At 52.3% G+C, this 57,021-nt stretch carries 55 protein-coding genes, 2 tRNA genes and 4 rRNA genes (2 of these 61 only partly in view); 33 read left to right on the top strand and 28 right to left on the bottom strand.

The genetic code is table 11. From position 1 onward, the window contains the following. From secY to ACLHV8_RS20275, 10 genes are all read left to right on the top strand, one after another. A protein-coding gene (gene secY, locus ACLHV8_RS20320) for a preprotein translocase subunit SecY (protein WP_003863305.1) crosses the window boundary here: on the top strand, nt 1-214 show its end. The gene continues 1,118 nt to the left of window position 1, outside the view; 214 of the gene's 1,332 nt are visible here — the last part of the coding sequence; the start codon falls outside the window, past its left edge; it ends in the stop codon at nt 212-214. A 31-nt stretch (nt 215-245) separates the two neighbouring features. Beyond that, nucleotides 246-362: a 50S ribosomal protein L36 gene (rpmJ, locus tag ACLHV8_RS20315; protein ID WP_000868187.1), complete on the top strand. Its 117-nt coding sequence runs from the start codon at nt 246-248 to the stop codon at nt 360-362. A 146-nt stretch (nt 363-508) separates the two neighbouring features. Next, on the top strand, nt 509-865 hold the full coding sequence (gene rpsM, locus ACLHV8_RS20310; protein WP_003863308.1) for a 30S ribosomal protein S13: 357 nt from the start codon (nt 509-511) through the stop codon (nt 863-865). Between the two features lie 16 nt (nt 866-881). Next, entirely contained in the window at nt 882-1,271 is a 390-nt protein-coding gene (gene rpsK / locus ACLHV8_RS20305; RefSeq protein WP_003863312.1) for a 30S ribosomal protein S11, read from the top strand. A gap of 32 nt (nt 1,272-1,303) precedes the next feature. Then, nucleotides 1,304-1,924 carry a 30S ribosomal protein S4 gene (gene rpsD, locus ACLHV8_RS20300; RefSeq protein WP_004868345.1) on the top strand — a complete coding sequence of 207 codons (621 nt, stop codon included), beginning with the start codon at nt 1,304-1,306 and terminating at the stop codon, nt 1,922-1,924. A 25-nt stretch (nt 1,925-1,949) separates the two neighbouring features. After that, entirely contained in the window at nt 1,950-2,939 is a 990-nt protein-coding gene (locus ACLHV8_RS20295) for a DNA-directed RNA polymerase subunit alpha (protein ID WP_002919219.1), read from the top strand. A 40-nt stretch (nt 2,940-2,979) separates the two neighbouring features. Next, the gene (rplQ, locus tag ACLHV8_RS20290; protein ID WP_001216368.1) at nt 2,980-3,363 is read left to right on the top strand and encodes a 50S ribosomal protein L17; all 384 of its coding nucleotides are present in this window, start codon (nt 2,980-2,982) and stop codon (nt 3,361-3,363) included. Nucleotides 3,364-3,471: 108 nt separating this feature from the next. Then, entirely contained in the window at nt 3,472-3,840 is a 369-nt protein-coding gene (locus tag ACLHV8_RS20285) for a DUF1992 domain-containing protein (RefSeq protein ID WP_049006555.1), read from the top strand. 2 nt (nt 3,841-3,842) lie between these two features. Beyond that, nucleotides 3,843-4,268: a Zn(2+)-responsive transcriptional regulator gene (zntR, locus tag ACLHV8_RS20280; protein ID WP_028018489.1), complete on the top strand. Its 426-nt coding sequence runs from the start codon at nt 3,843-3,845 to the stop codon at nt 4,266-4,268. A gap of 57 nt (nt 4,269-4,325) precedes the next feature. After that, complete coding sequence (locus tag ACLHV8_RS20275) at nt 4,326-4,541, top strand: alternative ribosome-rescue factor A (RefSeq protein WP_028018488.1); 216 nt, start codon at nt 4,326-4,328, stop codon at nt 4,539-4,541. On the opposite strand, the gene mscL is transcribed toward ACLHV8_RS20275, so the two are convergent. The 5 genes from mscL to def form a co-directional block, all read right to left on the bottom strand. Continuing rightward, nucleotides 4,542-4,952, bottom strand: coding sequence for a large-conductance mechanosensitive channel protein MscL (mscL, locus tag ACLHV8_RS20270; RefSeq protein ID WP_028018487.1), 411 nt, complete (start codon nt 4,950-4,952; stop codon nt 4,542-4,544). Nucleotides 4,953-5,098: 146 nt separating this feature from the next. Further along, nucleotides 5,099-6,475: a Trk system potassium transporter TrkA gene (gene trkA, locus ACLHV8_RS20265; protein WP_013099016.1), complete on the bottom strand. Its 1,377-nt coding sequence runs from the start codon at nt 6,473-6,475 to the stop codon at nt 5,099-5,101. Between the two features lie 22 nt (nt 6,476-6,497). After that, nucleotides 6,498-7,784 carry a 16S rRNA (cytosine(967)-C(5))-methyltransferase RsmB gene (gene rsmB, locus ACLHV8_RS20260; RefSeq protein ID WP_410377019.1) on the bottom strand — a complete coding sequence of 429 codons (1,287 nt, stop codon included), beginning with the start codon at nt 7,782-7,784 and terminating at the stop codon, nt 6,498-6,500. Between the two features lie 52 nt (nt 7,785-7,836). Then, nucleotides 7,837-8,784 (bottom strand): methionyl-tRNA formyltransferase, encoded by a 948-nt coding sequence (gene fmt, locus ACLHV8_RS20255; RefSeq protein ID WP_208595248.1) that lies wholly within the window; start codon nt 8,782-8,784, stop codon nt 7,837-7,839. Between the two features lie 23 nt (nt 8,785-8,807). Further along, nucleotides 8,808-9,317 carry a peptide deformylase gene (gene def, locus ACLHV8_RS20250; RefSeq protein WP_028018484.1) on the bottom strand — a complete coding sequence of 170 codons (510 nt, stop codon included), beginning with the start codon at nt 9,315-9,317 and terminating at the stop codon, nt 8,808-8,810. A gap of 127 nt (nt 9,318-9,444) precedes the next feature. Between def and dprA the strand changes: the two genes are divergently transcribed. From dprA to ACLHV8_RS20220, 6 genes are read left to right on the top strand one after another with little or no spacing between them, the layout of a single operon-like run. Continuing rightward, a complete protein-coding gene (dprA, locus tag ACLHV8_RS20245) occupies nt 9,445-10,569 on the top strand; it encodes a DNA-protecting protein DprA (RefSeq protein ID WP_134708765.1) in 1,125 nt (374 codons plus the stop codon). Beyond that, a complete protein-coding gene (gene smg, locus ACLHV8_RS20240; protein ID WP_008503477.1) occupies nt 10,541-11,014 on the top strand; it encodes a DUF494 family protein Smg in 474 nt (157 codons plus the stop codon). Before dprA ends, smg begins: the two co-directional genes overlap by 29 nt. Nucleotides 11,015-11,040: 26 nt before the next feature. Further along, entirely contained in the window at nt 11,041-11,595 is a 555-nt protein-coding gene (locus ACLHV8_RS20235) for a type I DNA topoisomerase (RefSeq protein ID WP_108091105.1), read from the top strand. Next, nucleotides 11,588-12,160 (top strand): L-threonylcarbamoyladenylate synthase type 1 TsaC, encoded by a 573-nt coding sequence (gene tsaC / locus ACLHV8_RS20230; RefSeq protein ID WP_028018481.1) that lies wholly within the window; start codon nt 11,588-11,590, stop codon nt 12,158-12,160. The genes ACLHV8_RS20235 and tsaC overlap by 8 nt, the downstream gene beginning before the upstream one ends. Before the next feature lie 4 nt (nt 12,161-12,164). Further along, the gene (gene aroE / locus ACLHV8_RS20225) at nt 12,165-12,983 is read left to right on the top strand and encodes a shikimate dehydrogenase (protein WP_028018480.1); all 819 of its coding nucleotides are present in this window, start codon (nt 12,165-12,167) and stop codon (nt 12,981-12,983) included. Continuing rightward, entirely contained in the window at nt 12,980-13,228 is a 249-nt protein-coding gene (locus tag ACLHV8_RS20220) for a DUF1488 domain-containing protein (RefSeq protein WP_028018479.1), read from the top strand. Before aroE ends, ACLHV8_RS20220 begins: the two co-directional genes overlap by 4 nt. Here the strand turns inward: ACLHV8_RS20220 and ACLHV8_RS20215 are convergent. Then, complete coding sequence (locus ACLHV8_RS20215; protein WP_028018478.1) at nt 13,204-13,758, bottom strand: gamma carbonic anhydrase family protein; 555 nt, start codon at nt 13,756-13,758, stop codon at nt 13,204-13,206. The genes ACLHV8_RS20220 and ACLHV8_RS20215 overlap by 25 nt on opposite strands. 476 nt (nt 13,759-14,234) lie before the next feature. Between ACLHV8_RS20215 and ACLHV8_RS20210 the strand changes: the two genes are divergently transcribed. From ACLHV8_RS20210 to rrf (ACLHV8_RS20185), 6 genes are all read left to right on the top strand, one after another. Then, nucleotides 14,235-15,774: ribosomal RNA gene (locus ACLHV8_RS20210) — 16S ribosomal RNA — on the top strand. An 85-nt stretch (nt 15,775-15,859) separates the two neighbouring features. Beyond that, nucleotides 15,860-15,935 (top strand) — tRNA-Glu (locus ACLHV8_RS20205). Nucleotides 15,936-16,127: 192 nt separating this feature from the next. Beyond that, a 23S ribosomal RNA gene (locus tag ACLHV8_RS20200) occupies nt 16,128-19,030 on the top strand. Nucleotides 19,031-19,102: 72 nt separating this feature from the next. Then, a 5S ribosomal RNA gene (gene rrf, locus ACLHV8_RS20195) occupies nt 19,103-19,218 on the top strand. A 14-nt stretch (nt 19,219-19,232) separates the two neighbouring features. Then, nucleotides 19,233-19,308: transfer RNA gene (locus ACLHV8_RS20190), tRNA-Thr, on the top strand. 43 nt (nt 19,309-19,351) lie between these two features. Continuing rightward, nucleotides 19,352-19,467 (top strand): 5S ribosomal RNA (rrf, locus tag ACLHV8_RS20185). The 16S, 23S and 5S rRNA genes sit together here with 2 tRNA genes alongside, the layout of an rRNA operon. Before the next feature lie 106 nt (nt 19,468-19,573). Here rrf (ACLHV8_RS20185) and ACLHV8_RS20180 read toward each other — a convergent pair. The 7 genes from ACLHV8_RS20180 to ACLHV8_RS20150 all read right to left on the bottom strand — a co-directional run bounded on the left by ACLHV8_RS20180 (nt 19,574) and on the right by ACLHV8_RS20150 (nt 28,990). Next, nucleotides 19,574-20,332, bottom strand: a complete 759-nt coding sequence (locus tag ACLHV8_RS20180; protein WP_028018574.1) for an amino acid ABC transporter ATP-binding protein — start codon at nt 20,330-20,332, stop codon at nt 19,574-19,576. 7 nt (nt 20,333-20,339) lie between these two features. Further along, nucleotides 20,340-21,443, bottom strand: coding sequence for an amino acid ABC transporter permease (locus ACLHV8_RS20175; RefSeq protein ID WP_410377018.1), 1,104 nt, complete (start codon nt 21,441-21,443; stop codon nt 20,340-20,342). A gap of 9 nt (nt 21,444-21,452) precedes the next feature. After that, nucleotides 21,453-22,634, bottom strand: coding sequence for an amino acid ABC transporter permease (locus ACLHV8_RS20170; RefSeq protein WP_028018576.1), 1,182 nt, complete (start codon nt 22,632-22,634; stop codon nt 21,453-21,455). Nucleotides 22,635-22,701: 67 nt separating this feature from the next. After that, nucleotides 22,702-23,727, bottom strand: a complete 1,026-nt coding sequence (locus tag ACLHV8_RS20165) for an amino acid ABC transporter substrate-binding protein (protein WP_049007526.1) — start codon at nt 23,725-23,727, stop codon at nt 22,702-22,704. Nucleotides 23,728-24,201: 474 nt separating this feature from the next. Next, the gene (locus ACLHV8_RS20160; RefSeq protein ID WP_008502867.1) at nt 24,202-24,423 is read right to left on the bottom strand and encodes a lipoprotein; all 222 of its coding nucleotides are present in this window, start codon (nt 24,421-24,423) and stop codon (nt 24,202-24,204) included. 302 nt (nt 24,424-24,725) lie between these two features. Continuing rightward, nucleotides 24,726-27,839, bottom strand: coding sequence for an efflux RND transporter permease subunit (locus ACLHV8_RS20155; RefSeq protein WP_208594188.1), 3,114 nt, complete (start codon nt 27,837-27,839; stop codon nt 24,726-24,728). Nucleotides 27,840-27,850: 11 nt separating this feature from the next. Further along, nucleotides 27,851-28,990 carry an efflux RND transporter periplasmic adaptor subunit gene (locus ACLHV8_RS20150; protein WP_208594187.1) on the bottom strand — a complete coding sequence of 380 codons (1,140 nt, stop codon included), beginning with the start codon at nt 28,988-28,990 and terminating at the stop codon, nt 27,851-27,853. Between the two features lie 386 nt (nt 28,991-29,376). Between ACLHV8_RS20150 and envR the strand changes: the two genes are divergently transcribed. Next, complete coding sequence (envR, locus tag ACLHV8_RS20145; RefSeq protein ID WP_410377017.1) at nt 29,377-30,093, top strand: acrEF/envCD operon transcriptional regulator; 717 nt, start codon at nt 29,377-29,379, stop codon at nt 30,091-30,093. Here envR and ACLHV8_RS20140 read toward each other — a convergent pair. The 13 genes from ACLHV8_RS20140 to ACLHV8_RS20080 form a co-directional block, all read right to left on the bottom strand. Next, nucleotides 30,009-32,090 carry a putative bifunctional diguanylate cyclase/phosphodiesterase gene (locus ACLHV8_RS20140; protein ID WP_208594185.1) on the bottom strand — a complete coding sequence of 694 codons (2,082 nt, stop codon included), beginning with the start codon at nt 32,088-32,090 and terminating at the stop codon, nt 30,009-30,011. The two genes, envR and ACLHV8_RS20140, sit on opposite strands and share 85 nt — an antisense overlap. A 139-nt stretch (nt 32,091-32,229) precedes the next feature. Then, nucleotides 32,230-32,394 carry a DUF2556 family protein gene (locus ACLHV8_RS20135; protein ID WP_028016985.1) on the bottom strand — a complete coding sequence of 55 codons (165 nt, stop codon included), beginning with the start codon at nt 32,392-32,394 and terminating at the stop codon, nt 32,230-32,232. 179 nt (nt 32,395-32,573) lie between these two features. After that, on the bottom strand, nt 32,574-32,870 hold the full coding sequence (fis, locus tag ACLHV8_RS20130; protein ID WP_000462905.1) for a DNA-binding transcriptional regulator Fis: 297 nt from the start codon (nt 32,868-32,870) through the stop codon (nt 32,574-32,576). A 23-nt stretch (nt 32,871-32,893) separates the two neighbouring features. Continuing rightward, on the bottom strand, nt 32,894-33,859 hold the full coding sequence (gene dusB, locus ACLHV8_RS20125) for a tRNA dihydrouridine synthase DusB (RefSeq protein WP_014885445.1): 966 nt from the start codon (nt 33,857-33,859) through the stop codon (nt 32,894-32,896). Between the two features lie 382 nt (nt 33,860-34,241). Continuing rightward, the gene (gene prmA / locus ACLHV8_RS20120; protein ID WP_028016986.1) at nt 34,242-35,123 is read right to left on the bottom strand and encodes a 50S ribosomal protein L11 methyltransferase; all 882 of its coding nucleotides are present in this window, start codon (nt 35,121-35,123) and stop codon (nt 34,242-34,244) included. Nucleotides 35,124-35,134: 11 nt separating this feature from the next. Then, nucleotides 35,135-36,586 (bottom strand): sodium/pantothenate symporter, encoded by a 1,452-nt coding sequence (gene panF / locus ACLHV8_RS20115; protein ID WP_028016987.1) that lies wholly within the window; start codon nt 36,584-36,586, stop codon nt 35,135-35,137. Then, on the bottom strand, nt 36,576-36,818 hold the full coding sequence (locus ACLHV8_RS20110; protein WP_028016988.1) for a YhdT family protein: 243 nt from the start codon (nt 36,816-36,818) through the stop codon (nt 36,576-36,578). The genes panF and ACLHV8_RS20110 overlap by 11 nt, the downstream gene beginning before the upstream one ends. Before the next feature lie 108 nt (nt 36,819-36,926). Then, the gene (accC, locus tag ACLHV8_RS20105) at nt 36,927-38,276 is read right to left on the bottom strand and encodes an acetyl-CoA carboxylase biotin carboxylase subunit (RefSeq protein ID WP_023333644.1); all 1,350 of its coding nucleotides are present in this window, start codon (nt 38,274-38,276) and stop codon (nt 36,927-36,929) included. 10 nt (nt 38,277-38,286) lie between these two features. After that, nucleotides 38,287-38,748 carry an acetyl-CoA carboxylase biotin carboxyl carrier protein gene (accB, locus tag ACLHV8_RS20100; RefSeq protein ID WP_010436174.1) on the bottom strand — a complete coding sequence of 154 codons (462 nt, stop codon included), beginning with the start codon at nt 38,746-38,748 and terminating at the stop codon, nt 38,287-38,289. A 21-nt stretch (nt 38,749-38,769) separates the two neighbouring features. After that, complete coding sequence (gene aroQ, locus ACLHV8_RS20095) at nt 38,770-39,222, bottom strand: type II 3-dehydroquinate dehydratase (RefSeq protein WP_028016989.1); 453 nt, start codon at nt 39,220-39,222, stop codon at nt 38,770-38,772. A gap of 234 nt (nt 39,223-39,456) precedes the next feature. Next, nucleotides 39,457-40,056, bottom strand: a complete 600-nt coding sequence (gene msrQ / locus ACLHV8_RS20090; protein ID WP_028016990.1) for a protein-methionine-sulfoxide reductase heme-binding subunit MsrQ — start codon at nt 40,054-40,056, stop codon at nt 39,457-39,459. After that, nucleotides 40,057-41,058 carry a protein-methionine-sulfoxide reductase catalytic subunit MsrP gene (gene msrP / locus ACLHV8_RS20085; protein WP_028016991.1) on the bottom strand — a complete coding sequence of 334 codons (1,002 nt, stop codon included), beginning with the start codon at nt 41,056-41,058 and terminating at the stop codon, nt 40,057-40,059. Between the two features lie 77 nt (nt 41,059-41,135). Then, nucleotides 41,136-42,110: an MDR family oxidoreductase gene (locus ACLHV8_RS20080; RefSeq protein WP_410377016.1), complete on the bottom strand. Its 975-nt coding sequence runs from the start codon at nt 42,108-42,110 to the stop codon at nt 41,136-41,138. Nucleotides 42,111-42,292: 182 nt separating this feature from the next. Between ACLHV8_RS20080 and csrD the strand changes: the two genes are divergently transcribed. The 8 genes from csrD (at nt 42,293) to tldD (ending at nt 54,562) form a co-directional block, all read left to right on the top strand. Next, nucleotides 42,293-44,233 carry an RNase E specificity factor CsrD gene (csrD, locus tag ACLHV8_RS20075; protein ID WP_049007545.1) on the top strand — a complete coding sequence of 647 codons (1,941 nt, stop codon included), beginning with the start codon at nt 42,293-42,295 and terminating at the stop codon, nt 44,231-44,233. Between the two features lie 282 nt (nt 44,234-44,515). Further along, nucleotides 44,516-45,559, top strand: a complete 1,044-nt coding sequence (gene mreB / locus ACLHV8_RS20070) for a rod shape-determining protein MreB (protein WP_000913396.1) — start codon at nt 44,516-44,518, stop codon at nt 45,557-45,559. Nucleotides 45,560-45,620: 61 nt separating this feature from the next. Further along, nucleotides 45,621-46,637, top strand: coding sequence for a rod shape-determining protein MreC (gene mreC, locus ACLHV8_RS20065; RefSeq protein ID WP_023309400.1), 1,017 nt, complete (start codon nt 45,621-45,623; stop codon nt 46,635-46,637). Further along, nucleotides 46,637-47,125: a rod shape-determining protein MreD gene (gene mreD / locus ACLHV8_RS20060; protein WP_028016994.1), complete on the top strand. Its 489-nt coding sequence runs from the start codon at nt 46,637-46,639 to the stop codon at nt 47,123-47,125. Before mreC ends, mreD begins: the two co-directional genes overlap by 1 nt. Before the next feature lie 9 nt (nt 47,126-47,134). Beyond that, nucleotides 47,135-47,728 (top strand): Maf family protein, encoded by a 594-nt coding sequence (locus ACLHV8_RS20055; protein WP_028016995.1) that lies wholly within the window; start codon nt 47,135-47,137, stop codon nt 47,726-47,728. Continuing rightward, complete coding sequence (rng, locus tag ACLHV8_RS20050) at nt 47,718-49,187, top strand: ribonuclease G (RefSeq protein WP_049007546.1); 1,470 nt, start codon at nt 47,718-47,720, stop codon at nt 49,185-49,187. The genes ACLHV8_RS20055 and rng overlap by 11 nt, the downstream gene beginning before the upstream one ends. A gap of 41 nt (nt 49,188-49,228) precedes the next feature. Next, on the top strand, nt 49,229-53,032 hold the full coding sequence (gene yhdP, locus ACLHV8_RS20045; protein WP_208594184.1) for an AsmA2 domain-containing protein YhdP: 3,804 nt from the start codon (nt 49,229-49,231) through the stop codon (nt 53,030-53,032). A gap of 84 nt (nt 53,033-53,116) precedes the next feature. Beyond that, on the top strand, nt 53,117-54,562 hold the full coding sequence (tldD, locus tag ACLHV8_RS20040; protein WP_028016998.1) for a metalloprotease TldD: 1,446 nt from the start codon (nt 53,117-53,119) through the stop codon (nt 54,560-54,562). 47 nt (nt 54,563-54,609) lie between these two features. On the opposite strand, the gene ACLHV8_RS20035 is transcribed toward tldD, so the two are convergent. Further along, nucleotides 54,610-55,224 (bottom strand): YagU family protein, encoded by a 615-nt coding sequence (locus ACLHV8_RS20035; protein ID WP_049007549.1) that lies wholly within the window; start codon nt 55,222-55,224, stop codon nt 54,610-54,612. Nucleotides 55,225-55,443: 219 nt separating this feature from the next. After that, nucleotides 55,444-56,370, bottom strand: coding sequence for an HTH-type transcriptional activator AaeR (gene aaeR, locus ACLHV8_RS20030; protein ID WP_028017000.1), 927 nt, complete (start codon nt 56,368-56,370; stop codon nt 55,444-55,446). Between the two features lie 179 nt (nt 56,371-56,549). Between aaeR and aaeX the strand changes: the two genes are divergently transcribed. Next, nucleotides 56,550-56,753 (top strand): p-hydroxybenzoic acid efflux pump operon protein AaeX, encoded by a 204-nt coding sequence (aaeX, locus tag ACLHV8_RS20025; RefSeq protein WP_003860416.1) that lies wholly within the window; start codon nt 56,550-56,552, stop codon nt 56,751-56,753. A gap of 7 nt (nt 56,754-56,760) precedes the next feature. Next, nucleotides 56,761-57,021: the 5' portion of a p-hydroxybenzoic acid efflux pump subunit AaeA gene (gene aaeA, locus ACLHV8_RS20020; protein ID WP_208594183.1), read on the top strand. It continues 672 nt past the right edge of the window; 261 of the gene's 933 nt are visible here — the first part of the coding sequence; its start codon is at nt 56,761-56,763; its stop codon lies beyond the right edge, outside the window.

Below are 57,021 nucleotides of genomic sequence, written 5' to 3'. Positions count from 1 at the left end.
GACTTTGGTTGGTGCGCTTTATATTACTTTTATCTGCCTGATCCCGGAGTTCATGCGTGATGCAATGAAAGTACCGTTCTACTTCGGTGGGACCTCACTGCTTATCGTTGTTGTCGTGATTATGGACTTTATGGCTCAAGTGCAAACTCTGATGATGTCGAGTCAGTATGAGTCTGCATTGAAGAAGGCGAACCTGAAAGGCTACGGCCGCTAATTGGTCGCCTGAGAAGTTACGGAGAGTAAAAATGAAAGTTCGTGCTTCCGTCAAGAAATTATGCCGTAACTGCAAAATCGTTAAGCGTGATGGTGTCATCCGCGTGATTTGCAGTGCCGAGCCGAAGCATAAACAGCGCCAAGGCTGATTATTTCGCATATTTTTCTTGCAAAGTTGGGTTGAGCTGGCTAGATTAGCCAGCCAATCTTTTGTATGTCTGTACGTTTCCATTTGAGTATCCTGAAAACGGGCTTTTCAGCATGGTGCGTACATATTAAATAGTAGGAGTGCATAGTGGCCCGTATAGCAGGCATTAACATTCCTGATCAGAAACATGCTGTGATCGCATTAACTTCGATCTACGGCGTCGGCAAGACCCGTTCTAAAGCCATTCTGGCTGCAGCGGGTATCGCTGAAGATGTTAAGATCAGTGAGCTGTCTGAAGAACAAATCGACACGCTGCGTGACGAAGTTGCCAAATTTGTCGTTGAAGGTGATCTGCGCCGTGAAATCAGCATGAGCATCAAGCGCCTGATGGATCTTGGTTGCTATCGCGGTTTGCGTCATCGTCGTGGTCTGCCAGTGCGCGGTCAGCGTACTAAGACCAACGCACGTACCCGTAAGGGTCCGCGCAAACCGATCAAGAAATAATCGGGGTGATTGAATAATGGCAAAGGCACCAGTTCGTGCACGTAAACGTGTAAGAAAACAAGTCTCTGACGGCGTGGCTCATATCCATGCTTCTTTCAACAACACCATCGTTACTATTACTGATCGTCAGGGTAACGCATTGGGTTGGGCAACAGCCGGTGGTTCCGGTTTCCGTGGTTCTCGCAAATCCACTCCGTTCGCAGCTCAGGTTGCAGCAGAGCGTTGCGCTGAAGCCGTAAAAGAATACGGCATCAAGAATCTGGAAGTTATGGTTAAAGGTCCGGGTCCGGGTCGTGAATCTACTGTTCGCGCTCTGAACGCCGCTGGTTTCCGCATCACGAATATTACTGATGTGACTCCGATCCCTCATAACGGTTGTCGTCCGCCGAAAAAACGTCGCGTATAACGCTCGTTTTTTAGGTTAGTTGGAGATAGAAAATGGCAAGATATTTGGGTCCTAAGCTCAAGCTGAGCCGTCGTGAGGGCACCGACTTATTCCTTAAGTCTGGCGTTCGCGCGATCGATACCAAGTGTAAAATTGAACAAGCTCCTGGCCAGCACGGTGCGCGTAAACCGCGTCTGTCTGACTATGGTGTGCAGTTGCGTGAAAAGCAAAAAGTTCGCCGTATGTACGGTGTGCTGGAGCGTCAGTTCCGTAACTACTATAAAGAAGCAGCACGTCTGAAAGGCAACACGGGTGAAAACCTGCTGGCTCTGCTGGAAGGTCGTCTGGACAACGTTGTATACCGTATGGGCTTCGGCGCTACTCGTGCTGAATCACGTCAGCTGGTTAGCCACAAAGCAATCATGGTAAACGGTCGTGTTGTTAACATCGCTTCTTATCAGGTTAAAGCGAATGACGTTGTTAGCATTCGTGAGAAAGCGAAAAAGCAATCTCGCGTGAAGGCCGCTCTGGAGCTGGCTGAGCAGCGTGAAAAGCCAACCTGGCTGGAAGTTGATGCTGGCAAGATGGAAGGTACGTTCAAGCGTCAGCCAGAACGTTCTGATCTGTCTGCGGACATTAACGAACACCTGATCGTCGAGCTTTACTCCAAGTAAAGCTTAGTACCAAAGAGAGGACACAATGCAGGGTTCTGTGACAGAGTTTCTAAAACCGCGCCTGGTAGATATCGAGCAAGTGAGTTCGACGCACGCCAAGGTGACCCTTGAGCCTTTAGAGCGTGGCTTTGGCCATACTCTGGGTAACGCACTGCGCCGTATTCTGCTCTCATCGATGCCGGGTTGCGCGGTGACCGAGGTTGAGATTGATGGTGTACTTCATGAGTACAGCACCAAAGAAGGCGTTCAGGAAGATATCCTTGAAATCCTGCTCAACCTGAAAGGGCTGGCGGTGAGAGTTCAGGGTAAAGATGAAGTTATTCTTACTCTGAATAAATCTGGCATTGGCCCTGTGACTGCAGCCGACATCACCCACGACGGTGATGTTGAAATCGTCAAGCCGCAGCACGTGATCTGCCACCTGACCGATGAGAACGCAGCGATTAGCATGCGTATCAAAGTTCAGCGCGGTCGTGGTTATGTGCCGGCTTCTGCCCGAATTCATTCGGAAGAAGATGAGCGCCCAATCGGCCGTCTGCTGGTCGACGCATGCTACAGCCCTGTAGAGCGTATTGCCTACAATGTTGAAGCAGCGCGTGTAGAACAGCGTACCGACCTGGACAAGCTGGTCATCGAAATGGAAACCAACGGCACAATCGATCCTGAAGAGGCGATTCGTCGTGCGGCAACCATCCTGGCAGAACAACTGGAAGCTTTCGTTGACTTACGTGATGTACGTCAGCCGGAAGTGAAAGAAGAGAAACCAGAATTCGATCCGATCCTGCTGCGCCCTGTTGACGATCTCGAATTGACTGTCCGCTCTGCTAACTGCCTCAAGGCAGAAGCTATCCACTATATCGGTGATCTGGTACAGCGTACCGAGGTTGAGTTGCTGAAAACGCCGAACCTGGGTAAAAAATCTCTTACTGAGATTAAAGACGTGCTGGCTTCACGTGGTTTGTCTCTGGGCATGCGCCTGGAAAACTGGCCACCAGCTAGTATTGCTGACGAGTAACCGGATCACAGGTTAAGGTTTTACTGAGAAGGATAAGGTCATGCGCCATCGTAAGAGTGGTCGTCAACTGAACCGCAACAGCAGCCATCGCCAGGCTATGTTCCGCAACATGGCAGGTTCACTGGTTCGTCATGAGATCATCAAGACGACCCTGCCTAAAGCGAAAGAGCTGCGTCGCGTAGTTGAGCCGCTGATTACTCTTGCCAAGACTGACAGCGTTGCTAATCGTCGTCTGGCATTCGCCCGTACTCGTGATAACGAGATCGTGGCAAAACTGTTTAACGAACTGGGCCCGCGTTTCGCGAGCCGTGCCGGTGGTTACACTCGCATTCTGAAGTGTGGCTTCCGTGCAGGCGACAACGCGCCGATGGCTTACATCGAGCTGGTTGATCGTTCAGAGAAAGCAGAAGCTGCTGCAGAGTAATCTGCAGTAACGTAAAAAAACCCGCCTCGGCGGGTTTTTTTATATCCGGTAGATCCCCAACTTCTCTACAATGTTTGTATCAAATCTGTTCTTTCTCTGGAGCTGATAATGTGGTTGCTCGATCAGTGGGCAGAACGCCATATTCGCGATGCCCAAAAAAAAGGTGAATTTGATGATCTTCCAGGAAGTGGCGCTCCCCTTGTGCTGGAAGACGATTCGCACATCGCGCCAGAATTACGTGCAGGATACCGATTACTGAAAAATGCAGGTTGTCTTCCTCCTGAACTCGAACAGCGCAGGGAGGCGGTTGAGCTTGCTGATCTACTCAGAGGTATCCGTCAGGACGATCCTCGACATTCTGAACTTTCCCGTCGGCTCGCCCTGATTGAACTCAAGCTTCGCCAGGCTGGAATGAATACTGACTTTCTGCGCGGTGAATACGGCGAAAGATTGATGCATAAAATAAACGAGGAATAGTTATGTACCGTATCGGTGAACTTGCAAAGCTCGCGAACGTAACGCCGGATACCATCCGATACTATGAAAAGCAGCAGATGATTGATCATGAAGTACGCACTGAAGGCGGTTTTCGCCTTTATACCGATAACGATCTACAACGTCTGCGCTTTATTCGTTATGCGCGTCAGCTTGGTTTCACACTGGATTCGATCCGCGAGTTATTATCGATCCGTATTGATCCGGAACATCATACCTGCCAGGAGTCGAAGAGTATTGTTCAGGCCCGCCTGGATGAGGTTGAAGCGCGCATTCAGGAGTTGCAGACTATGCAGCGTTCTTTACAAAGGCTGAATGACGCCTGCTGTGGTACGGCGCACAGCAGTATCTATTGTTCAATTCTGGAAGCCCTTGAACAGGGGGCCAGTGGAGAAATGGAGGGCAGTTGATTTTTTGTCCGCCCGGGTCTAGACTTCCGTCGACATAAACCATGCTCAGGAGAAATGATGAGCCGCTATCAGCATACGAAGGGACAAATTAAAGATAACGCTATTGAAGCTTTACTACATGACCCGCTCTTCAGACAGCGCGTCGAGAAAAGTAAAAAAGGGAAAGGTAGTTATCTGCGTAAAGACAAGCATGCAAAACGGGGTAACTGGGAGGCCAGTGGCAAACAAGCGGATCGCTTTTTTACCACTGGCCTTCTTGCTTTTAGTTTCTGATCAAGAGCGATTATTCTGCTCTTTTAACAGATCGCGAATTTCTGCCAGCAATACTTCTTCTTTTGTTGGTGCTGGTGCTGCTGCAGGCTCTTCTTTTTTACGATTTAACTTGTTGATAAGCTTTATGGCCATAAAAATGGCAAACGCCACAATCACGAAGTCGAATATGTTCTGAATGAACACACCGTAATGCATTACGACCGCCGGGACATCGCCCTGCGCATCCCGGAGCGTGACGGCAAATTGTTTGAAATCAATGCCCCCGATTAATAACCCCAACGGTGGCATGATAATGTCGGCAACTAATGATGAGACGATCTTACCGAACGCCGCACCAATAATGACACCCACTGCCAAATCCACCACATTCCCGCGCATCGCAAATTCGCGAAACTCTTTAATAAAACTCATTATGCTCTCCTTGTGCCAGCTGACGATTATAAGTTTAACAAATGATTAGCTATTTGCCATTGGGGATAAATAATCGTTATGAAAAATAAAAGGCATGTTAAATAGAGGGATTATGTTCAGGTGCTCTTTGAGGAGCACCTGAATGATTACAGGAAGAATGGACTTGGCTGGAACAGGCGTTCGACATCGGTAATAAATTTTTTATCGGTAAGGAACATAATAACGTGGTCCCCTTGCTCGATACGTAAATTATCATTGGCAATCATGACATCATTCCCCCGTACTACGGCCCCGATAATTGTCCCCGGGGGAAGTTTAATCTCATCAATGGCGCGTCCCACAACGCGTGATGTGGTTTCATCACCATGAGCTACGGCTTCAATGGCTTCTGCCACACCGCGACGCAGAGATGAAACGCCGACAATATCCGCTTTGCGAACATGGCTCAGGAGGGCGGAAATGGTCGCTTGCTGTGGCGAAATGGCGATATCAATGACACTCCCCTGAACAAGGTCAACATAAGCCCGGCGCTGAATAAGCACCATCACCTTTTTTGCCCCCATTCGTTTGGCGAGCATGGCCGACATGATATTTGCTTCATCGTCGTTGGTGACGGCAATAAACAGATCAACCTGATCAATATGTTCTTCAGCCAGTAGTTCCTGATCCGACGCATCGCCATAAAATACGATCGTGTTCTGCAACTTTTCTGCCAGTTCAGAAGCTCGTTGCTGATCGCGTTCGATCAATTTCACGCTGTAATCTTTTTCCAGTCTACGCGCCAGGCCAGCACCGATATTGCCACCACCGACCAACATAATACGTTTATATGGCTTCTCGAGACGCTGAAGCTCACTCATTACTGCGCGAATATGCTGAGAGGCCGCAATAAAGAAGACCTCATCACCGGCTTCGACAATGGTGGAGCCTTGCGGACGAATCGGTCTGTCGTGACGGAAAATGGCTGCGACACGAGTATCAATGTGCGGCATATGCTCACGCATTGTGGAGAGCGCATTGCCGATTAATGGCCCACCGTAATAGGCCTTAACCACTGCAAGACTCACTTTACCTTCGGCAAAATTCACCACCTGCAGTGCGCCAGGATATTCGATCAGGCGATAGATATTGTCGATAACCAGTTGCTCTGGCGCGATGAGATGATCAATCGGGACCGCTTCGGAATTAAACAGTTTCTCTGCATCGCGGACATAGTCAGGAGAACGGATGCGCGCGATTCGGTTTGGTGTGTTGAAAAGTGAGTAAGCCACCTGACAAGCAACCATATTGGTTTCGTCAGAGCTGGTTACAGCAACCAGCATGTCGGCATCATCGGCACCCGCTTCACGAAGGACCCGTGGATGCGAGCCGTGACCCTGCACAACACGAAGGTCAAACTTGTCCTGCAACACGCGCAGCCGATCGCCGTTGGTATCAACAATAGTGATGTCATTGTTTTCACCAACCAGGTTTTCCGCCAGCGTTCCACCAACCTGTCCTGCACCCAGAATGATAATTTTCATATCTCGTGACCTGTTCTCAACATCACTCTTTGATTAGCTTAGCGTAAAAGAAACCATCACCCTCTTCTGCACCTGGCAGGTTCTGCTGACCGGGGCGTTCAGGCGTCCCCGTATCTCTTAATGCAGCCTCCGGAGTTCGTTTAAGGAAGGCCGCGATTTGCTGACTGTTTTCTTCCGGCAGTACGGAACAGGTTGCATAGACCAGCGTTCCGCCTGGTTTAAGATGTGGCCAAATGGCGTCAAGAATGTCGGATTGCAGCTGGGCAAGTTCCTTAATATCACGGTCACGACGCAGCCACTTAATATCCGGATGACGGCGAATAACACCGGTTGCCGAGCAGGGGGCGTCCAGCAAAATACGATCAAATTTCGTCTCGCCACACCATTCTGCGGGTTTGCGTCCATCACCTTGCTTAACCTGCGCCTTCATACCCAGACGTTTCAGGTTGTCGTAGACGCGTGAAAGACGTTGTTCATCAACGTCCACTGCCAATACGCTGGCCTGAGGCGCAACTTCCAGAATATGCGTGGTTTTGCCGCCTGGCGCGGCGCAGAGATCGAGGATCTGCTCTCCATTTTGTGGTTCAAGCCAGGTTATGCAACCCTGGGCAGAGGCATCCTGTACAGTTACCCAGCCTTCGTCAAAACCGGGTAATGCATGTACTGGTGCAGGCGATGCTAAACGTACGGCATCAGGATAGGCGTCATGTGTGAAGCCGTTCATTCCAGCCTCTTCAAGCAAGGCCAGCCAGGCATCGCGAGAATGATGATTACGATTCACGCGCAACCACATTGGTGGGCGCTGGTTATTGGCTTCGGCAATGTCCTGCCACTGCTGCGGATAAGCTTTTTTCAGGCGATTAAGAAGCCATTCCGGGTGCAGGAAACGTGTTTCACTTTGAGCAAACTCAGTAAGAAGCTCTTCCTGCTGTCGCTGGAACTGACGCAGTACTCCGTTGATCAGACCTTTCAGTTGGGGACGTTTGATCGCAACAGCACCTTCCACTGTCTCAGCCAGAGCGGCATGAGGTGGAATACGGGTATGAAGAAGCTGATAGAAACCTACCATAATTAAATAATGTACGGTGCGTTGCTTGCCGGTCATTGGCCGCGACATCAACTTATTGATCAACCACTCAAGCTGAGAGAGTGTGCGCAGGACGCCAAAGCAGAGCTCCTGAAGCAGGGCTTTGTCTTTATCAGAGACTTTTTGTTGCAGCGGAGGCAGGACGTTACTCAAAGACTGGCCCTGCTCGATAACCTGCTCAACGGCCTGGGCCGCCATACTGCGTAGATTTTGTTTTTTCATAGCCGTAAAAATAAAAATGCCCGGAAACACCGGGCCTTAAGGATAAATTTTCTCAGGCAAGACGTTTGCCGGGGATAAACCATTCGCGACGGGAATTTAACAGGTCCTGAGCGCTCATGGCTTTCTTACCGGCCGGTTGCAGTGCTTCAAGATTCAAGATCCCTTGGGCGGTCGCTACCTGGATACCGTTCTTGCTGACATCAATAATCGTACCGGGTTCAGCCGTGGTATTGCCGCAAATGACCGAGGCTTTCCAGACTTTCACTGGCTGCTCATCGATCTCCATCCAGCTCATTGGCCATGGATTAAACGCACGAATGCAGCGTTCGAGTTGAGCAGCTGACAGGGACCAGTCGATCCGCGCTTCTTCTTTGCTTAGCTTTTCGGCATAGGTAACAAGCGTTTCATCCTGAACTTCAGGTTGCGCCGTATTATCCGCAAGCTGTTGCAGCGTCTCGAGGAGACCCTGAGGGCCAAGGTCCGCCAGCTTGTCGTACAGCGTTGCGCTGGTGTCTTCCGCGGTAATCGGGCAGGCGAGTTTATAGAGCATGTCGCCAGTGTCTAAACCTACGTCCATCTTCATGATAGTGACGCCAGTCTCTGCATCACCTGCCCATAAAGAACGCTGGATAGGCGCGGCGCCACGCCAGCGAGGCAGCAGAGAACCGTGCACATTTACACAGCCCAGGCGAGGCATATCAAGCACAGCTTTGGGCAGAATTAAACCGTAAGCCACTACCACCATAACGTCGGCATTCAGGTCAGCAACAAGTTGCTGATTTTCCGGTGAACGCAGGGAGGCTGGCTGGAATACCGGTAATCCATGCTCTTCTGCCAGCATTTTTACCGGGCTTGGCATCAACTTTTTGCCGCGGCCAGCCGGACGATCTGGTTGAGTAAATACACCCACAATCTGGTGATCAGAAGACAACAGCGCGTCAAGATGACGCGCTGCAAAATCAGGCGTTCCTGCAAAGATAATACGTAGCGATTTAGACACGTTATTCCTTGTATCCCGGGGTGTTATGCACGCGAGCGCATACGATCCAGTTTCTCTACTTTCTGGCGAATACGCTGCTGTTTCAGTGGTGAGAGGTAATCGATAAACAGTTTACCGACCAGGTGATCCATCTCATGCTGAATACAAATCGCCAGCAGGTCGTCTGCTTCCAGCTCGAACGGATTACCGTCACGATCCAGAGCGCGAATTTTCACTTTTTCGGCACGTGGCACTAAAGCGCGCTGTTCCGGAATGGAAAGACAGCCTTCCTCAATACCGGTTTCGCCACTTTTCTCAAGCAACTCAGGATTGATCAGCACCAGACGACCATCGCGATTTTCAGAAACGTCGATCACGATAATGCGCTTGTGAATGTCCACCTGAGTCGCCGCGAGGCCAATGCCTTCTTCGGCGTACATGGTATCGAACATATCATCTACGATACGCTGAATTTCTGCATTCACTTCTTTAACCGGTTCAGCGACGATGCGAAGGCGCTCGTCCGGAATATGTAACACTTGCAAAACTGCCATAAATTTCCAGAGTCGTGTTCAGGAGTTGATAACAATAATACCTCTATTCTAGACAAATCCCCCATTGATTGACAGCATCAGTGACCAATCGCAATGATTGCGGAGGCCGCTTATGGCAGGGGAAAGGATGACATCTACCGAGATATGGTTACGGTTAATACATACAGGGTCTCTTTGTGGTGATGCAATGCTGGACGCCGTCGCACGGCTACAGAATCAGAAAAGCATAGATGTTCCTGTTCTCAGAAACGCCGGGCTGACAGCAAAGCAAGCTGAAAGGTTCTTTGCTCCAGATGAAAATGAGCTGGAACGCAGCCTGATGTGGCTTGAGCAGCCGGACAATCAATTATTAACGGCACATGATCCGCTTTATCCTCCCTTGCTTCGAACTATTCCTGATTATCCGGGGGCGTTATTTGTAAAAGGCAACCCAGAGGCGCTTAACACTATCCAGTTGGCTGTTGTAGGTAGCCGTGCGCCGTCATGGTACGGCGAGCGATGGGGGAAAATTCTGTGCGAGCAGCTTTCTCAAAGCGGGTTCACGATCACCAGCGGGCTGGCCTGTGGTATTGATGGCGTTGCCCACAACGCTGCGCTGTCAGTAAAAGGTCGTAGTGTAGCCGTGTTGGGGAACGGTCTTTTTAGCATTTATCCCCGTCGGCATCAGGCTTTGGCTATACGTCTCATCGAATCTGGCGGTGCGATAGTGTCTGAGTTCCCTCTTTCGGCGCAGCCCAGACCAGCAAACTTTCCGCGTCGTAATCGAATTATCAGCGGGCTTAGCAGAGGCGTACTGGTCGTTGAAGCGGCGCGGAGAAGCGGTTCACTGGTCACAGCTCGATGCGCGCTCGAACAGGGGCGAGAAGTCTTCGCCCTGCCTGGTCCGATAGGCAATCCCGGATGCGAGGGGCCCCACTGGCTGATTAAGCAAGGGGCAACACCGGTAACGGAAGTCGGGGACATTCTTGAAAATTTGCAATATGGGTTGCAATGGCTGCAGGAAGATCCCGAAAAGCGACAATATTCATCAGATCAGGGAAAGGTGGCATTGCCATTTCCCAAGCTCCTGGCTAACGTAGGAGATGAGGTAACACCTGTTGACGTTGTCGCTGAACGTGCCGGCCAACCTGTGCCAGTAACGGTAGCACAGCTACTCGAACTGGAGTTAGCAGGGTGGATCGCAGCTGTACCCGGCGGCTATGTCCGATTAAGGAGGGCATGCCATGTTCGACGTACTGATGTATTTGTTTGAGACTTACATCCATAACGAAGCAGAAATGCGAGTGGATCAGGACAAATTGACACAGGATCTTACCGATGCGGGGTTTGAGCGGGAAGATATCTATAATGCGTTGATGTGGCTGGAAAAGTTAGCTGATTATCAGGAAGGCCTTGCCGAACCTATGCAGCTTGCTTCTGACCCATTGTCTGTACGCATCTATACCGCTGAAGAGTGTGAAAGGCTGGACGCCAGCTGCCGGGGATTCATTTTATTCCTTGAGCAGATTCAGGTGCTAAACCTCGAAACGAGAGAAATGGTGATAGAGCGCGTCATGGCGCTGGATACAGCAGAATTTGAACTGGAAGACCTCAAATGGGTGATCCTGATGGTTCTGTTTAATATTCCAGGCTGTGAAAATGCCTATCAGCAGATGGAAGAATTACTCTTTGAAGTGAATGAAGGTATGCTGCATTAATTCAATATGCAGCACCAAGAGTTGTTATGGCCAAATCAGCACTATTCACGGTGCATAAAAATGAGCCCTGTCCGCAGTGCGGGGCTGAACTTGTTATTCGGTCCGGGAAACACGGCCCGTTTCTCGGTTGTTCACAGTATCCGGAATGTGATTATGTCCGTCCCCTGAAAAGCCAGGCGGACGGACATATCGTTAAAATTCTGGAGGGGCAGCTTTGCCCTCTCTGCGGCGGTGAGTTAGCGCTGCGTCAGGGGCGTTTCGGCATGTTCATTGGATGTAGCCGTTACCCTGCATGCGAACATACAGAACAAATTGATAAACCGGATGAAACGGCTATTGCTTGTCCTCAATGCCAGCGTGGGCAACTGGTACAGCGTCGTTCTCGTTTTGGTAAGACCTTCCATTCTTGCGATCGCTATCCTGAATGCCAGTTCGTTATCAATTTCAAACCGGTAGCGGGCGTCTGCACTCATTGCAATTATCCGCTACTTATTGAGAAGAAAACGGCGCAAGGTATGAAACGCTTTTGCGCCAGTAAACAATGTGGAAAGCCGGTTTCGGCGGATCAAAATAGTGAATAATAACCTGCCATCAGGCTCCATTGCGCATGCGGTGGATGTCCTGAAAAATGAAGAAGTCATCGCCTATCCAACTGAAGCTGTCTTTGGGGTCGGTTGCGATCCTGACAGCGAGACGGCCGTTGGCCGATTACTGGCACTCAAACAGAGGCCCGTCGAAAAAGGGCTGATTTTAATCGCTGCCAATTATGAACAACTAAAGCCTTATATTGATGATTCCATGTTAACACCGGCTCAGCGGGAGACTGTCTTCTCCGCGTGGCCAGGGCCTGTGACCTTTGTTTTTCCGGCGCAACCTTCGACACCGCGCTGGTTAACCGGAAAGTTTGATTCCCTCGCCGTCCGCGTCACCGACCATCCGCTGGTGGTGGAACTGTGCCTGGCGTTTGGCAAACCACTGGTCTCAACCAGTGCCAACCTGACCGGGCTGCCTCCGTGCCGAACAACTGAAGAAGTACTGGCGCAGTTCGGGAGCGATTTCCCGGTAGCATTGGGTGAAACGGGTGGTCGACTGAATCCGTCGGAAATCCGCGACGCTTTGACCGGCGAACGTTTTCGCCAGGGGTAATATGATGGAAGCTTATGCTGTTTTTGGTAATCCGATAGCGCACAGTAAGTCACCCTGGATCCATCAGCAGTTTGCTGACCAGCTCCAGATAGTTCATCCCTATGGCCGCGTGCTGGCACCTGTTGACGCATTTGTTCCGACCCTGAATGCTTTTTTCGACGCGGGCGGTAAAGGTGCAAATGTGACGGTACCTTTCAAAGAAGAAGCTTTTGAACGGGCAGATGAACTGACTGAACGTGCTTCTCTTGCCGGTGCCGTGAATACGCTAAAACGGCTTGAGGATGGGCGGTTACTTGGCGATAACACGGATGGTATCGGGTTGCTTAGCGACCTGGAAAGACTGTCATTTATTAAACCGGGTTTTCGAATTCTACTGATAGGTGCGGGCGGGGCTTCTCGTGGCGTACTGCTTCCTCTCTTATCTTTTGATTGTGCTGTGACAATTACCAACCGCACGTTTTCCAGAGCAGAAGCGTTAGCGGGGTTGTTCGCACATACCGGCAGTGTAAGCGCAGTTGCGCTTGATGATCTGGCGGGTCACGAGTTCGATCTGATCATTAATGCTACCTCTAGCGGCATTGGTGGCGAAGTTCCGGCGATCCCTTCTGCACTGGTGAGTCACCACATCTATTTCTACGACATGTTTTATCAGAAAGGGAAGACACCTTTCCTGAACTGGTGTGAGCAACACGGCGCGAAGCATCTGGCGGATGGACTGGGTATGCTGGTGGGGCAGGCGGCACATGCGGTGCTGCTCTGGCACGGAGTGCTACCTGCGGTCGAACCGGTGATTGAAAAGCTGAAGCAGGAATTGACTGAGTGAACCAGGCAATTCATTTTCCTGATAGAGAAGTCTGGGATGAGAGCAAACAGGCTGTCTGCTTTCCGGTGCTGGTGCACGGGATGCAATTGACCTGTGCGATCGGCGGAGAAACGCTGCTGAGTCGCTTTGGCGGTTCTCATCCACTAGACGTCTTTTGTGAGAATCGCTGGGATCTCGAAGAGGAAGCCAGCGATTTGATCCGCGATCAGCAGGAAGACGATCAGGGCTGGGTCTGGTTGTCCTGAGCCAAATACTCATCTTTCCATTTCACATAGTTATTCGCTGAGTATCTCAACCCTTCTATTTCCGCCTCTTTTAAGGGGCGGATCTGTTTCACCGGGCTACCTAAATAGAGATAACCGCTTTCCAGATGTTTGTTTTGCGGGACAAGACTTCCAGCGCCAATCATTACATCATCTTCTACTATCACACCATCCAGCAAAATCGAGCCCATCCCCACAAGCACCCGATTACCGATAGTGCAGCCGTGAAGCATCACTTTATGGCCGATAGTGACATCCTCTCCAATGATGAGCGGATTGCCCTCAGGGTTGTATGAGGATTTGTGCGTGACGTGCAGAACGCTACCATCCTGAATATTGGTACGGGCACCAATCGACACATAGTTGACATCCCCCCTGATGGCGACAAGTGGCCAAATACTGACATCAGCGGCTATTCGCACATCACCAATGACCACGCTGCTGGCATCGATCATCACGCGATCGCCTTTTTTGGGGAACAGATCTTTATAGGGACGTAATACTGAGGGCATATCTACCTCTATGGATGAGCGCTATATAGAAGACTTTGATCATAATATTGGATCGAGGCAAGGTAAAATGCGTCAATATTTAAGCAGATCGGGTGGGTTTTCAGCGAAAAGCGCGGAAAATCGTCAGTCGGAAAAAAAGATCCAAAAAGTACTTGTGCTAAAAAATGGGATCCCTATAATGCGCCTCCATCGACACGGCGGATGTGAATCACTTCACAAACAACCCGGTCGGTTGAAGAGAAAAAATCCTGAAATAACGGGTTGACTCTGAAAGAGGAAAGCGTAATATACGCCACCTCGCAACGATGAGCTGAAAGCCGCGTTGCAACTGCTCTTTAACAATTTATCAGACAATCTGTGTGGGCACTCAAAGTGACATGGATTCTTAATGTCTTCGGACACTAAATGAATACCAAGTCTCAACGAGTGAACACGTAATTCATTACGAAGTTTAATTCATTGAGCATCAAACTTTTAAATTGAAGAGTTTGATCATGGCTCAGATTGAACGCTGGCGGCAGGCCTAACACATGCAAGTCGAGCGGTAGCACAGAGGGCTTGCTCTCGGGTGACGAGCGGCGGACGGGTGAGTAATGTCTGGGAAACTGCCTGATGGAGGGGGATAACTACTGGAAACGGTAGCTAATACCGCATAACGTCGCAAGACCAAAGAGGGGGACCTTCGGGCCTCTTGCCATCAGATGTGCCCAGATGGGATTAGCTAGTAGGTGGGGTAACGGCTCACCTAGGCGACGATCCCTAGCTGGTCTGAGAGGATGACCAGCCACACTGGAACTGAGACACGGTCCAGACTCCTACGGGAGGCAGCAGTGGGGAATATTGCACAATGGGCGCAAGCCTGATGCAGCCATGCCGCGTGTATGAAGAAGGCCTTCGGGTTGTAAAGTACTTTCAGCGGGGAGGAAGGTGCTGAGGTTAATAACCTCAGCAATTGACGTTACCCGCAGAAGAAGCACCGGCTAACTCCGTGCCAGCAGCCGCGGTAATACGGAGGGTGCAAGCGTTAATCGGAATTACTGGGCGTAAAGCGCACGCAGGCGGTCTGTCAAGTCGGATGTGAAATCCCCGGGCTCAACCTGGGAACTGCATTCGAAACTGGCAGGCTAGAGTCTTGTAGAGGGGGGTAGAATTCCAGGTGTAGCGGTGAAATGCGTAGAGATCTGGAGGAATACCGGTGGCGAAGGCGGCCCCCTGGACAAAGACTGACGCTCAGGTGCGAAAGCGTGGGGAGCAAACAGGATTAGATACCCTGGTAGTCCACGCCGTAAACGATGTCGACTTGGAGGTTGTGCCCTTGAGGCGTGGCTTCCGGAGCTAACGCGTTAAGTCGACCGCCTGGGGAGTACGGCCGCAAGGTTAAAACTCAAATGAATTGACGGGGGCCCGCACAAGCGGTGGAGCATGTGGTTTAATTCGATGCAACGCGAAGAACCTTACCTACTCTTGACATCCAGAGAACTTTCCAGAGATGGATTGGTGCCTTCGGGAACTCTGAGACAGGTGCTGCATGGCTGTCGTCAGCTCGTGTTGTGAAATGTTGGGTTAAGTCCCGCAACGAGCGCAACCCTTATCCTTTGTTGCCAGCGGTCCGGCCGGGAACTCAAAGGAGACTGCCAGTGATAAACTGGAGGAAGGTGGGGATGACGTCAAGTCATCATGGCCCTTACGAGTAGGGCTACACACGTGCTACAATGGCGCATACAAAGAGAAGCGACCTCGCGAGAGCAAGCGGACCTCATAAAGTGCGTCGTAGTCCGGATTGGAGTCTGCAACTCGACTCCATGAAGTCGGAATCGCTAGTAATCGTAGATCAGAATGCTACGGTGAATACGTTCCCGGGCCTTGTACACACCGCCCGTCACACCATGGGAGTGGGTTGCAAAAGAAGTAGGTAGCTTAACCTTCGGGAGGGCGCTTACCACTTTGTGATTCATGACTGGGGTGAAGTCGTAACAAGGTAACCGTAGGGGAACCTGCGGTTGGATCACCTCCTTACCTTAAAGAACCTGCCTTTGCAGTGCTCACACAGATTGTCTGATGAAAAGTAAATAGCAAGGCGTCTTGCGATTGAGACTTATACGTCCCCTTCGTCTAGAGGCCCAGGACACCGCCCTTTCACGGCGGTAACAGGGGTTCGAATCCCCTAGGGGACGCCACTTGCTGGTTCGTGAGTGAAAGTCACCTGCCGTCATATCTCAAAACTGACTTGCGAGTCATGTTTGAGATATTTGCTCTTTAAAAATCTGGATCAAGCTGAAAATTGAAACGACACACATGTTATGTGTGTTCGAGTCTCTCAAATTTTCGCAAGTCGATGATGAATCGAAAGAAACATCTTCGGGTTGTGAGGTTAAGCGACTAAGCGTACACGGTGGATGCCCTGGCAGTCAGAGGCGATGAAGGACGTGCTAATCTGCGAAAAGCGCCGGCGAGGTGATATGAACCTTTGACCCGGCGATGTCCGAATGGGGAAACCCAGTGTGATTCGTCACACTATCGTTAACTGAATACATAGGTTAACGAGGCGAACCGGGGGAACTGAAACATCTAAGTACCCCGAGGAAAAGAAATCAACCGAGATTCCCCCAGTAGCGGCGAGCGAACGGGGAGCAGCCCAGAGTCTGAATCAGCTTGTGTGTTAGTGGAACGGTCTGGAAAGTCCGGCGATACAGGGTGACAGCCCCGTACACGAAAATGCACAGGTTGTGAACTCGAAGAGTAGGGCGGGACACGTGGTATCCTGTCTGAATATGGGGGGACCATCCTCCAAGGCTAAATACTCCTGACTGACCGATAGTGAACCAGTACCGTGAGGGAAAGGCGAAAAGAACCCCGGCGAGGGGAGTGAAAAAGAACCTGAAACCGTGTACGTACAAGCAGTGGGAGCACCTTCGTGGTGTGACTGCGTACCTTTTGTATAATGGGTCAGCGACTTATATTCTGTAGCAAGGTTAACCGTATAGGGGAGCCGAAGGGAAACCGAGTCTTAACTGGGCGTTAAGTTGCAGGGTATAGACCCGAAACCCGGTGATCTAGCCATGGGCAGGTTGAAGGTTGGGTAACACTAACTGGAGGACCGAACCGACTAATGTTGAAAAATTAGCGGATGACTTGTGGCTGGGGGTGAAAGGCCAATCAAACCGGGAGATAGCTGGTTCTCCCCGAAAGCTATTTAGGTAGCGCCTCGTGAACTCATCTTCGGGGTAGAGCACTGTTTCGGCTAGGGGGCCATCCCGGCTTACCAACCCGATGCAAACTACGAATACCGAAGAATGTTATCACGGGAGACACACGGCGGGTGCTAACGTCCGTCGTGAAGAGGGAAACAACCCAGACCGCCAGCTAAGGTCCCAAAGTCATGGTTAAGTGGGAAACGATGTGGGAAGGCACAGACAGCCAGGATGTTGGCTTAGAAGCAGCCATCATTTAAAAAAGCGTAATAGCTCACTGGTCGAGTCGGCCTGCGCGGAAGATGTAACGGGGCTAAACCATGCACCGAAGCTGCGGCAGCGACGCTTATGCGTTGTTGGGTAGGGGAGCGTTCTGTAAGCCGTTGAAGGTGTCCTGTGAGGGATGCTGGAGGTATCAGAAGTGCGAATGCTGACATAAGTAACGATAATGCGGGTGAAAAGCCCGCACGCCGGAAGACCAAGGGTTCCTGTCCAACGTTAATCGGGGCAGGGTGAGTCGACCCTAAGGCGAGGCCGAAAGGCGTAGTCGATGGGAAACAGGTTAATATTCCTGTACTTGGTGTTACTGCGAAGGGGGACGGAGAAGGCTATGTTAGCCGGGCGACGGTTGTCCCGGTTTAAGCATGTAGGCGGAGGTTCCAGGTAAATCCGGTACCTTATTAACGCTGAGGTGTGATGACGAGGCACTACGGTGCTGAAGTAACAAATGCCCTGCTTCCAGGAAAAGCCTCTAAGCATCAGGTAACATCAAATCGTACCCCAAACCGACACAGGTGGTCAGGTAGAGAATACCAAGGCGCTTGAGAGAACTCGGGTGAAGGAACTAGGCAAAATGGTGCCGTAACTTCGGGAGAAGGCACGCTGATATGTAGGTGAAGCCCCTGCGGGTGGAGAGCTGAAATCAGTCGAAGATACCAGCTGGCTGCAACTGTTTATTAAAAACACAGCACTGTGCAAACACGAAAGTGGACGTATACGGTGTGACGCCTGCCCGGTGCCGGAAGGTTAATTGATGGGGTTAGCGGCAACGCGAAGCTCTTGATCGAAGCCCCGGTAAACGGCGGCCGTAACTATAACGGTCCTAAGGTAGCGAAATTCCTTGTCGGGTAAGTTCCGACCTGCACGAATGGCGTAATGATGGCCAGGCTGTCTCCACCCGAGACTCAGTGAAATTGAACTCGCTGTGAAGATGCAGTGTACCCGCGGCAAGACGGAAAGACCCCGTGAACCTTTACTATAGCTTGACACTGAACACTGGTCCTTGATGTGTAGGATAGGTGGGAGGCTTTGAAGCGTGGACGCCAGTCTGCGTGGAGCCGCCCTTGAAATACCACCCTTTAATGGCTGGTGTTCTAACGTAGACCCGTAATCCGGGTTGCGGACAGTGTCTGGTGGGTAGTTTGACTGGGGCGGTCTCCTCCCAAAGAGTAACGGAGGAGCACGAAGGTTAGCTAATCCTGGTCGGACATCAGGAGGTTAGTGCAATGGCATAAGCTAGCTTGACTGCGAGAGTGACGGCTCGAGCAGGTGCGAAAGCAGGTCATAGTGATCCGGTGGTTCTGAATGGAAGGGCCATCGCTCAACGGATAAAAGGTACTCCGGGGATAACAGGCTGATACCGCCCAAGAGTTCATATCGACGGCGGTGTTTGGCACCTCGATGTCGGCTCATCACATCCTGGGGCTGAAGTAGGTCCCAAGGGTATGGCTGTTCGCCATTTAAAGTGGTACGCGAGCTGGGTTTAGAACGTCGTGAACAGTTCGGTCCCTATCTGCCGTGGGCGCTGGAGAATTGAGGGGGGCTGCTCCTAGTACGAGAGGACCGGAGTGGACGCATCACTGGTGTTCGGGTTGTCATGCCAATGGCACTGCCCGGTAGCTAAATGCGGAAGAGATAAGTGCTGAAAGCATCTAAGCACGAAACTTGCCCCGAGATGAGTTCTCCCTGACTCCTTGAGAGTCCTGAAGGAACGTTGAAGACTACGACGTTGATAGGTCGGGTGTGTAAGCGCAGCGATGCGTTGAGCTAACCGATACTAATGAACCGTGAGGCTTAACCTTACAACGCCGAAGCTGTTTCGGCGAACGAGAGACAGAAGATTTTCAGCCTTGATACAGATTTAACAGAATTTGCCTGGCGGCTTTAGCGCGGTGGTCCCACCTGACCCCATGCCGAACTCAGAAGTGAAACGCCGTAGCGCCGATGGTAGTGTGGGGTCTCCCCATGTGAGAGTAGGGAACTGCCAGGCATCAAATTTAGCGTGCTGATATGGCTCAGTTGGTAGAGCGCACCCTTGGTAAGGGTGAGGTCCCCAGTTCGACTCTGGGTATCAGCACCACTTTATACTTAGGTTAAAGTTCGGCAAGAAGTAAAAGAATTTGTCTGGCGGCTTTAGCGCGGTGGTCCCACCTGACCCCATGCCGAACTCAGAAGTGAAACGCCGTAGCGCCGATGGTAGTGTGGGGTCTCCCCATGTGAGAGTAGGGAACTGCCAGACATCAAATAAGTGAAAAGGCCATCCGAAAGGATGGCCTTTTTGCGTTTATGTGCAGAAAAAACGGTAGGCCGGGCAAGGCGCAACCCCCACCCGGCAGAGAAAACGACTAATGAATCACCTGCGACAAGAAGGTCCGTGTGCGTTCTGACTTCGGATGAGCAAAGAATTCATCTGGTGGTGCCTGCTCGACAATCTCGCCACGATCCATGAAGATCACCCGATCTGCTACGGTTCTGGCAAATCCCATTTCATGTGTCACGCACAACATGGTCATCCCGGATTGTGCCAGCCCAATCATAGTATCCAGGACTTCCTTCACCATTTCAGGATCCAGTGCTGAGGTAGGTTCATCAAACAGCATGATTTTAGGCTTCATACAAAGCGAGCGGGCGATAGCCACACGCTGCTGTTGACCACCCGATATCTGGCCTGGAAATTTATTGGCATGCTCTGCAATGCGGACGCGTTCCAGATAGTGCATCGCCAGTGCTTCGGCCTCCTTTTTGGGCAACTTTTGAACCCAGATTGGTGCCAGCGTGCAGTTCTGCAGGACGGTCAGATGTGGGAACAAATTAAAGTGTTGAAACACCATTCCTACTTCCTGACGAACACGTTCGATATTGCGGATATCTTCATTCAGCTCAATACCATCAACCACAATGCGTCCCTGTTGATGTTCTTCCAGATGGTTAATACAGCGAATTGTCGTGGATTTACCTGAACCTGAAGGTCCACAAAGTACGATGCGTTCGCCCTGTTTAACCTTCAGGTTGATGTCTTTCAGGACATGAAACTGTCCGTACCATTTATTTACGTCTTCCAGCGTAATCATCGCGTCGGCGGGTGTCATAGTAATTTGGCTCATAATTTCCTCAGTGCGGTGTACGCCCGGTGTTAAAGCGCTTTTCCAGATGCTGGCTATAGCGCGACATGCTAAAACAAAAGATCCAGTAGATTAGGGCAGCAAAGACATATCCTTCGGTGGACATTCCCAACCAGACGGGGTCCACGGTGGCCTGCTGCACGCTGCTAAAGAGATCGAACAATCCGATAATGATTACCAGACTGGTATCTTTGAAGAGGGCAATGATCGTGTTAACCAGACCCGGGATAACCAGCTTGAGTGCCTGGGGAAGAATGACCAGCCCCTGCGTTTTCCAGTAACCGAGCGCCAGTGATTCCGCTGCTTCGTACTGGCCTTTAGGCAACGCCTGCAGACCACCGCGCACAACTTCAGTGACATAGGCGGACTGGAAGAGAATCACACCGACCAGGGCGCGGATCAGTTTGTCGATCGTTGTACCTTCTGCCATAAACAGCGGTAGCATGACCGACGACATAAACAGAACGGTAATGAGCGGTACACCGCGCCAGAACTCAATGAAGATAACGGAAAGGACACGCACGACAGGCATTTTTGAACGCCGTCCCAGGGCAAGTAAAATCCCCCACGGCAGAGCACCGGCTATTCCCACTGAAGCGATAATTAGCGTTAACGTTAGACCGCCCCACTGGCGGGTTTCAACGCGTTCCAGCCCCAGGAAACCGCCATACAACAGCACCCAGACAATAATCGGATAGACCACGGCCCAGACGGCAATATAGCGTCCACGATGAGGCAGCTTTTTCCAGAACATGATAGCGATTGATAGCAGGCCAATAACCAGCGCCAGATTAATCCGCCAGCGCTGTTCGTGCGGATACAATCCATACATGAATTGCCCGAAACGCTCATGAATAAACACCCAGCAGGCACCGGATTTTGTGCAGTCTGCACGGGTTGAACCGACCCAATTGGCCTGTAAAAACGCCCAGTTCAGCAGTGGAGGAATCAATTCCCACATGAGCCACAGGCAGACAATCGTCAACAGGCTGTTACTCCAGCTGGAGAACAGATTCTTACGCGCCCAGAGAATGAAACGTCCACCTGTCGAGTGGGCAGGGCGCGAGGAGTGCGACAGTATCGCTTTTGTCATCATAGTTCCTTAGCGCTCGACCAGTGCTATACGACGGTTATAGAGGTTCATCAGCAATGAAATCACCAGGCTGATGATCAGATAGACAGACATGGTGATGGCGATGGTTTCAATGGCTTGCCCTGTCTGGTTAAGCACGGTTCCAGCGAACAGTGACACCATATCGGGGTAACCAATGGCAGCGGCCAGCGATGAGTTTTTGACAATGTTGAGGTACTGGCTGGTCAGGGGTGGAATGATGACCCTTAATGCCTGAGGTATGATGACCTGGCGAAGCGTCACGGTATGGGGCAACCCCAGAGAGCGTGCTGCCTCGTGTTGTCCATGCGGTACGGCCTGGATCCCTGAACGGATAATCTCAGCGATAAATGCGGACGTATAAATCGAAAGTGCCAGCGTCAGGGATGCCAGTTCAGGGATCAATACCATCCCGCCCTGAAAGTTAAAACCACGCAGATGTGGAACATCCCAGTGTAGTGCGGCACCAAAGAGCCAGTGTGTCAAAAGCGGCAGGCCGATAACCAAGGCAGCAGCCGTTGGCCAGGTTTTACGAAGCTGGCCGGTTTTGATCTGATGCTTGCGGTTAAAGCGGAATACTGCAACAGAAAGGGCAAGCGCTATCACTATCGCGCCAATGAAAGCGTAAAGTCCTTCGCCTGGCAGAGGTGAAGGAATAGACAACCCTCGGTTACTCAGGAAAAACAGATCAAACGCGTCAACGGCCTGGCGGGGACCGGGAAGGTTACGCAGTACGGCGAAATACCAGAAGAAAATCTGCAGCAACGGGGGGATATTGCGGAACGTCTCGATGTAGACAGTTGAAAGCTTCCGCAGTAGCCAGTTTTCAGAAAGACGCGCCAGACCAATAAAGAAGCCCAGTATCGACGCGAAGACGATACAAAGCGCCGATACCAACAGCGTATTCAGTAAACCGACCACGAACACGCGTCCGTACGTGTCACCTTCCTGGTAATCAATAAGGTGCTGAACAATGCCAAACCCCGCGCTGCGATCTAAAAACGCAAAACCGGAGGTAATACCGCGGTTATTCAGGTTGGTGATGGTGTTATGGATGAGATACACGGCGATGAGAACAACCGCAACAATAGCAATAATCTGGAATAGCCAGGCGCGGACCGCGGGATGAGAAAAGGATAGCGATCCTTTTACGGCTGAGCGGCGATGGGACATAAAGAAACCTCAGTAACCATGACTCTGGAGTGGGCACTGCCGAAACAGTGCCCGTTACAGCTATGACTTAACGTACAGGTGGCGCGTACTGAATACCGCCGTTGTTCCAGAGATTGTTCTGGCCGCGTTTGATCTTCAGCGGGCTTTCCGATCCCACGTTGCGTTCAAAGATCTCAGAGTAGTTGCCCACCTGTTTGATGATGTTGTAGGCCCACTTGTTATCCAGCTTCAGATCCTTGCCGAAATCACCTTCTGTACCAAGCAGGTGTGCCATATCCGGGTTGGATGGTTTAGCCGCTTTCTCATCGACGTTTTTCGAGTTGATGCCCATTTCTTCCGCATTCAGCATGGCAAACAGCGTCCAGCGAACGATGGAGAACCAGTCTTCATCGCCACGGCGGACAACCGGTCCAAGAGGTTCTTTCGAGATCACTTCCGGCAGGACAATCCACTCCGCTGGATTGCTCAGCTTAATACGTAACGCATACAGCTGTGACTGGTCAGAGGCCAGTGTGTCACAACGACCAGATTCCAGCGCTTTAGCTGATTCATCGGAGCGGTCAAATGTGACAGGGGTGTATTTCATGTTATTGGCTTTGAAATAATCCGCGACGTTCAGCTCGGTATCGGTGCCCGCCTGAATACAAACCGTGGCACCATCCAGTTCCTTCGCGCTTTTCAGGCCAGCTTTATTGTGGGTAAGGAAGCCGATGCCGTCATAATAGGTTACACCGGTAAATGACATGCCCATACCTGCATCACGGGAAGAGGTCCAGGTCGTATTGCGGGAGAGCATGTCGACCTCGCCGGACTGCAGCGCCGTAAAGCGTTCTTTCGCCGTCAGCGGGGTATATTTTACTTTGCTGTCATCGCCAAAAACGGCGGCGGCGACGCCACGGCAGACATCCACATCAATCCCGGTAAATTTGCCATTAGCATCGGCATAAGAGAAGCCAGGCAAACCGTCACTGATACCACATTGAACAAAACCTTTCTTTTTAACGGCATCCAGTGTCGTTCCCGCATGGGCTTGACCGGCTACGGCAAACATCATGCCTGCAGCGGCCATGCTGGCTATCATCGTCTTTTTCATAATGCATCCTGTGTGGCGAAATTTATCGTTATAGAGGCGTTTTTAAACGCTTTACCTGTCTGTGGCTTTGGCCAACGTTTATAAAGCAAACGTAATGCCAGTTTTGCGTTCGACAAAATAAGAGACGAGTGAACGCTTAATGCTGAGTGTAGACAGGCTTAAATAAAACGAGCGCCCCGAAACGGTGCAAAATTACAACCTGTGCCACAAATCGGAGCAAAAGTTTCAATGCTATTTGGATTGGAAGAGTAGATAGTTTCATGGGTGAATATTGGCAGGGTATTAAATGCTATTAATATGTGAAAATCATCACGATAGGGTGTGCAATTTAAATGGATTCACTAAAAAGATGTGATTGCCTTCAGGCTTGAATTAATCGCGAGGATAAATACAGGGCTATTTTTTTACTTATTTGAAAATAGTGCACTAATTAAAAGCAAAAGCGCGGCTTTGGCCGCGCTTTTTGAACAGATGTTACTTCGTCAGGGCAACAATACCCAGCGTCAAGCCCGCGACTGCGGCAGCACCGCCGGCGATAGCGCCTGCTGTTTCCCAGTTATCCTGGGTGGTGCCTTTCATACAGGTATTGGTATGAACCAGTCGGCCCTGGTCGTCGTAAACCGGTACACATGGAGAATCGTGCGCGCAACCAGCAAGCAGCGCAGCGAGTAGTGCAACGGAAATGAATCTTTTCATGATGTTACCTCAGTATTATTTCTCATCCGCTATAAAGCTAGGAGGGCTATTAACGAACTGGAGGTTATTTTACCACCAGGGTAAGCCCTCGTTACACGAGGAATAATCTCAAATTATGTAGTTTGTAAAAATCGTGGAGAAAAGTCATTTTCAAGGTGAATTAATGGAGGGATTGTGGAGTTGCAAGAAGCTGTTTTTACTTAATGCAAATAACCGTTTTTTTAGAGGGTTATTTTTTAATGCCTAATTCATTGTTTACGTTAAAAATAAAAAAGGCACCAGAGGTGCCTTTCAGGGAAACATTAATCCTTATGGCGAGTAAATCTTCGCCGGACAACCACAAAGAAGACCGGCACGAAGAAAATCGCCAGAAGGGTTGCAGAAAGCATACCTCCCATAACGCCCGTACCGACGGCATTTTGCGCGCCGCTCCCGGCCCCGGTGCTGATCACCAGCGGCATGACACCCAGAATAAAGGCAAGGGACGTCATCAGAATCGGTCGAAGGCGCATTCTTGAGGCTTCCAGCGTGGCTTCAATGAGGCCTTTACCTTCTTTATCCATCAGGTCTTTAGCAAATTCGACGATCAGAATGGCGTTTTTCGCCGATAAACCGATCGTCGTCAGCAGGCCGACCTGGAAATAGACGTCATTGTTTAGCCCACGCAATGATGCTGCGAGAAGTGCACCAATGACACCCAGCGGCACTACCAGCATGACGGAGAAGGGAATGGACCAGCTTTCGTACAGGGCTGCCAGACACAGGAACACCACGATCAGTGAAATGGCGTATAGCGCAGGCGCCTGGTTACCGGAAAGCCGCTCCTGGTATGACATTCCCGTCCAGTCATAGCCGATGCCGGAAGGCAGTTTTGCCGCGAGGCTCTCCATCATAGCCATCGCTTCACCGGTACTTTTACCCGGTGCCGACTCACCAAGAATCTCCATGGAAGGCATCCCGTTATAGCGTTCCAGGCGAGGCGAACCATACACCCAGTGAGCGTTGCTAAAGGCTGAGAACGGGACCATTTCCCCATTCGCGCTGCGTACGTAGAGGCTGTTAATGTCCCCTGGCAACATACGGAATCGGGCATCGGCCTGCACGTAAACCTTTTTCACGCGACCATGATCGATAAAGTCGTTCACATAGGTGCCACCCAACGCAGTCGAGATCGTCTGGTTAACGTCAGAAAGGCTGACACCTAACGCCTGGGCTTTCTCCTGGTCAACATCCAGTTTGAACTGAGGGGTATCTTCCAGACCGTTAGGACGCACGCGCACCAGCAGGTCAGGGTGCTCTTTCACCATGCCGAGAAGTTGATTGCGTGCCTGTGTCAGTTGGGTATGCCCCAGGTTAGCCTGATCAATCAACTCAAAGTCGAAGCCCGTTGCGGTACCTAACTCAATAATGGCAGGCAGGTTAAACGGGAACACAAGGCCGTCTTTAATCTGACTGAAGGCTTTCGTCGCGCGACCGACAATGGCCTCGACGCCATTTTTCTCCCCCGGGCGCTCCTCCCAGGGCTTCAGGCTGACGAACGCAATACCGGAGTTCTGACCCTGGCCGCTGAAGCTAAAGCCGTTAACGGTAAAGACGGACTCAACATTTGCCTTCTCTTTGTTCAGATAGTAGTCCTGAACCTGATCGAGAACCTGCTGAGTCCGCGTCTGGGTCGCACCTGCCGGGAGTTGAACCATCGTCATAAACACCCCCTGATCCTCTTCGGGCAGGAAGGAGGTGGGTAAACGCAGGAAGAGCACCGCCATCCCACCGACAATAATGACGTACACCACCAGATAGCGCCCGGTCTTACGCAAAATACCGCTCACGCTGTTGCTGTAGTGTTCCACGCTCTGATCAAAGCGCGCATTAAACCAGCCAAAGAAGCCCCCTTTTTTTTCATGGTGGCCGCTGGAGACTGGCTTAAGCAATGTTGCACACAGCGCTGGCGTAAGGATCAGCGCGACAAGCACAGACAGCGCCATCGCCGAAACGATAGTCAGTGAGAACTGGCGATAGATCGCCCCCGTCGAGCCACCAAAAAAGGCCATTGGAATAAAGACCGCCGAGAGCACCATGGCTATACCCACCAGTGCCCCCTGGATCTGCCCCATTGATTTCTGCGTTGCCTCTTTTGGCGGCAGTTTGTCCTCAACCATGACACGTTCAACGTTCTCGACAACCACGATAGCGTCATCAACCAGCAGACCTATCGCCAGCACCATCCCGAACATCGTGAGGGTATTGATTGAGAAGCCGAATGCTGCCAGCACCGCAAAAGTGCCCAGCAGGACGACCGGCACCGCGATAGTCGGGATGAGCGTCGCCCGCAGGTTTTGCAGGAACAGGTACATGACCAGGAAGACGAGAACGATCGCTTCAAACAGGGTCTTCACCACTTCGTGGATGGAGATTTTCACAAACGGCGTGGTGTCATACGGGTAGACAACCTTCAGACCTTGCGGGAAGAATTGTTGCAACTGCGCCAGTTTGCTCTTGATGGCTGCTGCCGTATCCAGCGCGTTTGCCCCGGTTGCCAGTTTAATCCCCAGACCTGTTGCCGCCTGCCCGTTGATTTTGGTCACCATATTGTAGTTTTCGCCACCCAGTTCAATGCGAGCCACGTCCTTCAGGTGAACCATGGAACCGTCCTGGTTCACCTTGAGCGTCACGCGGCCAAACTCTTCCGGTGATTTCAGACGGGTTTGTGCGATGATCGAGGCATTCAACTGCTGTCCTGGGATGGATGGCGTCCCGCCCAACTGGCCTGCCGCTATCTGGTCGTTCTGCGTTTTCAACTGGTTGATAATATCCAGCGGCGTCAGCTGGTATTTGTTCATCGCATTGCTGTCGAGCCAGATGCGCATCGCATATTGGGCGCCAAACAGCTGCACGTCACCGACACCAGACGTTCGGCTGATGGCATCTTTGACGTTCGAAGCGACATAGTCGGAGATGTCATTCTGCGTAAGGTTTTTATTGTCTGATACAAAACCGGCGACCAGCAGGAAGCTGCTGCTGGATTTCTCCACGCCAATCCCTTGCTGCTGCACCTCTTGCGGCAGCAGCGGCATGGCGAGCTGCAGCTTGTTTTGTACCTGCACCTGGGCGATGTCCGGATCGGTTCCTGACTGGAAAGTCAGGGTGATAGTGACGTTACCCGCTGAATCGCTGGTGGAGGACATATACATCAGGTTATCAATACCGTTCATGTTCTGTTCGATAACCTGGGTCACGGTATCCTGCACCGTTTGAGCATCTGCTCCCGGGTAAGTTGCGGATATGGCCACGGCGGGAGGGGCGATGGTCGGATACTGTGCGACGGGAAGTTTGAGAATGGCCAGCCCGCCTGCAATCATCAAAATGATGGCAAGTACCCAGGCGAAAACAGGCCTCTGAATAAAGAAATTAGCCATGTCGTCGTCCCTTAACCGGCTGGTGTCGTGGTGGTATCCGGCGTGGCGACGACGGTAGCCCCCGGTCTGACTTTCTGTAAACCGCTGACAATCACACGGTCACCGTTTTTTAAACCTCCTGTCACCAGCCACCGATCGCCAATCGCCTGAGGCGCAACAACGGTACGCGACTCCACCTGGTTTTTGTCGTTAACCAGCAGTACGGTAGCGTCGCCCTGTGGTGTGCGTGTCACACCTTGTTGTGGAACCAGAATGGCATCCGGTTGTATGCCTTCATCAATACGGGCGCGAACAAACATACCGGGTAACAGCAGGTGTTGAGGATTAGGGAAAATGGCACGCAGAGTAATCGAACCGGTACTTTCGTCGACGGTAACATCAGAGAATTGCAATGTGCCTTTCAGCGGATAGGGCTGACCATTCTCCATCAGCAACTCAACGGTGCTGGTGGCATCGCCTTTCTGCAGGCTGGTCTGTTTCAGTCGCATGAAATCATTGCTGGACTGTGTGACATCGACATAAATCGGATCAAGCTGCTGGACTGTTGCCAGTGCGGTGGCCTGTCCGCTCGTAACAAGCGCTCCCTCGGTTACGCTGGATTTACCGATGCGACCAGCGACAGGTGACGTCACTTTGGTATAGGCAAGATTGATACGTGCAGATTCCACACCTGCCTGGGCGGCGGCAACGCTGGCGTCTGCCTGTTGAGCCGCCGCCACTGCCTGATCGTATTCCTGTTTGCTCACATATTGTGTGCCAACCAGCGGGAGATAACGCTTCACCGTCAGATGCGCGATATTCGCTGCTGCCTGAGACTTCAACAGTTCGGCTTTGGCGTTGTCATAGGCCGCCTGCCAGGTCGCGGGATCAATCTGGTAAAGTGACTCACCTGCTTTAACATCGCTCCCTTCCGTGAAATTGCGACGGAGGATTATGCCGCTAACCTGCGGGCGAACCTCCGCAACGCGAAATGCATCTGTTCTGCCCGGGAGTTCAGTGGTGACAGCCAGAGGGGCGCTTTTCACTATATGGACGCTGACCTGAGGTGCCTGTGGATGTTGTTGATGATTTTCCTGTCCATCGCATCCAGTGAGCAGTACCGCACAGACAATGAAACCGGATAAGGGTAAGCGTCTGAAATGATTTGTCATTACTGTTCCTTTAAATACCCATTAACCGATATTTGCCGTGGCTCGGTAGCTGGGGCAGAGGGATAAAAATAAAATGTAGCTGCGTATAATAATGAGGGTATTTAATGTTTTTTAATTTATAAGTGAGAATGACCAACTATGTTGGAAAAATCAGAATCAGACCCGGTGTAATCAGCGTTATACTTCTGGCGTGTTAATCAGATAAATAGAGTTTAATTTCTCATGCTATTCATTTGGTGAATTTAATTGTGCTTATGTATTTACCTTAATTATAAATTAAGTTAATTGACTTTTTTTGTGCAAAATTAAAACTGATTTTGGTGAATACTTTCCTTCAACTGAACCCGGTATGACGTACAAATCTTGTGAGTAACGAGTAGTTATCTATGGCGCGTAAAAAGAAAGAAGAGGCTCAACAAACCCGACAGCAGCTGATCGAAGCGGCTATTGAACAGTTTGCGATGCGTGGCGTGGCCAACACGACGCTGACGGATATCGCTGATGCTGCTAAGGTTACGCGCGGTGCGATCTACTGGCACTTTACCAGTAAATCAGAAATATTTAATGCCATCTGGGAACAGCAATTACCACTTCGGGACATTATTCGCGACAGACTTTCTGTTTCTGAAAATGATGATCCGTTGTTAATACTTCGTGAGCAATTTATTACTACATTGCAATATATTGCGCGTGAGCCCCGACAATGTGCACTTTTACAAATTTTGTATCATAAGTGTGAATTCAGCAATGATATGACTCAAGAGAGTGAAATCAGAAAGCGCATTGGATTCAATTATGACTATTTACGTGCCACGCTGGAGGCATGTATTGCGCGAAAAAACATTTCGGCACAGGTAAATGTTGATCTTACTTTGATTGTATTTCACGGTTTTTTTAGCGGAATAATTAAAAACTGGTTAATGAATAACGACAGTTTTAATCTATATCAGCAGGCTCCGGCACTGGTCGATAGCATTCTGGCGACACTCCCTGTCATCCGAGTATCGCCCGATGATGCTTACTGCTCAGCGTCAGGTAACATTTCTCCCCTGGCACAAAGCGCCTCTATGGTCTGTGCGCTGACAGGTTTACCTAACAGATAACCCTGAAGGGTGTTACAGCCTAGCTCTGTCAAAAAGGTTTGCTGTGCTTCGGTTTCTACACCTTCAGCCACGACTTTCAGGTTGAGTGTTTTTGCGAGAGCCACAATCGCCGAGACAATGGTTGCATCTCCGCTTTCCCCACTTAACTCTTTCACAAATGCTTTGTCGATCTTCAATTCACAGGCCGGTAAACGCTTGAGATACAGCAGGCTCGAATATCCGGTACCAAAGTCATCAATGGAGGCTTTCACACCCGCATCGGTCAGCTCCGTCAACACACGTACACTCTCATCCGGGTTACTCATTGCCGTGGTTTCCGTCACTTCGAGGATCAACTTTTCCGGTGGCACATTGTGGTGCGCCAGACAGTCGAGAACGGTTTTTACCAGTGACGGTTGTTCAAACTGCAATGTCGAGAGGTTTACGGCCATCGACCAGCTTTGATGGCCCTGAAGATGCCATTCCCTCAACTGGCGACAGGCTTCATTGATTACCCAGTTACCGATGGGAATGATGAGCCCCGTTTTTTCCGCCAGCGGCAGAAAAAGGTCTGGCGTCAGTAATCCTTGTTTCGGGTGTTGCCAGCGCAGTAACGCCTCGAAACCGAGGACAGGGCCAGCTGGCGCGTGAAATTTTGGCTGATAAACAAGGCGGAGCTCATCACGATTAATAGCCATCCACAGGTCGTTCATTAACTGGAGATGGGTCTGCGCCAGAGTGTTCATGGAGGGCTGGAAGAAGTGGTAGCCATTTCGTCCCATATGTTTGGTGTGGTACATCGCTGCATCCGCATTAAACATCAGCTCACGCTCGGTTTTGCCGTCGTGAGGATACAATGCGATACCAATGCTGAGTGTCACCATCAGTTCATAGGGATCGAGATTGAACGGGCTATCTATCGCGTGAACCAGTGAGTTTGCCAGAGAAGCCGCATCGTCCGGACCTTCTCCTTCTGCAAGCAGAACAAACTCATCACCACCGATACGTGCAAGGGTGAACTGGCCTTTCAGGGGAAGCAACAGACGCTGCGTCACGGCGACCAGCAGCTTGTCACCGATATCATGGCCGTAGGCGTCATTGATGGCTTTAAAACCGTCAAGATCCATGAACATCAAGGCAAAATTGCTGCCTTCACGAGCGGCTTTGCAGATGGCCTGATCGAGTCGGTCTTCCAGCAGTACACGATTGGGCAGACGCGTTAGCGTATCTTGCAGCGCCAGCTGCGCGAGTTCCCGGTTAGCCTCTGCAAGCGATGAGGCAAGAAGGGCGGTACGTGCCTGAAGGCGGGCATCCAGCATCGACACCAGCAGGCTGATCCCAAGAATAGAGAGAGCAACAACGCTGACCAGCACCGCCAGCCAGCTCCCGTTAATGCCGTCATGGTGCACCATCGTCGACATTGGAAACTGTGCGGCTTTCATTCCGGCGTAGTGCATACCGGCAATGGCAATCCCCATGGTGATGGCAGCACCCATGCGCATCAGTACGACCTGAGCGGCTTCCTGGCGCAAGCGGAACGTCAGCCACAATGCCGCGAGTGAAGCGGCAAGTGCAATGGCGACCGAAATGGCGACCCATAGCTTGTCCCAGATAATACCCGGTGTGACCTCCAGCGCTGCCATACCGGTGTAATGCATGGCCACGATGCCACTTCCCATCACTAACGCCCCGGGCAATAGACGGCGTAAACGCAATCGCTCGCAGCTGACGAGCCATAGAGCAAACAGTGACGAACCCACCGCTATGATCATGGATAACACCGTCAGATTGGCGTTGTAACTCATGCTCATGGAGAGGTCCATCGCCAGCATGCCGATGAAATGCATCGCCCACACGCCAATACCCATGGCAATCCCGCCACCAGCCAGCCAGATACGGGCTGCGACACCCTGGCTCCCGGCAACGCGCGCGGCCATATTCAGCGCGGTATACGCGGCAAGGATAGCAACAACAAAGGAGAGGACTACAAGGATATGGTTGTATTGGCTAACCAGCATGGTCGGTTCTACTCGAGTTTGACGTTACGCCAGAGCGGTTGAGAAGGGCGAGACATTATCATCGGAAAGTAATGGCTCAAAGGGATTTAAATCCCTGTTTTTAGTGTGTAATAACAGGGAGGCTGGCGGGGAAAGAGGCTTAGTCGAGTTCTGAACAGTTCACTAATTTCAGCGGATTGACGGAGTTCATATTGCGACACTTATCGGTTTCGGTGCTCATCAGTTCAATCCACTGCATCAGGAGTGCATCGAAAATGAAAATGGAGATTGCGAAGACAACCAGCCACCAGTATTTACGAATCATTGTGTCATTCCGCGAGAAGAGAGTCAGTAATGTGGTGGAAATATACACGAAACGTCGCGGTTTAAAAGCGGGATAAGTGAAGGTTTACAAAGCATTGACGGTCACAGGTGCGGGCAATAAAAAAGGCGCATCCCCATGCCAGGTAGCGCCTTTTTAAACATGCATTTCGCTAATCGGAATTAGTTCATGCCGTATTTTTTCAGTTTCTTACGCAGAGTACCACGGTTGATACCCATCATCAGCGCAGCGCGGGTTTGGTTACCGCGGGTGTATTGCATCACCATGTCCAACAGTGGCTGTTCAACTTCAGCCAGTACCAGCTCATACAGGTCATTAACATCCTGACCGTTCAGTTGAGCAAAATAGTTCTTCAGTGCCTGTTTAACCGAGTCACGCAGGGGCTTTTGAGTTACCTGGTCCTGAGAGTTAACGGTAGAAACGGTCAGTACGTCAGAATTTACGCGTTGTTCGAACATAGTTCTGTCAGCTCTTTATTTCATTACGCAAGATTTTCGAAGTATGCCTCCAACGCCTCCAGCTGTTCGCTGGCATCCTCTATGGCGTTGAATGTGCGCCGAAACTGGTCATCTGGAGCGTGCTCCTGGAGATACCAGGAGACGTGTTTACGCGCAATTCGGTACCCTTTTGCCTGACCGTAGTGGTCATGCAGTTCCCGAACATGCGAACAAAGCAAGCGCTTAACCTCTGCCAGAGGCAGCGGGGCAAGCAGCTCCCCAGTGTCCAGATAATGCTGGATTTCCCGGAAGATCCAGGGTCTTCCCTGAGCTGCACGTCCTATCATCAGAGCATCAGCTCCCGTATAGTCGAGTACAGCCCTGGCTTTAAGCGGGTCAGTTATGTCGCCATTCGCGATAATCGGAATGGAAACTTTCTGCTTAACTGCCCGAATGCTGTCGTATTCAGCTTCACCATTGAACAAACAGGCGCGAGTGCGTCCATGAATGGTCAGGGCCTGAATGCCACAGTCTTCGGCCAGTTGGGCAATCTCTACACAGTTACGGTGTTCCGGCGACCAACCCGTGCGAATCTTCAACGTAACAGGAACGTCCACTGCGCTGACAACCGCCGTCAGGATAGATTTCACCTGGTCGGGGTATTGCAGAAGGGCTGAACCTGCAAGCTTGCGATTCACTTTTTTGGCCGGGCAACCCATATTGATATCAATAATCTGGGCACCACTTTCCACGTTAATACGCGCGGCATCTGCCATCTCTTCAGGCACGCTTCCGGCAATTTGCACGGTGCGGATACCTGGTTCATCAATGTGCACCATCCGAAGGCGGGATTTATCGCTTTCCCATACCTGCGGGTTAGACGACATCATCTCGGATACGGTTAAACCGGCTCCCATCTCATAGCACAGCGTCCTGAACGGCCGGTCTGTAATACCTGCCATAGGGGCTGCGATCAGGCGATTTCTAAGCTGGTGGTGTCCGATGCGCATGAGTTAAGAAATGACCATACTGTGACTGCAAGGCGGCGTATATTACGCATTTTTCGCACGAGATGAAAGGCCAAACTTTGAACAATCCTCTGTTGTAGATCAAGGAATCGCCGCTCAATCGCTCTGTTAAAAATTATTCACCATGTAAATCATTGTGTTATGCGATAATGCTTGTTTTATGTACGCTTACAATTTCCCGTAACTTCTCATCATTTCTGAATAAATGTCTCGCTGAAGCGGGATAATCTGCTGTTTTTAGCAACAGTTTTACCGCCATCTTTGAGATCTGGCTCTCATTTTAGAACAAGATATTCAGAGACGAGGGAGGCGGTTTTATGCAGCAAAACGAGATAAGGCGTGGCCTGATGACCACGCCCGGGGCTTATTTTTTACGGCCGGTAATACGACACCACTCTTCTTTCTCCACCACCGGGTCGAGCGCAAAGAGATCGGCATAGGCTTCGCAAACGCTGTCCGCCTGGCTTGCCAGGATACCCGAAAGTCCAAGCAGACCGCCCTCAACGGGCAGCACGCTGATTAACGGAGCCAGTTCGCGTAATGGGCCTGCCAGAATGTTTGCGACCACCACATCGGCTTTCATGGCTTCTGGCTGCGCATCCGGCAGATACAGTTCCAGACGATCGGAGACACCGTTACGCTCGGCGTTATCACGGCTGGCCTGAATGGCCTGCGGATCGATATCGATCCCGATGGCTTTTGCTGCACCCAGTTTCAGTGCCGCAATGGCCAGGATCCCGGATCCGCAACCGAAGTCGATCACCGTCTTGCCGTCCAGATCCAGACCATCCAGCCACTGCAGGCACAGGGAGGTGGTTGGGTGAGTGCCGGTACCAAATGCCAGGCCCGGATCAAGCATCACGTTAACCGCGTTCTCATCCGGAACGTCGCGCCAGCTTGGGCAGATCCACAGACGTTTGCCGAACTGCATAGGGTGGAAGTTATCCATCCACTCGCGTTCCCAGTCTTTGTCTTCCAGCTGTTCGATTTTGTGCACAAAACCCACGCCGAGCAGAGGATGGTTTTCCAGAATTGCGACGACTTCTTTCATGTCGGTTTCGGCATCAAACAGGCCAATAACGTCGGTATCACCCCACAGGCGGGTTTCGCCCGGCAGTGGCTCGAAGACAGGCGTGTCATGCGTGTCCTGGAAGGTGATGGAAACCGAGCCGGCCTCCATCAACGCATCGCTCAGCTCTTCGGCGTTTGCGCCAGTTGTATTCAGTTTTAGTTGGATCCACGGCATGGCAAAACTCTTTATTTATCAGTAGAAATCATAGCGGGTTGTGGGACGGGCTGACCAAAACGGTTTCCCACCACAAACGCCAGTAAACTTAGCAGTAACGAAGGCACAATCGGATGGAAGCCCAGGTACTGAATCTTAAACGTTGCGAGGACGGCATACAGCACACCGCCGACAATCATGCCGCTCAGCGCGCCCGCCGCGTTTGCACGTTCCCAGTAGAGCCCTAACACCAGCGGCCACAGGAATACAGCTTCAAGCCCACCAAATGCCAGCAGGTTCAGCCAGATGATCATCTCAGGCGGACGCCATGCGGCGAGCATCATCAGAATGCCGAGCACCAGCGTGGTCCAGGTTGAGATTCGTTTCAGCTTCTGCTCATTATGCATTTTAGCCGGACGCGCGCTAAGCCACAGATCTTTGATGATGGTGGCGGAAGCCTGAAGCAGGTGCGCGTTAACGTTGGACATGATCGCTGCCATCGGTGCCGCAAGGAACAGCCCGGCGGCCCACGGCGGCAGAACCTGTACCATCAGCGTTGGGATCACCTGATCCGGCACGGTCAGGTGAGGTAATACGGCCCGTCCGAGCGCGCCCGCCAGATGCATACCCAGCATCAGAAGGGCGACAACGACGGTACCAATCACAATCCCCCGATGAACGGCTTTGCTGTCTTTATAGGAGATACAGCGCACGGCGGTGTGCGGCAAACCGATCACGCCAAAGCAGACCAGCACCCAGAAGGAGGTCATAAACGCGGGCGTCAGAATATCATCAGCACCGTGGGGGCTGACCAGTTTCGGGTCAATCTGCTCAAGCGTTTCTACCGCATTGTGTAAACCGCCTGCCGCGTAGATGACGCCAACCAGCAGCACCAGAGTGCCTATCAACATCACCATGCCCTGCATCGTGTCGTTCAGCACGCTGGCGCGGAAACCGCCAAACGCGGTGTACAGCGCAATCGTGATCCCGAAGATGAGCAAGCCAGTCTCGTACTTGATACCCGCTGCCGTTTCCAGCAGGCGCGCGCCGCCAATAAACTGAACGGCAATGGCGCCAACGAAGGCGACAATCAGGCTGATACTGGCAATCCAGACCACCGCGCGGCTTTGATAACGTGCCTGCAGCATGTCGTTCAGCGTTATGGCGTTATAGCGACGGGCAAGGATGGCAAATTTTTTGCCCAGAACGCCCAGCGACAACCAGATGGTGGGCACCTGAATCATGGCCAGTAATACCCAGCCCAGGCCATATTTGTATGCGGCTCCTGGCCCGCCGATAAACGAACTGGCGCTCACGTAAGTCGCGGTCAGCGTCATCGCCAGCACAAACCCGCCCATCGAACGGCTGCCGAGGAAATATTCGCTCAGAAACGATCCGGTACTGCGTTTGCGCATGGCATAGAAAGAGAGGCCAAACACGACGATCAAATAGACAACCAGCACGGTGATGATTTCAGTTTGCATCACTATCCTCCAGCGGGAAATCGCGGAAGATAAAGCGCACCATAAACCAACTGAGGAGAATGAAAATCAGTGGTACCAGCAGGCACGCCATTTCAAACCAGTGCGGCAGGCCGGTAATACCTGCTGTTGAATCTGGTAAGTAAGCGGTTACTAACCATGCTGCGAGATAAAGAAGGGTCAGCCACAGCGCCCAGCGCGCTTCTTTATGGGCCTGAACAAAACGTTTGTCCATTTTTTGTCCCTTGTGGATGAAGAAAGCGGGGATTGTACATGATGAGGCTTTCCAGGCCCCAGAAATAAAAAAGGCCGGATAATCCGGCCTTTTCGCAAAGATGCTGTATTACTTCTCGTTCAGACCGAGTTTCTTCTCCAGATAGTGGATGTTGGTTCCACCATTCTGGAAGTGCTCGTCGCTCATGATACGCATCTGCAGATCAACGTTGGTTTTGATACCGTCGATGATCAGCTCCTGCAGGGCATTTTTCATGCGGGCAATCGCCACGTCACGGTTTTCGCCGTAGCAGATAAGCTTGCCGATCATTGAGTCATAGTACGGCGGTACGGTGTAACCAGCGTAGATATGCGACTCCCAGCGGACACCAAAGCCACCCGGCGCGTGGAAACGCGTGATTTTACCCGGGCTTGGCAGGAAGGTGTTCGGGTCTTCGGCGTTGATACGGCATTCTACCGCATGGCCTTTCACCACAACTTCTTCCTGCTTGATGGACAGCGGCTGGCCTGCAGCGATACGCAGCTGTTCTTTGATCAGGTCAACGCCGGTGATCATTTCGGTAACCGGGTGTTCAACCTGAATACGGGTGTTCATCTCAATGAAGTAGAACTCGCCGTTTTCGAACAGGAACTCGAAGGTACCTGCACCGCGATAGCCGATATCGACACACGCCTTGGAGCAACGCTCGCCGATGTAGCGACGCAGTTCCGGGGTAATACCCGGTGCGGGTGCTTCTTCGACCACTTTCTGGTGACGACGCTGCATGGAACAGTCACGTTCTGCCAGATAGATTGCGTTACCCTGACCGTCAGCCAGCACCTGAATTTCGATGTGGCGTGGGTTTTCCAGGTATTTTTCCATGTACACCATGTCGTTGCTGAAAGCGGCTTTCGCTTCAGCTTTGGTCATGGAGATGGACTGAGCCAGTTCAGCGTCGCTGCGCACAACGCGCATACCGCGACCGCCGCCGCCGCCGGACGCCTTGATGATCACCGGGTAGCCAATGCGTTTAGCATGAGCACGGTTAGCATCCATATCGTCGGTCAGAGGGCCGTCAGAACCTGGTACGGTTGGAACACCGGCTTTTTTCATTGCGGTGATGGCAGACACTTTGTCGCCCATCAGGCGAATGGTGTCAGCTTTCGGGCCGATGAAGATAAAGCCAGAGCGTTCAACCTGCTCAGCAAAGTTGGCATTCTCAGAGAGGAAGCCGTAACCCGGATGAATTGCCACCGCGCCGGTGATTTCAGCGGCGCTGATGATAGCCGGGATGTTCAGATAGCTTTTTACGGACGGAGCCGGGCCAATACAGACCGTCTCATCCGCCAGCAATACGTGTTTTAAATCGCGATCCGCGCTTGAGTGCACAGCGACAGTCTTGATGCCCAGTTCTTTACAGGCACGAAGAATACGCAGTGCGATCTCGCCGCGGTTGGCGATAACAATTTTATCCAGCATGTTCGCCTCGTTACTCGATGACGACCAGCGGCTCGTCAAATTCAACCGGCTGACCACTTTCGACCAGAATCGCTTTCACAGTACCTGATTTGTCTGCTTCGATCTGGTTCATCATTTTCATCGCTTCAACGATGCACAGGGTATCGCCTACGTTGACTTTCTGACCCACTTCGATGAACGCCTTCGCGTCCGGGCTCGGGGTGCGGTAGAAAGTACCAACCATTGGGGAACGTACGATGTGACCACTGATTTCTGCTGCAGCTGCAGGTGCGGCTTCAGCTGCTGGCGCAACGGCTGCGGAAAGCGCAGGCTGCTGCACTGGCGCAGCATAAGCTTGCTGCATTACCGGGAAGCTAGCGGCTGGTGCTGCACGGCTGATGCGTACAGACTCTTCGCCTTCAGAAATTTCCAGTTCGGAGATGCCTGATTCTTCAACCAGCTCGATCAGTTTTTTAATCTTACGAATATCCATGAGTGGGTTCCGTACTCTTGTTTAGTTTGATTGTGACAAGCGTTTTACCGCTGTCTGTAAAGCGTATGAATAGCCGTCAGCACCCAGTCCGCAGATAACGCCGGCAGCGATATCCGACAGATACGAATGGTGGCGGAACGGCTCTCGGGCGTGCACGTTACTCAGGTGGATCTCGATAAACGGGATACTCACAGCGAGCAGTGCGTCGCGGATAGCAACACTGGTGTGCGTAAACGCGGCCGGATTGATCAGGATATAGTCCACATTGTCTTTAGCCTGATGAATACGGTCGATGAGTGCGTACTCCGCGTTTGACTGAAAATGATCCAAATCCACATTGAGCGACGCGGCTTCCGTTCCCAGACGGTTAACAATTTCACCCAATGTCAGCGTGCCGTACTTCTCAGGCTCGCGGGTACCGAGCATGTTCAGGTTCGGTCCGTTTAAAACTAAGATATGGAATTTATCAGCCATTGTGCTGCTATCTCCTGCGATTTTCCGGTAAAAAACAAAATATACCTTCGAAACGCAATTGTCACCTTTTCAGAGGCCTAAACCTGCTGTCGGGGGAACCAAAGTCGCACATTATAACGATTTCGTAGCATTTGGCAGCTAAATACTGGTCTTATCAGGGAAGATTATCAACCGCTATCCGAAAAAGATTTGCGGTTGACGGGTAATCTGCGGGAAAACGCACAGTTTCGCGAACTATCGCAACCACTGGCGGAACTTTTTGTAACGCCATGCTAAAAGCGCCACGGCCGCCAGCGCATACAGGATTGGCTGGGGCGAGAGGATCTTCACCGACCATAGATAATGAATGGGTGCGAGGATCGCGACAAGATAGACGAAGTTGTGCAGAAGTTGCCAGCGCCTGCCCAGTTTTCGCTGCGCATACTGCGTGGATGTCAGTGCTAGCGCCAGTAAAACCAGCCAGCTCACGATACCCAGCGTCAGATAAGGACGCGTCACCAGTTCACGGCCAAGCAGTGTCAGATTGTTAATTCCCAGTTCCAGTAGGGCGTAGCTGGTGAGATGCAGCGTCGCCCAGGCAAAACACCATAGCCCCAAAAGCCGACGAGTTCGTATCAATAATGGTTGTTTAGCGTAGCGCGCCAGCGGCGAGACGAGCAAGGTTGCCAGCAAGAATTTCAGAGCCATCCTACCCGTAAAGTGCTGGATATCCTTTGCCGGGTCGGCACTAAAGAGTCCCTGGCTGACGGCCCAGAACAGCCAGATGAAAGGAAGCAACCCGGCTAAGTGGAGCAGCACTTTCAGCCAGGTTATCTGCTTTGCCGTTAAACGCACTCAGAAGTTCTCCCGTAAATTGAGACCACGGTAAAGTGAAGCCACTTCATCCGCATAACCGTTAAACAGCAGCGTCGGTTGGCGCTTCACGTCCAGCGCACCGCCGGAACCGATAAAACGCTCGGTTGCCTGCGACCAGCGTGGATGATCCACATGCGGGTTCACATTGGCGAAGAAACCGTATTCGCCCGGTGCGGCCAGATTCCAGGTGGTTGGCGGACGTTCGCGGGTGAGCTTAATGCTGACAATAGATTTAATCCCTTTGAAACCATATTTCCACGGTACGGTTAAACGAATGGGGGCACCGTTTTGCGGTGGAAGCGCTTTGCCGTAAACGCCAACGGTCAGCAGGGTAAGCGGATGCATCGCTTCGTCGAGGCGTAACCCTTCTACATAAGGATAATCAAGCCCGCCGCCGATAAACCGGTCTTTCTGCCCAGGCATCTCGTCAGGAGCATAACGCGTCTGGAAAGCGACATATTTTGCGTTGCTGGTGGGCTCCGCCATTGCCAGCAGTTTATGCAGCGGGAAGCCGATCCACGGCACCACCATCGACCAGGCTTCCACACACCGCATGCGGTAGATACGCTCTTCGAGCGGGAAGCGGGTGGTGAGTTCGTGATGGTCCAGCGTCAGGGGTTTTGCCACTTCACCTTCAATTTTCAACGTCCACGGATCGGTTTTGAGGCTTCCCGCATTGGCGGCAGGATCGGCCTTGTCGAGGCCGAATTCGTAGAAGTTGTTATAGCCGGTGACTTTATCTTCCGGTGTGAGCGTCAACGTGTTTTGCCACTGGGCCGGTTTGGTAAAGGTGAGTGGTGCGCCGGAAGGGGCTTTCGGCCTGTCGTTGCCTTTAAACCAGTCGAGCAGGTCGGCGTGTGCCGTTGGGGAAAGCGTCAGTGCGGTAGCGCTGATACCAAGCATTTTCAGGATCTGGCGGCGCTGTAACATAAAGACAGATTCAGACGTTACGTCGGCTTCCGTCAGTTTTCTATTTTTCATGGCATCCTCCGTCATGCGTTTTTCTAAGCATGACGGAGGAGAAGGATTCGCGCGAATATGTCACGAAAATTTGAAGATTAGGCAATTTTCACCAGCGCGCGACCGTGGAACTGGTTGTCCATGATCTTACTGGCATATTCCGGTGCCTGGCTGAGGCTAATTTCCGTTGCGCTCTGGGTATAGAAGGATTCAGGCAGATCGCGCACCAGGCGTTCCCAGGCTTCATGACGACGGGCCGCTGGCGTCATCACGGAATCGATCCCCTGCAGGCGAACGTTACGCAAAATGAATGGCATCACCGTCGTTGGCAGGGCAAATCCTCCTGCCAGACCGCAAGCTGCCACGCAGCCGCCATAATTCATCTGCGCCAGCACTTTCGCCAACACTTTGTCACCGACGGTATCCACCGCCCCTGCCCACACCTGTTTTTCCAGTGGGCGGGTTTCGGCAAACTCGTCGCGGCCAAGTATGCGGTTAGCGCCGAGCTGGCGCAGGTAATCGTGGGTGCTTTCACGACCAGAAACAGCGGCGACCTGATAACCCAGTTTGTGCAGCAGCGTGACTGCTGTGCTACCCACGCCACCGCTGGCGCCGGTCACGACAATTTCACCCGATTCCGGGCGGATGCCCGCATCTTCCAGCGCCATCACGCACAGCATGGCGGTAAAGCCTGCTGTACCAATGATCATTGCTTTGCGGCCATCCATCCCCTTCGGCATGGGGACCAGCCAGTCACCCTTAACACGCGCCTGCGTTGCCAGACCACCCCAGTGGTTTTCACCTACGCCCCAGCCGGTGAGCAATACCTGCTGGCCGGTATGGAAACGCGGATCTTCGCTGGTATGAACCCGGCCAGCAAAATCAATACCGGGTACCATAGGGAAATTTCGGATGATTTTCCCTTTGCCGGTGATAGCCAGTGCATCTTTATAATTTAAACTGGACCAGTCGATGTCGACGGTGACTTCGCCTTCCGGTAAGCGACTCTGTTCAACGGGTTGCACTGAGGCAAGCGTTTTGCCGTCCTGCTGTTCTAAGATCAAAGCCTGCATACGGGGTCCTCATGACTCGGATGATTGGAAAATAATTTCTGAAGACTATACTCGCTCAGGGAAAAGCAATGTCGATTTAACGCAATAAATTGCCAGTTACAGCCGATTTGATAGTATGCCGCATTTGAAATGCAAGTTAGCGCTTACTCGCTACCCCATCAACCTACGGAGTAATCTCAAGGATGCGATTAACGACGAAGTTCTCAGCTTTTATCACCTTGCTGACGGGGCTTACCATTTTTGTCACACTGCTTGGCTGCTCTCTGAGCTTTTATAACGCCATTCAGGACAAGTTGGTCAACCGGGTCCAGGCTGTTGCTTCGGTGATTGATGTTCGTCTGCTGACGACGCCGCTGCCGGCACTTTCCCGTGAACTGGATGAGTTGATGGCACCTGTTGATATTGTTCAGATAGACATTCAGCAGGGAAAGCATCGGGTTTTTAGCCATATACGGCAGGAAAGTTATCGGCCGGCAGGTGTGGTGAGCCAGTATCGGGAAGTGACTGTGCACTCGCTTAAAAATCCTGGGATGACCCTGCACATGGTCTACCTTGATCCGATGGCCAGTTATTTCCGCTCCATGATGACCACTGCGCCACTCACCGTTGCTGTTGCGTTTATCGTCCTGCTTATTTTTCTTGCTGTCCGCTGGCTGCGTCGCCAGCTCTCCGGTCAGGAACTGCTGGAGGTGCGCTCCGTGCGGATCCTTAACGGTGAACGCGGCCCGCAGGTGCGTGGTTCAGTCCATGAATGGCCTGCACGCGCCAGTAGCGCGCTGGATACGCTGCTCTCAGAAATCCAGTTCGCCAGTGACCAGCGCAGCCGTATGGATACGCTGATCCGCTCTTATGCCGCCCAGGATAATAAAACCGGCCTTAACAACCGCCTGTTCTTTGACAACCAACTGGCCACGTTGCTTGAGGACCCGGAAAAGGTGGGGACGCACGGGGTGGTAATGATGGTTCGCCTGCCTGACTTCGATCTCCTGCGCGACACCTGGGGACAGCGGGTTGCGGAAGAAAATCTCTTTACGCTAATCAACCTGCTCTCCACCTTTATTATGCGTTACCCGGGGGCACTGCTGGCCCGATATCACCGCAGCGATTTTGCCGTATTGTTGCCGCATCGCACGTTGAAGGAGTCGGAAAGCATCGCCAGCCAGCTGCTGAAGGCGGTGGATGCGCTGCCGCAGAGCAAAATGCTCGACAGGGACGATATGGTGCATATGGGGATCTGTGCCTGGCGCGGCGGGCAATCAACAGAACAAGTGATGGAACACGCGGAAGCGGCGACCCGCAACGCCGTGTTACAAGGGGCGAACGGATGGGCGGTTTATGACGACTCGCTGCCGGAAAAAGGGCGTGGCAATGTGCGTTGGCGAACGCTGATCGAGCAAATGCTCAGCCGCGGCGGGCCACGTATTTATCAAAAACCTGCAGTCATGAAAAACGGTCATGTTCATCATCGTGAATTGATGTGCCGTATTTTTGACGGCACAGAAGAAGTCATCTCTGCGGAATATCTGCCGATGGTACTGCAGTTTGGGCTATCCGAAGAGTATGACCGGCAGCAAATTAGCCGCTTGATTCCTTTTTTATCCTTCTGGCCTGAAGAAACCCTGGCGTTACAGGTCACCGTAGAGTCGTTAATACGCCCACGTTTTCAGCGCTGGCTGCGTGATACATTAATGCAATGCGAAAAATCGCAACGCAAACATATTATTTTTGAACTTGCTGAGGCGGATGTAGGTCAACACATCAGCCGGTTGCGCCCGGTGGTACGTTTGATCAATGCGCTCGGCTCGCGTGTAGCCGTTACGCATGCCGGGTTAACGCTGGTCAGTACTAACTGGATCAAAGAGCTGGATGTGGAGTTATTAAAGCTACATCCGGGGTTGGTGAGGAATATTGAGAAGCGCACGGAAAACCAGCTGCTGGTACAGAGTCTGGTTGAAGCGTGCAAGGGAACGCGAACGCAAGTATTTGCCACAGGTGTGCGCTCCAGAGGCGAATGGCAGATGTTAACAGAGCGCGGTGTTACCGGTGGTCAGGGGGATTTTTTTGCCGCCTCTCAGCCGCTTGACACCAACGTGAAAAAATATTTGCAAAGATACTCTGTTTGACCTGCCGTTTACGCTGTTTTCACGTAGAATATCGCGCCTGTAGCTTTGAGTATGTCGAGCAAAAAGCCAGTGAACGACCTTTAACGGGTTACAAATGTCAGTGAGGGACGCTGCTGTTGACTCAGTCCTGAGGGAATCAGGGATCAATTTTGTAACATCAGGAAACGTACTGCACAAATTTTCACCGTTGCAGATGATTTTTGCGCCTTGTCGCTGCTGCGTGTGGTTGGTAAAGTAAGCGGATTTTGTTTTCCGCCCCAGCTTTCAGGATTATCCCTTAGTATGTTGAAAAAATTTCGTGGCATGTTTTCCAATGACCTGTCCATTGACCTGGGTACCGCGAATACCCTTATTTATGTAAAAGGACAAGGCATCGTATTGAATGAGCCTTCTGTTGTGGCCATTCGTCAGGATCGTGCAGGCTCGCCGAAAAGCGTCGCTGCAGTGGGTCATGACGCGAAGCAGATGCTGGGTCGTACCCCTGGCAACATCGCCGCCATTCGCCCAATGAAAGACGGCGTTATCGCTGACTTCTTCGTGACTGAAAAAATGCTTCAGCACTTCATCAAGCAGGTTCACAGCAACAGCTTCATGCGCCCAAGCCCGCGTGTTCTGGTGTGTGTGCCGGTTGGCGCAACCCAGGTTGAGCGTCGCGCAATCCGTGAATCTGCCCAGGGTGCAGGTGCTCGAGAAGTGTTCCTGATTGAAGAGCCAATGGCTGCGGCAATTGGTGCAGGTCTGCCTGTGTCTGAAGCAACCGGTTCAATGGTGGTGGATATCGGTGGTGGTACCACTGAAGTTGCCGTTATCTCTCTGAACGGTGTGGTCTACTCCTCTTCTGTACGTATCGGTGGTGACCGCTTCGATGAAGCCATCATTAATTATGTGCGCCGTAACTACGGCTCTCTGATCGGTGAAGCCACTGCGGAGCGTATCAAACACGAAATCGGCTCTGCGTATCCGGGCGATGAAGTGCGTGAGATTGAAGTACGCGGCCGTAACCTGGCTGAAGGTGTTCCACGTGGCTTTACCCTGAACTCCAACGAAATTCTGGAAGCACTGCAGGAACCGCTGACCGGCATCGTAAGCGCGGTAATGGTTGCGCTGGAACAGTGCCCGCCAGAACTGGCGTCCGATATCTCCGAGCGCGGTATGGTTCTGACCGGTGGTGGTGCGCTGCTGCGTAACCTCGACCGCCTGTTAATGGAAGAGACAGGTATTCCTGTCGTAGTTGCAGAAGATCCACTGACTTGCGTCGCCCGTGGTGGTGGCAAGGCGCTGGAAATGATCGACATGCACGGCGGCGACTTGTTCAGCGAAGAGTAGTCATTGTGAAAGGGTAGCGCATCGCTACCCTTTCTCTCTGACGCGAGAATACGCATAGCCTATGAAGCCAATTTTTAGCCGTGGCCCATCGCTACAGTTTCGCCTCATTCTGGCGGTTCTGGTGGCGCTTGGGGTCATTATTGCCGATAGCCGCCTCGGTACGTTCAGTCAGATCAGAACGTACATGGATACCGCCGTCAGTCCTTTCTACTTTGTATCAAATGGTCCCCGCGAACTACTCGACTCCGTTTCTCAAACGCTGTCTTCGCGTGACCAACTCGAACTCGAAAACCGGGCGCTACGCCAGGAACTGCTGCTGAAAAACAGCGAGCTGCTGATGCTGGGGCAATACAAGCAGGAAAACGCGCGTCTGCGTGAACTGCTCGGCTCGCCGCTGCGTCAGGATGAGCAGAAGATGGTGACGCAGGTGATCTCCACCGTAAACGATCCTTACAGCGATCAGGTTGTGATCGACAAAGGTAGCGTGAACGGTGTGTATGAAGGTCAGCCAGTCATCAGTGATAAAGGCGTTGTGGGCCAGGTTGTTGCCGTGGCCAAACTGACCAGCCGCGTTCTGCTTATTTGCGATGCTACCCATGCGCTGCCGATTCAGGTCCTGCGTAATGACATTCGCGTGATCGCCGCCGGTAACGGTTGTACGGACGATCTGCAATTGGAACACCTGCCAGCGAACACGGATATCCGTGTCGGTGACGTTCTGGTGACCTCCGGTCTGGGTGGACGTTTCCCTGAAGGCTATCCGGTTGCGGTGGTCTCTTCGGTGAAGCTCGATACTCAGCGTGCCTATACCGTGATTCAGGCGCGTCCAACCGCAGGTTTACAGCGTCTGCGCTATCTGCTGCTGCTGTGGGGCGCCGATCGTAATGGTGCTAATCCGATGACACCTGAAGAGGTGCATCGTGTGGCGAATGAGCGTCTGATGCAGATGATGCCGCAGGTTCTCCCGCCTGCGGATTCCATGGGGCCGCCTGCGCCAGTCCCGGCGCCAGCAACAGGATTAACGCAGCCGCTGCCGGATGCGCCACCACCGCCTAAACTCTCTTCGGGAGGGCAGTAGTGGCAAGTTATCGTAGCCAGGGACGCTGGGTCATCTGGCTCTCGTTTCTCATTGCGCTGTTACTGCAGGTTATGCCCTGGCCGGATGACATTCTTGTTTTCCGGCCAAACTGGGTGTTACTCATTTTGCTCTACTGGATCCTTGCCCTGCCGCATCGCGTAAATGTCGGCACAGGTTTTGTGATGGGTGCCATACTGGATCTCATTAGTGGCTCTACGCTTGGCGTGCGCGCGTTGTCCATGAGCATTATTGCGTACCTCGTCGCACTTAAATTCCAGCTCTTTCGTAACCTCGCGCTCTGGCAACAGGCCCTGGTGGTGATGTTGTTGTCGCTTGCTGCGGATATTGTTGTTTTCTGGGCAGAGTTTTTAGTGATCAACGTCTCTTTCCGACCGGAAGTGTTCTGGAGTAGTGTAGTAAACGGTGTGCTCTGGCCGTGGTTATTCCTGCTGATGCGTAAGATTCGCCAGCAGTTTGCCGTGCAATAAAAGGTTTCTATGACGTCTTTGTATCTCGCTTCTGGCTCCCCGCGCCGTCAGGAACTCCTGACGCAGTTAGGGGTATCTTTTGAACGCATCGTGACCGGCATTGAAGAAAAACGTGCTGAGGGCGAAAGTGCTCAACAGTACGTGTCTCGCCTTGCGCGCGAGAAAGCGCAGGCTGGCGTAGCCAGTGTGCCGCGTGACCTTCCGGTGCTGGGGGCAGATACCATCGTTATTCTTAACGGTGAAGTGCTTGAGAAACCGCGCGACGCCGATCATGCGGCGCGTATGCTGCGCAAAATGTCCGGGCAAACGCATCAGGTGATGACGGCCGTCGCACTGGCAGACAGCCAGAACGTGCTGGATTGCCTGGTCGTGACGGATGTGACATTCAGAGTGCTTACCGACGACGAGATCACCGCTTACATTGCCAGCGGTGAACCGATGGATAAGGCAGGTGCATACGGTATTCAGGGGCTGGGTGGCTGTTTTGTCAGGAAGATTAATGGCAGCTATCACGCCGTAGTCGGCTTACCGCTGGTGGAAACGTATGAGTTGCTGAGCAATTTTAACTCACTGCGTGAGGGAAGGGATAATTATGACGGCTGAATTGTTGGTAAACGTAACGCCATCGGAAACCCGTGTGGCCTACATTGATGGTGGCATTCTTCAGGAAATTCATATTGAGCGCGAAGCGCGACGCGGAATAGTAGGCAATATCTACAAAGGTCGTGTCAGTCGTGTACTACCGGGTATGCAGGCGGCTTTTGTAGATATTGGACTGGATAAGGCGGCATTTTTACATGCCTCCGATATCATGCCGCACACCGAGTGCGTTGCAGGTGAAGAGCAAAAGCAATTTGCCGTCCGCGATATTTCTGAACTGGTGCGTCAGGGTCAGGATCTGATGGTACAGGTGGTGAAAGATCCCCTCGGCACCAAAGGTGCCCGTCTGACCACCGACATCACTTTACCTTCCCGTTATCTGGTCTTTATGCCCGGCGCATCGCACGTGGGCGTTTCGCAGCGTATTGAGAGTGAAACCGAGCGCGAGCGTCTGAAGAAAGTGGTCAGCGCCTACTGCGATGAACAGGGTGGGTTTATCATCCGTACCGCAGCGGAAGGGATCAGCGAAGAAGACCTGGCGTCTGATGCGGCTTACCTGAAGCGCGTCTGGACCAAGGTGATGGAGCGTAAAAAACGCAACCAGACCCGCTACCAGCTCTATGGTGAGCTGGCGCTTGCTCAACGTGTTCTGCGTGATTTTGCCGATGCACAGCTCGACCGTATTCGCGTGGATTCCCGCCTGACCTATGAAGCCCTGCTGGAGTTTACCGCTGAATACATCCCCGAGATGCCTGGCCTGCTGGAGCATTACACTGGCCGTCAGCCGATCTTCGATCTTTATGATGTCGAAAACGAGATCCAGCGTGCGCTTGAGCGCAAGGTTGAACTGAAGTCTGGTGGGTATTTGATCATCGATCAGACCGAAGCGATGACCACCGTTGATATCAATACGGGCGCGTTTGTTGGTCACCGTAACCTGGATGACACTATCTTCAACACCAACATCGAAGCCACGCAGGCGATTGCGCGCCAGCTTCGTCTGCGCAACCTGGGCGGCATTATCATCATCGACTTTATCGATATGAGTAATGAAGACCATCGCCGCCGCGTGCTGCACTCGCTGGAGCAGGCGCTGAGTAAAGATCGTGTGAAAACCAGCATCAACGGTTTCTCGCAGCTCGGGCTGGTGGAAATGACGCGCAAGCGTACCCGTGAAAGCGTTGAACATGTACTGTGTAATGAATGTCCAACCTGCCATGGACGCGGAACGGTAAAGACGGTTGAGACCGTCTGCTACGAAATCATGCGCGAAGTCGTCCGTGTTCATCATGCCTACGACTCCGATCGTTTTCTGGTCTATGCTTCCCCTGCGGTGGCTGAAGCGTTGAAAGGCGAAGAGTCGCACGCGCTGGCGGAAGTGGAAATCTTTGTCGGCAAACAGGTAAAAGTACAAATTGAACCGCTCTATAACCAGGAGCAGTTTGACGTCGTGATGATGTAAGCGCAGTACGCTGCGTGACGAATGCTGACAAGGAGAGATGCGTGAGGCGATTGCCGGGGATTTTATTGCTTACAGGGGCAACGCTGGTCGTGATTGTCGCGTTGCTCGTGAGCGGGCTACGCCTCGTATTACCGCATCTGGACAGCTGGCGTCCGCAGCTGCTGGCGAAAATCGAATCCACTACCGGCGTGCCGGTAGATGTAAGCCAGATCAGTGCTAACTGGCAGAATTTTGGCCCGACACTCGATGTCCGGGATATCAACGCCAGCCTGAAAGATGGCGGCTACCTGAAAATCAAACGCGTGACCCTGGCGCTGGACGTCTGGCAAAGCCTGCTGCATCTTCGCTGGCAGTTTCGCGATCTCACCTTTTATCAACTCCAGTTTTTGACCAATACGCCGCTGTCGGGTGGTGACAGTAGCCAGGGTCTTGAAGCCAACCGTTTCAGCGATCTCTTCCTGCGTCAGTTCGATCATTTCGATCTTCGTGACAGCGAAGTGAGCTTTATTACCCTTTCTGGCCAGCGCGCTGAACTGGCGATCCCGCAACTAACCTGGCTCAACGGTAAGGATCGGCACCGCGCGGAAGGACAGGTGAATCTCTCCAGCCTGAACGGTCAGCACGGCGTGATGCAGGTGCGCATGGATCTGCGAGACGACGATGGCTTGCTCAACAACGGCAAGGTATGGCTTCAGGCCGACGATGTGGATGTAAAACCGTGGCTGGGAGACTGGCTTCAGCAAAATATGCAGCTGGAAACCGCCCGTTTCAGCCTTGAAGGCTGGCTGACCCTGACGAAAGGCGAATTTGCCAGCGGTGATATCTGGCTCAAGCAGGGGGGCGCAAGCTGGAAAGGCGAAAAACAGCAGCATCAGCTTTCCGTTGATAATCTCACCGCGCACGTGACGCAGGAGAAAGGGGGCTGGCAGTTTGCCATTCCGGACACGCGCATCACCATGGATAACAAACCGTGGCCGCGCGGCGCGCTGACGCTTGCCTGGATGCCTGAGCAGGACGTTGGCGGCACGGCCAGTAAACGCAGCGACGAGCTGCGCATCCGTGCCAGTAACCTGGATTTGGCTGCCATTGAAGGCCTGCGCTCAATGGCGGCAAAGCTCTCTCCGGACCTGGGCGAGATCTGGCTGGCAACGCAGCCGAGTGGGAAGATAGACGCTCTGTCGTTGGATATTCCGCTCCAGGCGACGGAAAAAACCCGTTTCCAGGCAACCTGGAAAGACCTTGCCTGGAAGCAGTGGAAGCTGCTGCCGGGCGCGGAACACTTTAGCGGCAAGCTGGAAGGCAGCGTAGAGAACGGCAGGCTGACGGTCGATATGCATGACGCCAAAATGCCTTACGAGACGGTCTTCCGCGCGCCGCTTGAAATTGAACAAGGCAGTGCGGTACTTAACTGGCTCAATAACGATAAGGGCTTCCAGCTTGATGGCCGCCATATCGACGTAAAAGCCAAAGCCGTGCATGCGCGCGGTGATTTTCGCTATCTGCAACCAGAAGGTGATGAGCCGTGGTTGGGTATTCTGGCCGGGATCAGTACCAACGATGGTTCTCAGGCCTGGCGCTATTTTCCGGAAAACCTGATGGGGAAAGCGCTGGTTGACTATCTGAGCGGCGCGATCCAGGGCGGACAGGCGGAGAACGCCACGCTGGTCTATGGCGGTAACCCGCATCTTTTCCCGTACAAACATAATGAAGGTCAGTTCCAGGTACTGGTGCCGTTGCACAATGCCACCTTTGCGTTCCAGCCGGGCTGGCCCGCGCTGAAAAACCTGGATATCGAACTTAACTTCCTCAATGACGGATTATGGATGAAGTCAGACAGCGTCGCGCTGGGCGGTGTGACGGCCAGCAATCTGACGGCAAACATCCCGGATTATTCAAAAGAGAAACTGCTCATTGATGCGGATATCAACGGTCCAGGGAAAGCGGTAGGACCGTATTTTGAGGAGACGCCGTTGAAAGAGTCGCTGGCGGCGACGCTTCAGCAACTGCAGCTTGATGGCGATGTGAATGCTAGCTTACATCTCGATATCCCGCTGGACGGTGAGATGACCACTGCCAAAGGCGACGTCCGTCTGAAGAATAACAGCCTGTATATCAAACCTCTTGAAAGTACGCTGAAAAATCTCAGTGGGCAGTTCAGCTTTGTGAACGGTAACCTGAAGAGCGAGCCGCTCACTGCCAGCTGGTTTAATCAGCCCGTAAATATCGACTTTACGACCACCGAGGGTGAAAAGGCGTATCAGGTGGCTGTCAATCTCGACGGTAACTGGCAGCCAGCGCGTATGGATGTCCTGCCGAAACCGATTGAAGGGTCAGTGGATGGCTCGGCATCCTGGAAGGGGAACGTGGCAATCGAACTGCCTTATCACGCTGGCGCACATTATAAGGTCGACATTACGGGAGACCTGAAAAACCTTCATAGTCAGCTACCTGCGCCGCTGGAGAAACAGGCCGGACTGCCGCTGCCAGTAAAGCTTAACGTCGATGGTAACCTGAACAGCTTCGAGCTGACCGGAAGCGCGGGCGGGACAAACCACTTCAACAGCCGCTGGCTGCTCAACCGCAAACTCACTCTCGACAAAGCCATCTGGACAACTGATAGCCGTTCGACACCGCCGCTGCCGGAGCAGACTGGTATTGAGCTGAATCTCCCGCCTTTGGACGGTGCTGAGTGGCTGGCGCTGTTCCAGAAAGGTGTTGGACAAAACGTTGATGAAACCGCTCAGTTCCCGCAGACCATTACCGTACGCACGCCGTCACTAATGCTGGGGGGACAGCAGTGGAACAACCTGAGTATTGTCTCTCAGCCAACGCCTAACGGCACGAAAGTCGAGGCTCAGGGCAGAGAGATCAATGGCGCACTGACCATGCGCAATCATGCGCCGTGGCAGGCGGCGATCCGCTATCTCTACTACAACCCGGCAAGCACCACGATCGGGAAAGATAAACCGGCAGAGACGTCACCGCTGAGCAAAACCGCTCGCGTCGATTTTAACGGCTGGCCCGATCTCCAGTTGCGCTGTGCTGAATGCTGGCTGTGGGGGCAAAAATATGGCCGTATCGACGGTGATTTCGCCATTCAGGGAAATACGCTCACGCTCACCGGTGGCCTGGTCGATACCGGTTTTGGACGCATGACGGCCGCAGGCGAATGGGTGAATAACCCGGGCGAGCAGCGTACCTCCCTGAAGGGTGACATTAAAGGCAACAAGCTGGATGCCGCGGCCAATTTCTTTGGCATTACCACGCCGCTTCGCGGTTCGTCATTTGATGTTGATTACGATCTTCACTGGCGTGCCGCGCCGTGGACGCCGGATGAAGCCTCGCTCAATGGCATTCTGAAAACCCGCTTCGGTAAAGGTGAAATCGCCGACGTGAGCACGGGGCGCGCCGGGCAGATCCTGCGCCTGCTGAGTTTTGATGCACTGCTGCGCAAGCTGCGCTTCGATTTCAGCGACACATTCAGCGAAGGTTTCTACTACGATTCCATTCGCAGCACGGCGTGGATCAAGGATGGCGTTCTGCATACGGACGACACGCTGGTGGACGGCCTGGAAGCGGATATCGCGATGAAAGGCTCGGTCAATCTCGTGCGTCGAGAGCTGGATATGGAAGCCGTGGTGGCGCCGGAAATTTCCGCGAGCGTTGGCGTGGCAGCGGCCTTTGTGGTGAACCCGATTGTTGGTGCGGCGGTGTTTGCCGCCAGTAAAGTGCTGGGTCCGCTATGGAGCAAGGTCTCCATTCTGCGCTACCACATTACCGGCCCGGTAGATAAACCGCAGATTAATGAAGTGCTGCGCCAGCCGCGCAAAGAAGCACAGCAATGATTTGACGTGGGCAGGTAATTGCCTCACTCTCAATAAATACGATCTTTATACCGCCACAGGCGGCAACGAACGAGTAGCAATACGATGAGTCTGAACCTGGTAAGTGAACATTTGCTCGCAGCGAACGGCCTGAGCCATCAGGACCTGTTCTCCATTCTTGGTCAACTGACCGAACGCCGTCTCGACTACGGCGATCTCTATTTCCAGTCGAGCTATCACGAATCCTGGGTTTTAGAAGACAGCATCATCAAAGACGGCTCTTATAACATCGACCAGGGCGTCGGTGTACGTGCCGTTAGCGGCGAGAAAACCGGTTTTGCTTATGCCGATCAGATTAGCCTGGCCGCGCTGGAGCAGAGTGCTCAGGCTGCGCGTACCATTGTGCGTGATACCGGCGATGGTCGTGTGAAAACGCTGGGTGAAGTGCAGCACTCTGCGCTCTATACCAGCATTGATCCGCTGCAGAGCATGAGCCGCGAAGAGAAGCTGGATATCCTGCGCCGCGTGGACAAAGTGGCGCGTGCTGCCGATAAGCGTGTGCAGGAAGTCTCTGCCAGCCTGAGCGGCGTCTATGAGCTGATTCTTGTTGCGGCGACGGACGGTACTCTGGCCGCGGATGTTCGTCCACTGGTCCGTCTCTCCATCAGCGTGCAGGTCGATGACGACGGCAAACGCGAGCGCGGCTCAAGCGGCGGTGGCGGCCGTTTCGGCTATGACTGGTTCCTGGGCGATGTTGACGGTGAAGCACGCGCTGACGCGTGGGCAAAAGAAGCCGTGCGCATGGCGCTGGTGAATCTAAATGCCGTCGCGGCGCCGGCGGGGACATTCCCGGTCGTTCTGGGGGCTGGCTGGCCGGGTGTTCTGCTGCACGAAGCGGTGGGCCACGGTCTGGAAGGTGACTTTAACCGTCGTGGTACATCCGTATTCAGCGGCCAGATGGGGCAGCTTGTCTCGTCTGAGCTTTGCACTGTGGTGGATGATGGAACCATGCGCGATCGCCGTGGCTCGGTGGCTATCGACGATGAAGGTACGCCTGGCCAATACAATGTGCTGATCGAAAACGGTGTGCTGAAAGGCTACATGCAGGACAAACTCAACGCGCGCCTGATGGGCGTCGCGCCAACGGGTAACGGCCGTCGTGAGTCCTATGCACATCTGCCGATGCCGCGTATGACTAACACCTATATGCTGCCGGGCAAATCCACACCGCAGGAGATTATCGAATCCGTCGATTACGGCATCTTCGCGCCAAACTTTGGCGGCGGTCAGGTGGACATCACCTCCGGTAAATTTGTCTTCTCTACCTCAGAAGCGTACTTGATTGAGAAGGGTAAAGTGACCAAAGCGGTGAAAGGTGCGACGCTGATTGGCTCCGGTATTGAAGCCATGCAGCAGATTTCCATGGTCGGTAACGATCTGAAACTGGATAACGGTGTGGGCGTCTGCGGTAAAGAGGGGCAGAGCCTGCCGGTTGGCGTAGGCCAGCCGACGCTGAAAGTCGACAATTTGACGGTGGGTGGCACTGCCTGATCTGACGATGCATAAAAAAATGGCGCTACAGAGGTAGCGCCTTTTTTTTAACGTAAGTTACCCAGCGGTATTTCCGGATCGGGCTCGTGCGTGATGCGGTTACGCAAATCACGACGAATGATTTCGATCGACCAGAACCAGACTAAATGACCCACGATTTCTGAGACGTGTTCGTACCATGGAAGTTCGAACAGCGGCGGTGTCAGACCCATCAGCGGGAAGGAGATCATGTGGACAAAAAGCTGGGCTAACGCACCCGCCAGCAAACCTTGCCAGAGTTTAATTTTCGGGAAGACTTCCGCAACTACACAATACCCTACGGCGAAGACGATTGAGAAAATAATATGTGTTACGCCGACCCAGTTAAATATATGTCCGGCGAATGTATAAACCGCCGCGTTAGGATCGACAACGCCCAGCCAGTCGCGTAAAAATACATAAGGTGGATTGAGAAAATTACGCGAGCAGTCAATCTGACTTGCGGCTCTTATTAATTGCTCTGGTCCGCATGCGGCAGTGAATAAATCACCAGGGCTACGTGGCGGAAGTGGCACCTCCGCTCCCCATTTCACGAATGCAGAGACAATCCCTGCAATCAAACCAATGAACGCGGCGAGTCCATAGCGCCTGCGCGAAGGTGGTGTTTGTTCAAATATATTCATTTCTTTTCCTTGTTCAATGTCATCCTGCGGAATACATTTTATTATTCATATCAGTAACAAATTAATAACAGTCTGAGTGCCAGACTTCTAATAAGGTAAGGGACGGGTAACAGAAGTGTCAATTAGCTATTACTGATAGTGGTGAGGGAATATTCCTGAATGAATGTGCATCTCATCCAGGACATATTCATATAATATATGCTTATCCGCGATAATCAATTATTCCTTACTTCTTCCTCGCATCCCCTGAAACAGCTCCGCCACGTCCACAAAATAGTCTGTCAGATAGTTAATACACACCTGCACCTTGAGCGGTAGTTTGTCTTTTTCTGTGTACAGGGCGTATACCGGGCGCGGATCGGACTGGTAGCGAGGGAACAGGATCTCCAGTACACCGCTGTTGATTTCGTTGATCACCCACATCAACGGCACGTAGGCGATCCCGGCTCCTGCCACTAACCAACGCGAAATGGTCATTGGGTCGTTGGTGATAAACCGGCCTTCTGGCAGCAGTCTGGTGGAGAGCCCTTCCGGAGCAATCAGTTCAAATTCATTGTCGGGTCGAACGCTGTATTCCAGCCATGAGTGGTTGGTGAGATCGGCGGGTTTCTCAGGGACACCGTACTGCGCCAGATAGCTTTTCGAGGCGCAAACGACCATCGGCATACTGCCCAGCCTGCGCGAGAAAAGGCTGGAATCCTGTAATGCCCCAACGCGGATCACCACGTCCAGCCCGTCAGCAATCAGGTCCGGCGCAGGGATACCCGTTACCAGATTCACGGTTAATCCTGGATACTCTTTCAGCATGTCCGCTGTCATGGCAGCGAGGACATTTTGTGCCATAGTTGAAGAACAACCGATGCGCAGTGTGCCGATAGGTGTGTTGTTGAAAGCATAGAGTTGTTCGTGGACATCCTGCACTTCAAGCAGCATGCGGCGACAACCCTGATAGTAAATTTTACCCGCTTCTGTCAGCCCGATGCTGCGGGTACTGCGATTGAGCAGCTTGACCTGAAGCTCATCTTCCAGTTTGGACACCGTCTGGCTGATTGAAGAGACGCTCATCTGAAGCTGGCGTGCAGCAGCGGTAAAAGAGCCCAGTTCAACCACTTTGGCGAAGACTGACATGCGTTTTAAACGTTCCATTGTTCACTCTGGCTTAAAAGTGATTTAGATCACATATTATAGATAACAGCATAACAGTTACGTTAATATATTATTAATTACTTAACGGCTGCGCCATTCTCGCCCGGCATTTCTTGCTCTTCTGCGATGGCGTGCGCTAAAAAATTCTGTAGCCTGCACTCTCTCTTATCAAGGTCAACATGAGTCTGTTTCCCGTTATCGTGGTGTTCGGTCTGTCGTTCCCACCGATATTTTTCGAGCTTCTTTTATCACTGGCGATCTTCTGGCTGGTGCGCAAGGTGCTGGTTCCTACCGGGATCTACGATTTCGTCTGGCACCCTGCATTGTTCAATACCGCGCTGTATTGCTGCCTGTTTTACCTGATATCGCGCATGTTTGTCTGAGGTTGATGTGAAAACACTAACAAGAAAAATCTCCCGAACCGCCATCACCATGGCGCTGGTTATCCTCGCCTTCATCGCTATTTTTCGGGCCTGGGTCTATTACACGGAATCACCATGGACGCGTGATGCGCGTTTCAGTGCCGATGTCGTGGCCATTGCCCCCGACGTGGCCGGTCTTATCACGGCGGTCAACGTTCACGATAACCAGCTGGTGAAAAAAGATCAGGTTCTGTTCACCATCGACCAGCCTCGCTACCAGAAAGCACTG

The organism is Enterobacter sp. CPE_E863, from assembly GCF_046521465.1.
Lineage (GTDB): Bacteria > Pseudomonadota > Gammaproteobacteria > Enterobacterales > Enterobacteriaceae > Enterobacter > Enterobacter adelaidei.
The sequence above is the reverse complement of the archived record's forward strand: the minus strand, read 5'-3'. Positions and strand labels throughout refer to the sequence as shown.

What these genes read in the sequence shown, in the direction of transcription:
- rpmJ (WP_000868187.1), top strand. Translation starts at nt 246, where the DNA reads ATGAAAGTTCGTGCTTCCGTCAAGAAATTATGCCGTAACTGCAAAATC.
- rpsK (WP_003863312.1), top strand. Translation starts at nt 882, where the DNA reads ATGGCAAAGGCACCAGTTCGTGCACGTAAACGTGTAAGAAAACAAGTC.
- rpsD (WP_004868345.1), top strand. Translation starts at nt 1,304, where the DNA reads ATGGCAAGATATTTGGGTCCTAAGCTCAAGCTGAGCCGTCGTGAGGGC.
- ACLHV8_RS20295 (WP_002919219.1), top strand. Translation starts at nt 1,950, where the DNA reads ATGCAGGGTTCTGTGACAGAGTTTCTAAAACCGCGCCTGGTAGATATC.
- rplQ (WP_001216368.1), top strand. Translation starts at nt 2,980, where the DNA reads ATGCGCCATCGTAAGAGTGGTCGTCAACTGAACCGCAACAGCAGCCAT.
- ACLHV8_RS20285 (WP_049006555.1), top strand. Translation starts at nt 3,472, where the DNA reads ATGTGGTTGCTCGATCAGTGGGCAGAACGCCATATTCGCGATGCCCAA.
- zntR (WP_028018489.1), top strand. Translation starts at nt 3,843, where the DNA reads ATGTACCGTATCGGTGAACTTGCAAAGCTCGCGAACGTAACGCCGGAT.
- ACLHV8_RS20275 (WP_028018488.1), top strand. Translation starts at nt 4,326, where the DNA reads ATGAGCCGCTATCAGCATACGAAGGGACAAATTAAAGATAACGCTATT.
- mscL (WP_028018487.1), bottom strand. Translation starts at nt 4,952, where the DNA reads ATGAGTTTTATTAAAGAGTTTCGCGAATTTGCGATGCGCGGGAATGTG.
- trkA (WP_013099016.1), bottom strand. Translation starts at nt 6,475, where the DNA reads ATGAAAATTATCATTCTGGGTGCAGGACAGGTTGGTGGAACGCTGGCG.
- rsmB (WP_410377019.1), bottom strand. Translation starts at nt 7,784, where the DNA reads ATGAAAAAACAAAATCTACGCAGTATGGCGGCCCAGGCCGTTGAGCAG.
- def (WP_028018484.1), bottom strand. Translation starts at nt 9,317, where the DNA reads ATGGCAGTTTTGCAAGTGTTACATATTCCGGACGAGCGCCTTCGCATC.
- dprA (WP_134708765.1), top strand. Translation starts at nt 9,445, where the DNA reads ATGACATCTACCGAGATATGGTTACGGTTAATACATACAGGGTCTCTT.
- smg (WP_008503477.1), top strand. Translation starts at nt 10,541, where the DNA reads ATGTTCGACGTACTGATGTATTTGTTTGAGACTTACATCCATAACGAA.
- ACLHV8_RS20235 (WP_108091105.1), top strand. Translation starts at nt 11,041, where the DNA reads ATGGCCAAATCAGCACTATTCACGGTGCATAAAAATGAGCCCTGTCCG.
- aroE (WP_028018480.1), top strand. Translation starts at nt 12,165, where the DNA reads ATGGAAGCTTATGCTGTTTTTGGTAATCCGATAGCGCACAGTAAGTCA.
- ACLHV8_RS20215 (WP_028018478.1), bottom strand. Translation starts at nt 13,758, where the DNA reads ATGCCCTCAGTATTACGTCCCTATAAAGATCTGTTCCCCAAAAAAGGC.
- ACLHV8_RS20180 (WP_028018574.1), bottom strand. Translation starts at nt 20,332, where the DNA reads ATGAGCCAAATTACTATGACACCCGCCGACGCGATGATTACGCTGGAA.
- ACLHV8_RS20175 (WP_410377018.1), bottom strand. Translation starts at nt 21,443, where the DNA reads ATGACAAAAGCGATACTGTCGCACTCCTCGCGCCCTGCCCACTCGACA.
- ACLHV8_RS20170 (WP_028018576.1), bottom strand. Translation starts at nt 22,634, where the DNA reads ATGTCCCATCGCCGCTCAGCCGTAAAAGGATCGCTATCCTTTTCTCAT.
- ACLHV8_RS20165 (WP_049007526.1), bottom strand. Translation starts at nt 23,727, where the DNA reads ATGAAAAAGACGATGATAGCCAGCATGGCCGCTGCAGGCATGATGTTT.
- ACLHV8_RS20160 (WP_008502867.1), bottom strand. Translation starts at nt 24,423, where the DNA reads ATGAAAAGATTCATTTCCGTTGCACTACTCGCTGCGCTGCTTGCTGGT.
- ACLHV8_RS20155 (WP_208594188.1), bottom strand. Translation starts at nt 27,839, where the DNA reads ATGGCTAATTTCTTTATTCAGAGGCCTGTTTTCGCCTGGGTACTTGCC.
- ACLHV8_RS20150 (WP_208594187.1), bottom strand. Translation starts at nt 28,990, where the DNA reads ATGACAAATCATTTCAGACGCTTACCCTTATCCGGTTTCATTGTCTGT.
- envR (WP_410377017.1), top strand. Translation starts at nt 29,377, where the DNA reads ATGGCGCGTAAAAAGAAAGAAGAGGCTCAACAAACCCGACAGCAGCTG.
- ACLHV8_RS20140 (WP_208594185.1), bottom strand. Translation starts at nt 32,090, where the DNA reads ATGCTGGTTAGCCAATACAACCATATCCTTGTAGTCCTCTCCTTTGTT.
- ACLHV8_RS20135 (WP_028016985.1), bottom strand. Translation starts at nt 32,394, where the DNA reads ATGATTCGTAAATACTGGTGGCTGGTTGTCTTCGCAATCTCCATTTTC.
- fis (WP_000462905.1), bottom strand. Translation starts at nt 32,870, where the DNA reads ATGTTCGAACAACGCGTAAATTCTGACGTACTGACCGTTTCTACCGTT.
- dusB (WP_014885445.1), bottom strand. Translation starts at nt 33,859, where the DNA reads ATGCGCATCGGACACCACCAGCTTAGAAATCGCCTGATCGCAGCCCCT.
- prmA (WP_028016986.1), bottom strand. Translation starts at nt 35,123, where the DNA reads ATGCCGTGGATCCAACTAAAACTGAATACAACTGGCGCAAACGCCGAA.
- panF (WP_028016987.1), bottom strand. Translation starts at nt 36,586, where the DNA reads ATGCAAACTGAAATCATCACCGTGCTGGTTGTCTATTTGATCGTCGTG.
- ACLHV8_RS20110 (WP_028016988.1), bottom strand. Translation starts at nt 36,818, where the DNA reads ATGGACAAACGTTTTGTTCAGGCCCATAAAGAAGCGCGCTGGGCGCTG.
- accC (WP_023333644.1), bottom strand. Translation starts at nt 38,276, where the DNA reads ATGCTGGATAAAATTGTTATCGCCAACCGCGGCGAGATCGCACTGCGT.
- accB (WP_010436174.1), bottom strand. Translation starts at nt 38,748, where the DNA reads ATGGATATTCGTAAGATTAAAAAACTGATCGAGCTGGTTGAAGAATCA.
- aroQ (WP_028016989.1), bottom strand. Translation starts at nt 39,222, where the DNA reads ATGGCTGATAAATTCCATATCTTAGTTTTAAACGGACCGAACCTGAAC.
- msrP (WP_028016991.1), bottom strand. Translation starts at nt 41,058, where the DNA reads ATGAAAAATAGAAAACTGACGGAAGCCGACGTAACGTCTGAATCTGTC.
- ACLHV8_RS20080 (WP_410377016.1), bottom strand. Translation starts at nt 42,110, where the DNA reads ATGCAGGCTTTGATCTTAGAACAGCAGGACGGCAAAACGCTTGCCTCA.
- csrD (WP_049007545.1), top strand. Translation starts at nt 42,293, where the DNA reads ATGCGATTAACGACGAAGTTCTCAGCTTTTATCACCTTGCTGACGGGG.
- mreB (WP_000913396.1), top strand. Translation starts at nt 44,516, where the DNA reads ATGTTGAAAAAATTTCGTGGCATGTTTTCCAATGACCTGTCCATTGAC.
- mreC (WP_023309400.1), top strand. Translation starts at nt 45,621, where the DNA reads ATGAAGCCAATTTTTAGCCGTGGCCCATCGCTACAGTTTCGCCTCATT.
- ACLHV8_RS20055 (WP_028016995.1), top strand. Translation starts at nt 47,135, where the DNA reads ATGACGTCTTTGTATCTCGCTTCTGGCTCCCCGCGCCGTCAGGAACTC.
- rng (WP_049007546.1), top strand. Translation starts at nt 47,718, where the DNA reads ATGACGGCTGAATTGTTGGTAAACGTAACGCCATCGGAAACCCGTGTG.
- tldD (WP_028016998.1), top strand. Translation starts at nt 53,117, where the DNA reads ATGAGTCTGAACCTGGTAAGTGAACATTTGCTCGCAGCGAACGGCCTG.
- ACLHV8_RS20035 (WP_049007549.1), bottom strand. Translation starts at nt 55,224, where the DNA reads ATGAATATATTTGAACAAACACCACCTTCGCGCAGGCGCTATGGACTC.
- aaeR (WP_028017000.1), bottom strand. Translation starts at nt 56,370, where the DNA reads ATGGAACGTTTAAAACGCATGTCAGTCTTCGCCAAAGTGGTTGAACTG.
- aaeX (WP_003860416.1), top strand. Translation starts at nt 56,550, where the DNA reads ATGAGTCTGTTTCCCGTTATCGTGGTGTTCGGTCTGTCGTTCCCACCG.